This is a genomic window from Ruminococcus sp. AF17-1AC (assembly GCF_003461385.1).
GTDB lineage: Bacteria > Bacillota > Clostridia > Oscillospirales > Ruminococcaceae > Hominimerdicola > Hominimerdicola aceti.
Window position 1 is genome coordinate 310,532 of the sequence record NZ_QTWZ01000001.1, and the last position, 57,671, is coordinate 368,202.

Consider the following 57,671-nt stretch of genomic DNA (forward strand, 5'->3'; position numbering starts at 1 on the left):
CGCAAGAGAGGGTTCAAAGGGCTTTGGCGTGGTAGCAGACGAGGTAAGACGTCTTGCATCAAGATCAGCCGAAGCCGCAAAGCAGACCGCTTCACTTATCGAAAACCAGTCTGCCGCCGTTTCAAAGGGCTCTAAGATAGCCGAAGAAACCGCTGATTCACTGAACAATATCGTAAGTAATTCAAATACTATGAGGGATCTCGTAAAGAACATTTCAGACGCTTCTGAGGCACAGGCAGAAGCGATCGTTCAGGTAAATACGGGAGTGGACCAAATATCAGCCGTTGTATCAGCCAATACCTCGACTGCAGTCGGTTCAGCTTCCGCAAGTGAAGAGCTTTCAAGCCAGTCGCTTATACTAAAGAATATGATAGCACGTTTCAAACTTAGCGAGAACAGTGAAAAGGATAAGAAAGAACATCAGACTTCAAGGTTCACATATATTGACGATGAGCCGGAAAGCGAGGCCACCCCTGAGGAAACTCAGCAGGATATCACTCCTTCCGACGAAGCCGATATAGAAGATTTCAGCACAAGCGATAAGTATTGATATTGTTGATAATGATAGAATTTCATTGAAAGGACTTGGTAAAATGAAGAAAAGAATAGGCATACTCACAAGCGGAGGAGATTGTCCGGGACTTAACGCAACTATCAGAGGCGTTGCAAAGGCTTGCTATGAAAAGTTTGGCGAAGACGTCCAGATAATCGGCATAGAGGACGGCTATTACGGGCTTATCAATAATATGTGCAAGGAAATGAAGCAGTCTGATTTTTCTGGTATCCTTACCACAGGCGGAACTATTTTCGGCACAAAGAGAACGCCTTTCAAGAAAATGCAGGTCATCGAAGAAGATAACGTGGATAAAGTAAAGGCTATGAAAGAAACCTATAAAAAGCAGAAGCTCGATTGCCTGCTCACCTTGGGCGGCAACGGCACTCATAAGACCGCTAACCTCCTTTCAACTGAGGGACTTAACGTTATCGGACTGCCAAAAACTATCGACAACGATATCTGGGGCACAAGCGTAACATTCGGCTTCCATACCGCAGTGGATACCGCTACAGACGTTATCGACAGACTTCATTCCACAGCCAATTCCCACGGAAGAATACTCGTTGCAGAAATAATGGGCAATAAAGCCGGCTGGCTCACCCTCTATTCAGGTATCGCAGGCGGTGCAGATATAATAGTGATCCCTGAGATACCATACGATATAGAAAAGCTTGCCGAGGCTTGCGAAAAGAGAGAGTCAAAGGGCTTCTCTATAATGGCAGTGGCTGAGGGTGCTTTTGATAAAGAAGAGGCAAAGCTTAAAAAGAAGGAAAGAGCAAGACTCCGTGCAGAGCAGGGTCTTACAACTGCTACCCCTAGAATTGCAAAGCAGATAGAAGAGCTTACAGGCAGAGAAACAAGAGTTTGCGTTCCTGGTCATATGCTCAGAGGCGGCAGTCCGTCAGCCTATGACAGAGTTCTTGCCACAAAGTTCGGCGTCCATGCCGCAGAGCTTATCGCAGCCGATAAATACGGCTATGCAGTGGCAATGATAAATGAAGTTGTGTCAGAAAACCCACTTTCAGAAGTCGCAGGCAAAACAAAATTCGTCCCTGCCGACCACCAGCTCGTCAAGACCGCAAAGGCTCTGGGCGTCGCTTTCGGTGACTGATAAATGCAGAACAAAAGCGGTGCAGCCTAAACTGTACCGTTTTTTATGTTTGTTTCCGTAGCGGCGATCTGAGGTCGCCCGCCTGATTCCCAACGTATCATACGCCTGACCCAAACCATATCATATAAGAAAAGCTCCGCATTTTTCCTGCGGAGCTTTTCTTGTATCTATCTTAGCCGATAAGCCAGTCATACATTTCCTGATATTTGTTAGCAGAAGCCTGCCATGAGAAATCCTGTGCCATTGCAGATTTGATAAGTCCGTTCCATTCGTCACGTCTGTCATCGAATATGTACTTTGCGAACATAACAGTGTTGTACATCTCGTGTGCATTGTAGTTTGCAAAGCTGAAACCAGTGCCGGTCCTCTCAAACTGATTGAACGGCTGAACAGTATCTCTCAAACCGCCGGTTTCACGAACGATAGGCAGCGTGCCGTAACGCAGTGACATAAGCTGTGAAAGTCCGCATGGCTCGAAAAGGGACGGCATAAGGAATGCGTCAGCAGATGCGTAAATGCGGTGGCTCATTTCCTCACTGTAGTAAATGTTAGCGGAAACTCTGTCAGGATACTTTCCTGCAAACCAGCGGAACATATCCTCATATTTCTGCTCGCCCGTGCCAAGCACAACGAACTGTATGCCCTGTTCGCACATTCTTTCCATCATGTATGCAATAAGGTCAAAGCCCTTCTGATCTGTCAAACGGCTAACAATGCCTATCATGAAACGATTGTCGTCCTGCGCAAGACCAAGCTCAGCCTGAATTGCTCTCTTGTTGTGTATCTTCTTCTCGAGCACGTTGTCATAATTGTATCTTACAACAATGTTCTTGTCCGTGTCAGGGTTGTAATCAACGTAGTCGATACCATTTACGATGCCTCGAAGATCGTTAGCCCTTGCCCTCATAAGTCCGTCAAGACCCTCGCCGTAGAACTGAGTCTTTATCTCCTCTGCGTATGTGTTGCTGACAGTTGTGATAGCGTCAGCATAAACAAGACCGCCCTTGAGCATATTTCCGTCAACGCCCGTTCTCAGCTTGTCGATAGTGAAGTAGTAGTCAGACAGACCGGATATCCTCTTGAACTGCTCAACGCCGTCATTTCCCTGGAATTTCAGATTGTGTATAGTCATAACAGTCTTTATGCCGCGGAAGAAATCTCCCCCTGCAAAGCTGTCATGAAGATATACAGGTATAAGACCCGTCTGCCAGTCGTGACAGTGTATAACGTCAGGACGGAAATCAAGAAGCGGCAGAGCAGAAAGCACAGCTCTGTCAAAGTACATGAACTTTTCTATATCCCAGTGATGCTCAGTGTAAGGCTTGTCACCGGTGAAATAATGTTCGTTGTCGATAAAATAGAACGTAACGCCATCATAAACGCATTCAAGCACGCCCACATATTGGCTCTGACCTGCAAAGTCCATGTAGAAATGCGTTTTGTACTGCATCATGTCTTTCCACTGCTGTTTCATGCAGGAATATTTAGGAAGAATTACTCTGACATCATAATACCTCTTGTCAAAGCACTTAGGCAGAGAGCCAACAACGTCAGCAAGACCGCCTGTCTTGATAAACGGAACACACTCCGAAGAAGCGAACAAAACTTTTTTCATATTCAAGTTATCCTTTCCAACTTAATTTCTTGAATTTTCAGGGCAATAATTATCGCTATTGCCAATGTGTACGTAACAATTATAACACTTTTTGTTGAAAACGTCAAGAGCAAAACCTCGTTTGCACCATAAAAGCGCAGTGATGAAAAATTAATAATTAAAAGTAGACATAAGCCTCTTTGTGTGGTATAATAAAGTGTCAAAGTATAATTATCAGATATAGGAGAGTTAAAATGATAACAGTATCAAACGTAAGCCTTTCATTCGGTGGTCAGCTTCTTTTCAAGGACGTTGACCTTAAATTTACAAACGGCAACTGCTATGGCATAATCGGTGCAAACGGTGCAGGAAAGTCAACATTTCTGAAGATCCTCTGCGGTGAGATAGAGCCTACCACAGGCGAGGTAGTGATCTCAAAAGAGGACAGACTTTCAGTGCTTCGTCAGGATCACTTTGCATTTGACGAGTATACAGTTCTCGAAACTGTAATAATGGGCAATAAGCGACTTTATGAGATAATGAAAGAAAAGGACGAGCTTTACGCCAAGGAGGACTTCACCGAGGAGGACGGCGACAGAGCAGGACAGCTTGAAAGCGAGTTCGCAGAATTAAATGGCTGGGAAGCTGAGTCTGACGCATCAAAGCTCATTCAGGGTCTTGGTCTTTCCGAGGATATCCTCTATTCACAGATGTCCACCCTCTCAGGTAACGAAAAAGTCAAGGTGCTTCTTGCACAGGCACTTTTCGGCAATCCTGATATCATCATGCTGGACGAGCCTACCAACCACCTTGATATCGACGCTATAAGCTGGCTTGAGGACTTCCTTGCAGACTATTTCGGAACTGTCCTCGTCGTATCCCATGACAGACACTTCCTTAATAATGTTTGTACCCATATCGTGGATATCGACTATACAAAGATAAAAATGTATGTTGGTAACTACGAGTTCTGGTATGAGTCCTCACAGCTCATGCAGAGAATGATAAAGAACCAGAACAAGAAAGCAGAGGAGAAGATCAAGGAACTTCAGGAGTTTATCAACCGCTTCTCAGCAAACAAATCAAAGTCCAGGCAGGCTACCGCAAGAAGAAAGCTTCTTGATAAGCTCACAGTCGAGGAAATGCCTGCCTCATCAAGAAAATATCCTTTCATAGGCTTTAATATGGATAGAGAGCTTGGAAAAGACGTCCTCAAAGTCAACGGCATATCCAAAACAGTTGACGGCGTAAAGCTCCTCAATAATGTTTCCTTTACCCTCAGCCGTACCGATAAGGTCGCTTTCATCGGCGAGTCCGAGCAGGCTATCACAATGCTTTTCAAGATACTTGCAGAGGAAGAAGAGCCAGACGAGGGCAGCATTAAGTGGGGCGTTTCCACATCACGTTCATATTTCCCTATTGACAACTCAGCCTACTTCAACGATAATGACGAAAGCATAGTTGACTGGATAAGAAAATATTCCACTTCCGAGGTAACAGACACCTACCTCAGAGGTTTCCTTGGCAAAATGCTTTTCTCAGGGGACGAGATATATAAGCCTGTAAAAGTTCTCTCAGGCGGTGAAAAGGTAAGATGTATGTTCAGCCGTATGATGCTCTTCGGCTCAAACGTTATAATGCTTGACAGACCTACCAACCACCTCGACCTTGAGTCTATCACAGCCGTAAATAACGGACTTAGAGATTTCAAAGGCGTTGTGATCTTCGCATCTCATGACCACGAAATAGTTCAGACAGTTGCAAACAGAATAATCGAGATAACCCCCGACGGCTGTATCGACAGACAGGGAACATATGAGGAGTTCCTTGATTGGCGACGTGAGCGTGGCATGAAGTCATTTATAGAGTAATTTTATTATGGAGAAGTATCCAAAATGGCAAAAATGAAAAACGTGACCGTAAGAGGTTACAACATTGATGACGTTCCTGCAATGGCAGAGATATGGAACGAAGTTGTAAAAGAGGGCAATGCTTTCCCACAGAAAGAGATCCTCGACTATGATGGGGCAAAAAAATTCTTTGCTTCACAAACATTCTGTGGTGTTGCAGAGTATGAGGGCGAGACCGTTGGAATGTATATCCTCCACCCTAATAACGTTGGCAGATGCGGACATATCGCAAACGCAAGCTATGCCGTAAAAAGCACCTGCCGTGGAAAAGGAACAGGAAAGGTCATAGTCGAACATTGCCTTTTCATAGCAAAGCAAAAAGGCTTTAAGGTGCTCCAGTTCAACGCCGTTGTTGCATCAAACATCAAGGCGGTAAAGCTTTACGAAAACCTCGGCTTTGTTAAGCTCGGCACTGTACCGAAGGGCTTTGAAAACAAAGAGGGCGTCTTTGAGGATATCATTCTTTTCTACCACACACTGTAAGTGAGGAGTTAGGAGTGAGGAGTGAGGAATTAAGGTATCGCCTGAGGCGATGATATTTTTTGAATATTGAATTTTTATGGGTATTGAAAGGTGAAGGAAGTATGTTAAAAGTAGCAAATATTTTTTCAAACGATATGGTGCTCCAGCGTGACAAGAACATAACAGTCTGGGGACTTGGGGACGAGGAAAGAACTGTCACAGTTACTCTTAACGGCGTGTCAGTCCAGACGCAGGTCTGCGACGGCAGGTGGACAGCCGTCCTCCCTCCAATGAGTGCAGGCGGAGAGTATGAAATGATAGTTTCAGACGGCTGTACAGAGAAAAAATTCTGCCGTATCATGATAGGCGAAGTGTGGTTCTGCGGCGGCCAGTCAAATATGGAGCTTGAACTTCAAAACGCAAAGGGCGGCAAAGAAGTTCTCGAAAACCTCACCCCTGATTGCAACGTAAGATTTTATTACACTCAAAAGCGTGGCACTCTTGACGAAATGTTCTATGAGGACGAAAACAATACCGCATGGTCACAGGCTTCAAAGGATAATTCAAGGGCATGGAGTGCAGTCGGCTTTTTCTTTGGAAGAAAGCTTGCCGCAGACCTTGGCGTAACAGTAGGACTTATCGGCTGTAACTGGGGCGGCACATCAGCCTCCGCATGGGTAGACAGACCGACCCTTGAAAACAACGCTGAAATAAGAAGCTACATAGACGAGTATGAAAAACGTATTGAGGGCAAAACTGTCGAGGAGCAGATAAAAGAATACAGAGATTATCAGAAATTTGAGCGTGTGTGGGATAAAAAATACGGCGAGCTTCTGCAAAAAGTCCCAACAATGAGCTGGGAGAAAGCCAACGAGATCCTTGGCGATAAGAATTGGCCGGGTCCAATAAACTGCGTAAACCCATTCCGCCCAACAGGACTTTTTGAGACCATGGTGTCAAGAGTTTGTCCTTATACAATAAAAGGCTTCCTCTATTATCAGGGCGAGTCAGACGACCATAAGCCTGACAGCTATTACACCCTCCTCACATCTCTTATCAGGCTTTGGAGAGAGAAGTGGGGCGACGACGAGCTTTCATTCATAATCGTCCAGCTCCCAATGTTCAAATACGCCGCAGACCCTGATTATAAGCATTGGTGTAAAATAAGAGAAGCACAGATGAGAGCATATAAGACAGTGAAAAATACAGGAATAGCTGTTATCTCCGATTGCGGCGAATTCAATGAGATTCACCCAAAGGATAAAGTACCCGTTGGCGAAAGACTTTGTTTGCAGGCAGAAAAGCTTTTCTACGGCATGGACGTAAAAGCATTCGGACCTATCTATAAGTCGCTGGAGTATAAAAACGGTGGTATAGAGCTTAGCTTTGACCATGCCGAAAACGGCTTTGTAGTAAAGGGCGAAGCACAGGGCTTTGAGATAGCAGGCAAGGACGAAGAGTTCGTAAAAGCCGATATCACTATAAACGGCAGTAAAATTTTCATCAAGTCAGACGCCGTTGAAAAACCTCTCTATGCAAGATACAACTGGTTCAACTATTGCGAGGTAACTATCTTCAACGAAACAGGCATACCACTTGCGCCATTCAGAACAGAAAAATAATACAAGAACGTCCCCTAAATGGGGGCGTTTTTTGTAGGGGAGCGGCGAAATTTCTGCTCGCAAGCTCACAGAAATTGACGTCCCGCTCATCAAACTTTTTTTGTTTTGCAGAAATCTGACACCCCGCTTTTTTTGCACTTCAACGTTTTCGATTTTGTGCGAATTTTTTTGTAATTCGTAAAAATATGGGTAGGGGCGAACAATGTTCGCCCGTTTCGTTCACCGCAAACCACCTGCCTTGACCGTAGCCCCATAAAACGCATTTCCAACGTTAATAAAATATTTATAATTAAAACTCTTGGCAAAATCTCCGCTGTGTGGTATAATAGAAGATATATAAATGAATTTGGAAAGGCTGGTCTTATTAATGAGAGCTGTTGTTACGGTTATAGGTAAGGACGCTGTAGGTATCCTTGCAAAGGTAAGCACAAAGTGTGCAGAATATAATGCGAATGTTATCGAGGTCACTCAGTCAGTTTTGCAGGACCTCTTTGCTATGATAATGCTTGTTGACATCACAAAGCTCAACTCCGATTTTGCTACCATGGCAGACGGACTGACAGAGCTTGGTCAGACAATGGGCGTAAAGATCCATACAATGCACGAGGATATTTTTAACTGTATGCACCATATCTAAAGAGGAGATTTCTGTAAAATGATTAATACATATGACGTGTTGGAAACGATACGAATGATACAGGACGATTGTCTTGATATTCGTACTATCACAATGGGCATTTCTCTGCTTGATTGTATCGACAGCGATATAAACGTTGCCTGCGAGAATGTCTATAAGAAGATAACCGCAAAAGCTGCAAGGCTTGTTGAGGTGGGCGAGCAGATAGAAAAGGAGCTTGGAATCCCGATCATAAATAAGAGAATTTCCGTTACCCCTATCGCTATCGTGTCTGCTGCCTGCAAGTGTTCACCTGTTCCATTTGCACACGCTATGGACAGAGCCGCAAAGGACGTTGGCGTAAACCTTATCGGTGGATATACAGCCCTCGTTCCAAAGGGCTTCTCCGCAGGCGATATCGAGCTTATCAAGTCTATCCCAGAGGCACTTGCTACTACTGAGAGAGTATGTTCCTCTGTAAATATCGGTTCAACAAAAACAGGTATCAATCTGGACGCCTGCAAAATGATGGGCGGCGTTGTAAGAGAGTGTGCAGAAAGAACAGTTGACTCTGCCTGCTTTGGCGCAGCAAAACTCGTTGTTTTCTGTAACGCAGTTGAGGATAACCCGTTCATGGCAGGTGCTTTCCACGGTGTTGGCGAGCCTGATTGCATGATAAACGTGGGCGTATCAGGTCCTGGCGTTGTAAGAGCCGCTTTGAGAAAATATCCTGACGCTGATATCACAAAGATATCCGACGTTATCAAGGAGATTTCATATAAGATAACAAGAGTAGGTCAGCTCGTTGGAACTATCGCTTCCAAGCGTCTTGGCGTTCCATTCGGTATCGTTGACCTTTCACTTGCACCAACTCCGGCAGTAGGCGACTCTGTTGCCCATATCCTCGAGGAAATAGGTCTTGAAAAGTGCGGTACACATGGCACAACAGCAGCCCTCGCCCTGCTCAATGACGCAGTTAAAAAGGGCGGCGTAATGGCTTGCTCAAGAATAGGCGGACTTTCAGGCGCATTTATCCCTGTTTCTGAGGATGCAGGCATGATAGATGCCGCAAAGAGCGGTGCGCTCTGCATTGAAAAGCTCGAAGCTATGACCGCTGTATGCTCAGTTGGTCTTGATATGATATGTATTCCGGGCGATACGCCAGCCGATACTATTTCCGCTATCATCGCAGATGAAGCTGCTATCGGTATGGTAAACAACAAGACCACCGCCGTAAGAGTTATCCCTGCTATTGGCAAGGGCGTTGGCGAAGAACTTGATTGGGGCGGACTTTTTGGCTGCGGACCTGTTATGCCGCTCAAAAAAGAGTCACCTTCCAAGTTCATCAATCGTGGCGGACAGATCCCTGCACCACTCCATTCTCTCAAAAACTAAATTTTCACGGCGGCAGAGCAATTCTGCCGCTGTTTTTGGTAAGGAGGAAAACAGATTGAAACGCTGTATGTTTGCAGACTTCACCTTTAAAATACCCTTTGAGGAGCGTATAAGACTTATAAAAGAGAACGGCTTTGACGGTGTAATGCTTGGCTTTTCTGACGGACTAAAATACACACAGTATGATATTATACGAAATTTTGGACTGGAAATAGAAAACGTCCATTCACAGTTTGACCGCATGAACGCCCTTTGGACAATATGCCAAGAGAGCGAATATATCCTCCAACGAACACTTGAATGTGTAAGAGTGTGCGGTGAAAACGGCGTAAAAACCATGATATGCCACCCCACTGACGGGCTTGTTCCACCCGAGGTATCTCGTTTCGGTATAGAGAATTTCGCCAAGATAATACAGTGCGGAGAAGAAAACGGCGTCGATATCGCCTTTGAGAATATCCAGCTCCCGCAGTTTCTTGACGTGCTTTTCGACCGGTTCGGCAGCCTCGATAACGTGAAATTTTGCTATGATACAGGTCATGAGAATTGCTTCTCAAAGAATACTGATTGCCTGACGAAGTTTGGAAGCAAGCTTGCCTGCCTGCATATCCACGATAACGACGGCAACACCGACGGACACATGATACCATTTGACGGCAACCTGAACTTTGAGAAATTTCTCAGAAAGCTCAAAAACCTCGGCCACCAGCTACCATTGTCATTAGAGCTTTATATGTCAAAGTCCACCATGTACCAAAATGCTGCACCTGACAGCTTTGTAAGACGTGCGGCAGAAGCGGAAGAACAGCTTGAAAAGCTTTACGATTCTATATAAGTACAAATTTCTGTACAGATAGGAGGACCTATGAAAACTCTTATAGATATGCACACCCACACAGGTTTTTCCCCAGATGGTGAGGGAACTGTCCAGCAGTCCATTCAAAGGGCGAAAGAACTTGGCTTGGCGGCATTTGCCATAACTGACCATTGCGATTGCAATTTTCGCTATAAAGCCGACCATTATGGTGACCCTGAAGCCCTGAAAGACGGCATGATGTACGGCTCGGGGGAGTATGCCCCCGCAAGCATAGTCGCCCAGTATGAAGCTTCACAGCATCTGGAGGGTTTAAATTTTCTCTGCGGAATAGAGCTTGGTCAGCCTTTGCAGGATATAGAATTTGCCGAGGAGATAGCCTCCGACAAGCGCCTTGATTTTATCATCGGCTCACATCATCAGAATAAAGGCAAGGACGATTTCTATTGGATAGAGTACAAAAATATGGACTTGCCGCAAATTTATGCTCTCCTTGACGACTATTTCAAAGAAATGCTTGAAATGTGCAAATGGGGCAGGTTCGATGTTTTAGGACACCTCACCTATCCTCTGCGATATATCCAGGGAGATTGCGGTATACAAATAGATCTTTCTCCATATGAGGATATTATCAGGGAAATTTTTTGTACACTTATCCAAAGAGGCAAGGGCATAGAGATAAATGTGTCGGGATTAAGGCAAAAATACGGCAAGCCCCTCCCTGACCTTGGCTATGTGAAACTCTACAAAGCCCTAGGCGGCGAGATATTGACCATAGGCTCAGACGCCCACTGCACCGCAGATATCGGCAGAGATATTTCCGCAGGCGTAGAAATGGCGCAGGCGGCAGGCTTTAAGTATCTGACCTATTTCAAAAAGCACGAGCCGAAGTTTATCAAGATATAAATATGATATCATATCAAAGCGCCGCAATTCTTGCTTTGCAGGGATAGGGCGTTTTGTTTTGCCGGTAACATTTAGCCCACCGATACATATAATTATATATAACTCTATCAGGCATAGTCCCACAGGAGGTATCCATATGAAAAAAACAGTTTTCCTCTGCGTCGGCGGTGACGCAAGACAAACATATACAGCTCAGACTCTCACTAAAATCGGCAGGGTCTATACTTACGGCATGGACGATAAAGGCGAGGACACTATCCCCCTCGCTCATCTCGATCAGCTCACCGAAAAGGCGGACGTTCTCGTACTTCCTCTCATGAAAGCTGACGGGCTGGATATCTCTTCTAGCCGTAATGTAAAGGTATCATGCAGTGACGTTTCAACGCATTTAAAGAAAAATGCACTCGTGGCAGGCGGTCTGCTCCGCCGTGATCAAATAGAATATTTCTCCTCTCTCGGCTTCGATGTTAAGGATTACTATAAGCGAGAGGAGCTTGTTATAAGAAATTGTATCCCCACGGCGGAGGGCGCTTTGCAAATAGCTATGCAGGAGCTTGCTGTCACCGTGAACGGTTCCACCGTCCTAGTTATTGGCTATGGCAGAGTAGCGAAAGCCTGCGCTAAGCTTTTTCGGGCTGTCGGCGCAGATGTGACTATATCCGCAAGAAAGCTTTCTGCGCTTGCAGAAGCCGAGGGCGCAGGATATAAGGCAGAACTTATCACAGCTCTTGCGGACAATATTTCGGAGTATACTATAATAATAAACACCGTCCCTGCCATGATACTTGATGAAAAGCTTTTGGGCGTAATGGATAAAAACTCTCTTATCATAGACCTTGCCTCCCGACCTGGCGGAGTAGATCATGAAACTGCCGCAAAGCTGAACAGGCGTGTGGTATGGGCATTGGGACTTCCAGCCAAAGCCGCACCTATGACTGCAGGAGAGATAATCGCCCGAACAGTCACGGACATTTTGAATGAAAGGGGAACAAAGAATGTCACTTGACGGCATACGAATAGGCTTTTGCATGACCGGCTCCTTCTGCACCTTTGAAAAGGCATTTGCCGCCGCAGAACGGCTTGTGCAGCAGGGCGCAAAGCTTGTGCCAATTATGTCTTTCAACGCCGCATCTATATCTACACGTTTTGGCACAGCGGAAGAAAACATCAAACGCCTTGAAACCATAGCAGGCCGCAAGGTCATACGCACCATAGAAGAAGCCGAGCCGATCGGACCGAAAAAGATGTGTGATATCATGGTAGCAGCACCCTGCACCTCAAACACGGCAGCAAAGCTTGCTCTTGGTTTGACGGACACTCCAGCCACCATGGCGGTAAAAAGTCACCTGAGAAATGCTCGTCCCGTGGTCATCGCCATATCGACAAATGACGCACTGGCAGGGTGTGCTAAAAACATAGGTTATCTGCAAAATCTGAGAAACTACTATTTCGTACCATATGCGCAGGACAACTGCGAAAAGAAGCCAAACTCCATAGTGGCTGAGTTTGAACTCATACCCGAAACTATTCAATCGGCTCTTGAAGGGATACAGCTTCAGCCTATCATAAGGGTAAAATAACCAAAAGCTCTCCGAAACGCTCGGGGAGCTTTTTGCATTCACACATCTCTGATAACCGCACCCCTACAGATATTCGGGCAAGTCCTGCCGCCGCAAAATCGCTTCGCTCGGTGCTTGGGGACAGCTATGCTAATTCCTCACTCCTCACTCCTCACTCCTCACTTAACCTCCGCCCTTGTGCAATCTGCTTTATAACAAGTCTAAACTTTGTTCACATTCACGAAAGAAATTTTTCTTTCCACCCTTGCTATTTATGTGAAAATAGTATATAATTATCTTATGCGGTTGATATATTTTGTGTAAATGATACATATAATTATACTGCATATCACATTAAGCCGTCCAACGGCATAGATTGGAGCGATCAACTTGAAAAAATACGACAGCACAAAAATAAAAAATATTGCTATTGCAGGTCAGGCAGGTTCTGGAAAGACCTCTCTGACTGAGGCACTGCTATATAAAAGCGGAGCTACTGACAGGCTCGGCAAGATAACTGACGGAAACACTGTTTCTGATTATACTCCTGATGAGATAAAGAGAAAATGTTCTGTTTACACATCTCTTTCTTCTTTGGAAACTGGCGAGTTCAAGGTAAATCTTCTTGATACTCCCGGTATGTTCGATTATGAGGGCGAAGCTGTTGAGGGCATTGCCGCAAGCGGTTGCGTACTCATCACTGTATCAGGTAAATCAGGCGTTCGTGTAGGTACTCACAAGGCTTATGACCTTGCAAAGAAAATGGGCAAGCCTACAATGTTCGTTGTAACAAAGCTTGATGACGATAACGCAAACTTCAATAACGTTCTTACTCAGCTCAAAGCAGAGTTCGGACCTACAGTTTGCCCTGTTGTTGTGCCTGTTATCGCAGACAGAAAGATAGTTTCTTATGTAAATCTCATTGAGATGAAAGCATATAAGTATGAAGACGGCAAGGCAGTTGAAACTGATATGCCTACAGCTGATGTATCAGAGAAAATGGGTTATCGTATCGACGGACTTATCGAAGCCGTGTCCGAAGCCGTTGCAGAAACTGACGAGGCGCTTTTTGAAAAGTTCTTCTCAGGCGAAGCATTCACACAGAAAGAGCTTATCGACGGAATACATAGCGGCATGAACTCAGGCATTATAACTCCTGTTACCTGCGTTTCTTCCACAGACCTCTCAGGTGTTGATATGCTCCTTAAGGAGATAGACCTACTGCTCCCTCCTCCGTCAGAAAAGGACGCTATGATAGGCGAAACAGCAGACGGCGAAGCTGTTGAGGTCGCTTGCGTTGAAAGCGACCCTATGAGCGCATTTGTATTCAAGACAGTTGCTGACCCATTTGTTGGCAAGATGTCATACATAAAGGTATTTTCAGGAAAGCTTACACCTAACAAGGAGGTTGTGAACGCTACCACAGGAAGCACCGAAAAGGTCGGAAAGCTTGTTACGCTTCAGGGCAAAAAGCAGATAGACGTTGCCGAAGCAGGCTGTGGAGATATCGTTGTGGCAATGAAGATGAACGTGAACACCAACGATACTATCTGTGACTCCGCAAGAGTTGTTAAGTTTGCACAGCTCACATTCCCTAAACCATGCTACAAAATGGCAGTAAGAGCTAAAAAGCAGGGCGATGAAAGCAAGATATCCGCCGCAATGACAAGACTTATGGAAGAAGACCTTACTATAGATTACAAGCTCGACCCGTCAACAAACGAAATGATACTCAGCACCTTGGGCGGACTTCACCTTGATTCAGTTGTGGGCAGACTTGCAGGAACATTCGGCGTTGAAGTAGAAACTTCTGTGCCTAAGATCTCCTATCGTGAAACTATCAGAAAGAAAGTCAAGGTGCAGGGCAGACATAAGAAGCAGTCAGGCGGTCACGGTCAGTATGGTGACGTTTGGATAGAATTTGAGCCATGCGTATCTGACGACCTTGTATTTGAAGAAAAGGTGTTTGGCGGAGCAGTTCCAAAGAACTTCTTCCCAGCCGTAGAAAAGGGCTTGCAGGAAAGCGTAAAGAAAGGCGTTCTCGCAGGTTTCCCTGTAGTAGGTCTGAAAGCTATCCTTGTGGACGGCTCATATCACCCTGTTGACAGCTCAGAAATGGCATTCAAAATGGCAGCTTCTATCGCATACAAAGAGGGTATGCGTCAGGCAGAGCCTGTTCTCCTCGAACCGATCGGCTCTTTGAGCGTTTTCGTACCTGATGATAACACTGGCGACATGATGGGCGAGCTCAACAAGAGAAGAGGCAGAGTTCTGGGCATGAATCCTGCGGAAAAGAAGGGTATGACCGAGATAGTTGCCGAAGTTCCAATGGCTGAAATGGCAGACTTCACACTGCTTCTGAGACAAATGACACAGGGTCAGGGCGTGTTCACCTTTGAAAAAGCACGTTACGAGCCGCTCCCTGCAAATCTTGTTGCAGACGTTATCGCAAAGAACGCAGTGGCAGATTGATTTTTGGGGATATAAGATAGATTTTTTTAGGGATGATTATAGAATTGTGATAAGGACAGTACGGGAATGTTTCGGGCGTTCCCGTACTTTTTTGCACAAAAAAACAGACGGAATAAAAACCGTCTGCAATTATCATATGTATTTGAATACACCATAGTAGGGGCGAACAGTGTTCGCCCGTTTCCTGTCAGCTTTTATGTGACGCACATATCACCCATTCCAATATTTTCTGTCGAGGCTTCGATACTGAACAGCCATTGCGATATGCTTTTTGTCTATGACCTTTGCACCGTCCATATCCGCAACAGTTCGTGCGACTTTAAGTATGCGGTCATAGGCTCTTGCTGAAAGACCCAGCCTGTCAAAAACGTTCTCCAAAAGCTTTGAAGCCTCATCTGTCACAGGGCAGACCTCGTGAAGAATATCAGAGGTTATTCGTGCGTTGCAGGTTATGCTAGTGCCTTTGAAACGCCCGTTTTGTATGTCACGGGCTTTTTGAACACGCTCTCTTATGGACGCTGATGACTCCTCTTTGGCAGTGGAAGAAAGATCTGCAAACTCAACAGGTGCGACCTCCAAATGAATGTCAAAACGGTCGAGAAGTGGTCCGCTGACTTTGGAAAGATAGCTTGAAACTTGTTTCGGAGAGCATATGCACTTTCTTGTAGGATGACCAAAATATCCGCATGGACAAGGATTCATTGCAGCGATAAGCATGAACGAACATGGGTATGTTATCGACCCTGACACTCTGGATATGGTCACCTGCCTGTCCTCCAAAGGCTGACGTAAGATCTCAAGGGCAGGTCGAGAAAACTCTGCAAGCTCGTCAAGAAAAAGCAAGCCGTTATGTGCAAGGGATATCTCACCGGGCTTTGGCACAGAGCCTCCGCCTGAAAGTCCTGCCGGTGAAACTGTATGATGCGGTGAACGGAAAGGTCTGGTGGTGATAAGAGGACTGTTGCTGTCCAAAAGTCCTGCCACAGAATGGATATTTGTGGTTTCTATGGACTCCTCAAAGGTCATTGCAGGAAGTATCGACGGCATACGTTTTGCAAGCATTGATTTTCCTGAGCCGGGCGAACCTACCATAAGAACGTTGTGACCGCCTGCCGCTGCGACCTCCAATGCTTTTTTTGCCGCTGATTGTCCTTTTACGTCGGCAAAATCAAGACTTCCGAAATAGCTTTCAGCGGTTGGCTTATAGTGTGCCGCAGGAACTATTGTCGCCTTTTTCTCAAAGTGAAAAACAAGCTCCCTCAAAGACCTTACGCCATAGGCTTTTATACCCTCCACAACGGAAGCTTCACGAACATTGTCGGCAGGAACATATATCTCAGAAAGTCCCATTTTCTGCGCCATTATGGTCATAGGCAAAACGCCCTGAACAGGTCTTACTTCTCCGCTGAGAGAAAGTTCGCCGATAAAAGCGGAGGTGGAAAGCATACTGTCATCAACAAGGTCAGCCATTCGCAAGAGTGCAACTGCCACGGCTAAGTCATAGACCGAGCCTGTTTTTCTCACATCGGCAGGTGCAAGATTTATGATTATTTTTCTCAGAGGCAATGTTATCTCGCTTGAACGCAGTGCAGAACGCACACGTTCACGGCTTTCTTTTACAGATGCGTCCGCAAGCCCCACGATATCGAAAGAGGGCAGACCCTTTGAAGCTTCTATCTCCACCTTGACCGCAAAGGCGTTAAGCCCCAGCAGACCTACACTGTTTATTACAGCAAACACGTTGACTTCTCTCCCTTACGTCTTAATCTGAACACATCTCAGAGCTTATGATATCGAGCAGAAAATCTGCAATATCATTATACACTTCACGGCGGTTGGTTTCGTTCACAAGCTCGTGACGTGCATTTTCGTATATCTTCATCTCAACGTCACAGCCGTTGAGGGACAGCCTGTTGAACACGTTTAGTACGCCTTTTCCGTAGTTTCCCACAGGGTCGGCACTGCCTGCTATAAGATAGGTAGGCAAAGTTTTCGGATAGGTGGAGAACCACTTTTCATTTGAAACATACCACAAAAGCTTTGCAAGATTTTCAAAGCCGTTCAGGGTGAAAATAAAGTTGCATTTAGGGTCTTTTTCGTAGGTGGAAACTATTTCAGGGTCACGGGATATCCAATCATATTCGCTGACCTTATCGGTAATTTTTCTTGTATAAGCACCGAAAGCAAGCTTATTTACAGCGTTGCTCCTGTATTTGTCGCCATGGAGTATTTTCAGGCTGTCAACAAGGGTGAGTAAAGCAGGGATACCCTCCATGCCGCCGCTTGTTCCGCAGAAGATAGCCGCTGTGAGGTTTCTGCCATGCTTGGTTACAAAAGCTCTTGCAAGGAAGCTTCCCATGCTGTGGCCGAGAAGAAAATACGGCTTGTCAGGGTAGTTGTGTTTCATCATTTTTGTGAGAGTATACATATCCTCGACAGCGTTTTCCCAGCCATGTTCAGGGGAGAAGTAGCCAAGCTCGGAATTATCGTTCACACTGTCGCCATGACCGAGGTGGTCGTTTCCGCATACTGCGAAGCCTAAGCCTGTGAGGAACTCAGCGAGGTCGTCATAACGGCTGAAATATTCGCACATACCGTGGGATATCTGAACGACACCTCTTACTGTGCCGATAGGGAAACGAACGTAATATGCGATCTTATGAAGTCCGTCAGAGGACGGATAGTAGCTTTTGAAATGAGTACAATTCATAGAAATTTACCTCCTTGGGGTTATGATTTCGTGCAATTTTACTTATCAATAGTATAGCACTTTTTGGGGGAATAATCAAGGGGAAGTTTTTAATAGGAGCGGAGTTTAAGTGAGGAGTGAGGAATGAGGAATGAGAAATGAGGAATGGGCAAAGCAGACCAAAGTAAATTGCAAGCATAAAGTAAAATAAAGCACCGAGCGAAGCGAGCAAAAGGTCCAGGGACACGTCCCTGGTCAGGGTCAGGGGGTGAAACCCCTTGTGGGTACAGGGCAAAGCCCCTAGCGGAGTATGAGGCAGAGCCTCATTCGGCGCAAGCCGACAAGGTGCAGATTGTAGTATCAAAAGCATATAGAAGTCAAATATCAGATAAAAGTGATATCGGAGTATAAAATCTGCACCGCCTTTCTATCCCATAGCAAAACGTAGATACGCAAAGAGCGGAGCGATTTTGCGGCAAGATAAACTATCCCGAATATATGTAGGGGTTGTCATGGTTTGTGGGATAAACAATAATGCAATGCGAAACGTTGAGGGATCGGGACGTCGAGGGCGCCGTCCCCTACATGGTTTGTGAAAACATAAATGTTATTGGGGATAACACACATTGTTGACGTATGTTGTACGGATAACGCAAGGTTTGTCGGGCGAACGCTGTTCGCCCCTACAGATTTGTTGCCGTAATTTTATGAGTGTGTCCGAATTTTTTTATTTGATTTTCAAGTTGCGTTCGGGGTGTGACATTGTGTATTAAGCCCTTGGTTGCGTATACACAAAATACCGCAATGCACACCCACGCTTTGACACAAGTTCTCTACAGCCTGTTCCAGAAACGCACCTCGGTTTCACTAAGTCGCAGGGCTTGCACGTGCCCGCAAGTATCAAAACGCTTTCTACTTATCCCCGAAAAGCACCCCTTTTGTTGCATGAAAAATGCAACAATTGCAGAAATGTTGCCAAATTAAAATATAAATCATTTGTTTGCACAATTTGTTAAGTGATTTTTTGTTGGATATGACAAGTAAATCGGATTTATTATGTAATGGCAGACAAGTTGATGCAGATAGTGATGAAATAAAGGGTAGGTTAGGGCGGAGGTAATGAGGCGGAGGGTGATAAAAGCAGGTGAGTAAATGAAAAATTTACGATTTGATAACACATTGGTAATAGTAGAAGTTTCTGCGTCGAATTGTGCGATTTTTGTTCAAATCGGAGAAAATAGGAAAATCAGCGAGATGTGTAAGCTAAAATGCTTGACAAGGGCTTGCTAATATTATATAATAGTATACTGTATCATAATGGAGTTTTCCACCTATTTCATGTGTTTTTGAGTGCATAAAATCATGGAAAACACCGCCAAAACCACTGGCGAATACGATTGTTATATAGTATTATATAAATGTATTTTCCAAATAAATTAAGGAGTGATTGAGCCTATGGTGAATGTCAAGGACGTAAAACTTGGTAAGAACACGAGAAAGAGCTTTGCCAAGATCAATGAGGTTCTGGAGATGCCTAACCTTATTGAAGTGCAGAAGAACTCTTATCAGTGGTTCCTCGATGAAGGTCTGAAGGAGGTCTTCAGAGATGTTTCAGCTATTACTGATTATAATGGTACGCTGGAGCTGACTTTTGTTGGATACCATTTCGACGAAGAGGCTAAGTATTCTGTTGCAGAGTGCAAGGCGAGAGATGTAACTTATGCAGTGCCACTGAGAGTTACTGCAAGACTTAACAATACCGAGACCGGCGAGATCAAGGAGTCCGAGGTATTTATGGGTGACTTCCCTAAAATGACCGACAGCGGAACTTTTGTTATCAACGGTGCAGAGCGTGTTATCGTTTCTCAGTTGGTGCGTTCACCAGGTGTTTATTACGCTTTTGATAAGGACAAGACCGGTAAGGATCTTTTCAAGACAACTGTTATCCCTAACAGAGGTGCTTGGCTTGAATATGAAATGGATTCTAACGACGTGGTTTATGTCAGAATCGATAAAAACAGAAAGATCCCTCTTACTACTTTCCTGAGATCGCTCGGTATTGGTACTAACGAGGAGATCGAGGAAGTTTTCGGCCCTGATGAAAGACTTACTCAGACTATCATGCAGAAGGATCAGACTGCTAACAGAGAGGAAGCTCTTCTTGAAGTTTACAAGAAGCTCCGTCCGGGCGAGCCTCCTACAGTAGATTCTGCTGTTACTCACCTGAACAACCTGTTCTTTGACGCTAAGAGATATGATCTTTCAAGATTTGGCAGATATAAGTACAACAAGAAGCTTGGCGTTGGTTCAAGACTTTCAGGTCACAGACTTTCAAGACCTGTTGTAAATCCTATGACAGGCGAGGTAATGGCTGAGGCAGGCGATCTTATCAGCTTTGATAAGGCTATGGAGATCGAGACCGCAGGTGTTATGGAGGCTTACGTTGACGTTGAGGTAAAGGAGCATCTTACTTCCGCAACGGGCGAGGCTGTTACAAAGCTTGAAGAGTGCGAAGTTAAGATCATAGGCAACGGCATGGTAGACATCAACGCTTATGTTGATTTTGACTGCACTGAGCTTGGCATCAACGAAAAGGTATCTTTCAAGGCTCTCAAGGAAATTCTTGAGGATTCTGAGAATGAGGAAGAGCTTAAGGAGAACATCAAACTTAAGGCTGACGACCTCGTTCCAAAGCATATCACTATCGATGATATTATCGCTACGGTTTCTTACTTCCTCAACCTTTGCGAGGGCGTTGGTACTGTTGACGATATCGACCATCTTGGCAACAGAAGAATCCGTTCAGTAGGCGAGCTTCTTCAGAACCAGTTCAGGATCGGTTTCACAAGAATGGAAAGAGTTATCCGTGAGAGAATGAACATTCAGTCACAGGGCACCGAGGTCGTTACTCCTACAGCTCTTATCAATATAAGACCTATCACTGCGGCTATCAGAGAGTTCTTCGGTTCTTCTCCACTGTCACAGTTCATGGATCAGAACAACCCTCTGGCTGAGCTTACTCATAAGAGAAGACTTTCAGCCCTCGGCCCTGGCGGTCTTTCAAGAGACCGTGCCGGATTTGAGGTCCGTGACGTTCACTATACTCACTACGGCAGAATGTGTCCTATCGAGACGCCTGAAGGTCCTAACATCGGACTTATCTCTTACCTTGCTTCTTTCGCAAGGATAAACGAGTACGGCTTTATCGAAGCTCCTTACAGACGTGTTGACAAGGAAACAGGCGTTGTAACTGACGAAGTTGTTTATATGACGGCTGACGTTGAAGATAATTACATGGTCGCTCAGGCAAACGAGCCTCTTACTGAGGATAACAAGTTTGCCAGACCTAAGGTAAACGGCAGATACAGAGATCAGATCCTCGAGATAGAGAGAGAGAAGATCGACTTCATGGACGTTTCACCTAAAATGGTAGTTTCTGTCGCTACTGCTTGTATCCCGTTCCTTGAGAACGATGACGCTAACCGTGCACTCATGGGTTCAAACATGCAGAGACAGGCTGTGCCGCTGCTCAAGACTGAGTCTCCTATCGTTGGTACAGGTATGGAGTACAAGGCTTGTCTTGATTCAGGCGTTGCTGTTGTTTCTAAGAACGCAGGTGTTGTTGAGAGCGTTGACGCTGACAAGATCGTTATCCGTGAGGACAGCGGTATGCTCAGAACTTATGAGCTGACTAAGTTCAAGCGTTCAAACGCAGGTACTTGCACGAACCAGAGACCTATCGTCAATAAGGGCGAGAGAATTGAAGCTAATCAGATAATCGGTGACGGCCCTGCTACTTCAAACGGCGAGCTTTCACTTGGTAAGAACGCTCTTATCGGCTTCATGACTTGGGAAGGTTACAACTACGAGGACGCCGTTCTTCTTAACGAAAACCTTGTAAAGCAGGATAAGTATACTTCTATTCATATTGAAGAATATGAGACAGAAGCCAGAGATACAAAGCTCGGACCTGAGGAGATCACAAGAGATATCCCTAACGTTGGTGAGGACGCTCTCAAGGATCTGGACGAGAACGGTATCATCAGAATAGGCGCAGAGGTTCGCTCAGGAGATATACTTGTTGGTAAGGTAACACCTAAGGGTGAAACTGAGCTGACAGCAGAAGAAAGACTTCTGAGAGCTATCTTCGGCGAAAAGGCTAGAGAAGTTAGAGATAATTCTCTTAAGGTACCTCACGGCGAGGCCGGTACTATCATTGACGTTAAGATATTCACAAGAGAGAACTGCGACGAGCTTTCTCCTGGAGTAAATATGCTCGTCAGATGCTACATCGCACAGAAGAGAAAGATCTCTGTGGGCGATAAGATGGCGGGTCGTCACGGTAACAAGGGTGTCGTTTCAAGAATACTCCCACAGGAGGATATGCCATTCCTTGAGGACGGTACTCCGCTTGATATCTGTCTTAACCCATTGGGCGTACCTTCTCGTATGAACATCGGTCAGGTGCTTGAGGTTCATCTTGGTATGGCGGCAAAGGCTCTTGGCTGGAAGATAATGACCCCTGTATTCGACGGTGCTCACGAGGCAGACATCAGAGAATGCTTCAAAATGGCTCAGCAGAATTATCTGGAGCATAAGGACGATGAGTTCACTCTCCACACAATGGACGAGGTCATCAACCCTAACGCTCTGAGCATGAGCGAGGACGGCAAGTTCACTGTTTATGACGGAAGAACAGGCGAGAAGTTCGATAACAGAGTTACAGTCGGTTATATGTACTACCTGAAGCTCCACCACCTCGTAGACGATAAGATACACGCACGTTCAGTTGGTCCTTACTCACTGGTAACACAGCAGCCACTCGGCGGTAAGGCTCAGTTCGGTGGTCAGAGATTCGGAGAAATGGAAGTTTGGGCGCTCGAAGCTTACGGTGCTGCTTACACACTTCAGGAGATCCTTACGGTTAAGTCTGACGATACTGTGGGAAGAGTCAAGACATACGAGGCTATCGTTAAGGGACAGAATGTTCCTAAGCCTGGTGTTCCTGAGGCGTTCAAGGTACTTGTTAAGGAGCTTCAGTCACTTGGTCTGGATCTCAAGGTACTCAACATCAATAACGAGGAAATAGATCTTAAGCAGTCGTTTGACGAGGACGAGGAGCTTGTTCCACAGCCTGCTATCGAAGATCATATCGATTTCGGCGTTGACGAGGGCGATCTCGACGAGGGCTTCATGGCTGAAGACGAGAACGGCACTTCCGAACTGGAGGGCAGCGCAGCTTCCGACGAGTCTGATCTGTTCCTTAATGACGGTGAATAATTTTGCACAGTAACTAAATAAGCTGAGGTCAAAGGGCGGAAGGCTCCGCCCCTGCGACCGTTTCATATAGAAGTCGGCTGTTGCCGTGCTTCAAACTAAACAGGAAGAGGGTACTGCTGTTGGAATTCAATGAGTTTGCATCAATCAAGATCGGTCTTGCTTCGCCTCAGAAGATCCGTGAGTGGTCTTACGGCGTTGTTACCAGACCTGAAACAATAAACTATCGTACTCAGAAGCCGGAAAAGGACGGATTGTTCTGCGAAAAGATATTCGGACCTTCAAAGGACTGGGAGTGTCACTGCGGTAAATATAAGAAAATTCGCTTTAAAGGCAAAGTCTGCGAGCGCTGCGGCGTTGAGGTAACAAGAGCCAAGGTTCGTAGAGAGAGAATGGGTCACATCGAGCTTGCTGCACCTGTTTCTCACATTTGGTATTTCAAGGGAACTCCGTCAAGAATAGGACAGATGCTTGAAATATCACAGAAAAGACTTGAAGAAGTTCTTTACTTCACAAAATACATCGTTATAGATCCAGGTAACACTGAGCTTATCAAGGGTCAGCTCCTTACTGAAAAGGATTATAGCGAAATGCAGGAAAAGTATGACGAGGACGAGTTCAGAGCCGGCATGGGCGCTGAGGCTATCAAGGAGCTTCTTGAAGAGATCGACCTCGATAAGCTTTCAGAAGAGCTTAAAACTGAGCTGAAGGATCTTCCTGCAGGTCAGAAGCGTATCAAGCTTCTGAAAAGACTGGAGATCGTTGAGGCTTTCAGAACATCAGGCAACAGACCTGAGTGGATGATACTGGAGGCTATACCTGTTATACCACCTGATATCAGACCTATGGTACTGCTGGACGGCGGAAGGTACGCAACCAGCGACCTTAATGACCTTTACAGACGTGTTATCAACAGAAATAACCGTCTTAAGAAAATGCTGGAGCTTGAAGCACCTGACATCATCGTTAGAAACGAAAAGAGAATGCTTCAGGAAGCTGTTGACGCACTTATCGACAACGGCAGACACGGCAGACCTGTTACAGGTCCTAACAACAGAGCATACAAGTCACTTTCAGATATGCTCAAAGGTAAGCAGGGACGTTTCAGACAGAACCTTCTTGGTAAGCGTGTTGACTATTCAGGACGTTCTGTTATCGTCGTAGGCCCTGAGCTTAAGATGTATCAGTGCGGTCTGCCAAAGGAAATGGCTCTTGAGCTGTTCAAGCCTTTCGTTATGAAAAGACTTGTTGACACCAATCCTACTATCAACATCAAATCTGCAAGGAAAAAGGTAGACAGAGCTGAGCCTGAGGTTTGGGACGCACTTGAAAACGTTATTCAGGGTCACCCTGTAATGCTCAACCGTGCTCCTACACTTCACAGACTTGGTATTCAGGCATTCGAGCCTATCCTTGTAGAGGGCAGAGCTATCAAGCTTCACCCACTGGTTTGTACAGCGTTCAACGCTGACTTCGACGGCGACCAGATGGCTGTTCATCTGCCGATCTCAGCAGAGGCTCAGGCTGAGGCAAGATTCCTTATGCTGGCTGCCAACAACCTGTTGAAGCCTTCAGACGGACGCCCTGTTGCAGTTCCTACACAGGATATGATACTTGGTTCTTACTACCTGACACTGAAGAAGGACGGCGAGCCTGGCGAGGGCAAGGTGTTCAGAGATGTGAACGAGGCTCTTATGGCTTACGATCAGCACATCGTTTCACTTCATGCTGCTATCAAGGTAAGGATAACCAAACAGATAGGCGACAAGCAGGTATCAAAGGTGATAGACGCTACAGTCGGAAGACTTATCTTCAACTCTATCATTCCTCAGAACCTTGGCTTTGTTGACAGAACAAATTCAGAAAAGCAGTTCGATCTTGAGATAAGCTTCCTTGTAAAGAAGAAGCAGCTTTCTGATATCATTGATAAATGTATCCAGAAGCACGGTACTACTACTACTTCCGAAGTTCTCGACAACATCAAGAGCCTTGGTTATAAGTATTCTACAAAGTCTGCTATCACAGTTGCGGTATGCGACGCTTCTATCCCTGAGGCTAAGAAGGATATCCTTGCAAAGGCTGACGGACTTGTTGACAAGATAGACAAGCAGTATAAGAGAGGTTATATTTCAAGAGAAGAGAAGTCAAAGAAGTTCATCGAGATCTGGAACAACGCTACAGACGAAGTTACAGAGGCTCTGAAAGCTAACCTTGACCCATATAACCCAATCAACATGATGGCTGACTCAGGTGCCCGTGGTTCTATCAACCAGATAAGACAGCTGGCAGGTATGCGTGGACTTATCGCCAACACATCAGGTTCAACTATCGAGATGCCTATCAGAGCTAACTACCGTGAGGGTCTTAACATTCTGGAATACTTCATTTCTTCCAGAGGTGCGAGAAAGGGACTTGCCGATACAGCTCTGCGTACTGCTGACTCAGGTTACCTTACAAGACGTCTTGTTGACGTTTCTCAGGACGTTATCATTCGTCAGGAGGATTGCGGTACTCACGTTGGTATCGAGATATTCGACATAAAGAACGGAAACGAAATGATCGAGCCTCTCAGCGAGAGACTTGTGGGCAGATATCTTGTTGAGGATCTTAAGGATCCTAAGACAGGCGAGATGATATGCTCAAGAAACAAGCTTATCAACGTTCATGACGCTGAAAGAATAGTTGCTGCACTCGAAGCTGAGGGCAAGGATTCTATCTCTATCAGATCAGTTCTTCAGTGTCAGGCTAAGCATGGCGTTTGTGCTAAGTGCTACGGTGCCAACCTTGCAAACGGAAATATCGTTCAGGTCGGTGAGGCTGTCGGCGTAATCTCCGCTCAGTCTATCGGTGAGCCTGGTACACAGCTTACAATGAGAACCTTCCACACAGGTGGTATCGCTTCTGCGGAAGATATCACACAGGGTCTTCCTAGAGTCGAGGAACTGTTTGAGAGCAGACGTCCAAAGGGTGCTGCTATCATCACAAGGATCGACGGCGTAGTTAGGATCGAGGAGGTCAAGAAGACCAAGCAGATCACTGTTACAAGCGAGGACACTGAAAATCCTGAGCAGGAGTCTTATGCTATTCCATACGGCTACAAGATAAGAGTTCGTGAGGGACAGGCTGTTACAGCCGGTGAGCCACTCACAGAGGGTTCTATCAATCCTGCTGATATCCTTGCAGTTAATGGTCCTAAGGCTGTTCAGAACTACATCATCACCGAAGTTCAGAAGGTTTACCGTCTGCAGGGTGTTGATATCAACGATAAGCACATCGAAGTTATCGTTCGTCAGATGATGAGAAAGGTCAAGATCGACGACTCCGGTTCAAGCTATCTGCTCCCTGGTTCACTTATCGACAGAGGAGAGGTCGCAAGACTCAACGAGGAGATACAGGCTCAGATCGACGCTGGCGACGAGAACGCAAGACTTATCACAACTGTTCCTGTTCTTCAGGGTATCACAAAGGCTTCAAGCTACTCGGATTCATTCCTGTCGGCTGCTTCATTCCAGGAGACAACTAAGGCTCTTACAGACGCAGCTATCAGAGGCAAGACCGATAAGCTCATGGGTCTTAAGGAAAATGTTATTATCGGTAAGCTCATTCCTGCCGGCACCGGTATGGACGTTTACAACAACGTTCAGGTGGTCAAGAATGAGAGTGCGGCTAACCATAACACCGCAGAAACACCGTTGTACTAATGACTTTTATATCAGCCTGCATGGTTCATTCATGCGGGCTGATTTTTTTATTTTGTATGAAACCTTTTTGCCTGCCACGGCGTTTTAGTATATGAAGGGAAGTGAGAGCATGAAGAATATGACCGAAAGCGAATACCGCCAACTTGTAGAGGAGTATTCGGATATGGTAACAAGGCTTTGCGTGGTGCACACGGGAAATTTTTCCGACGCTGAGGACTGCTATCAGAACGTGTTCTTCAAGCTTTTCAAGCAGATGAAAAAAGGCAGTCTGCCAAACCCGAAAGCGTGGCTCATCAGAGTGGCTCTCAACGAATGCCGGAGTGTTTTGCGGTATCGTTTGAGGAAAAACACAGTCGATCTGAACAGTATAACGTCTTTCTCAAAGGACGGCAGCGACATAGAGATACTTGACCTTATTTTCAGACTTCCCCCGAAATATCGGGATAGTATTTATCTTTATTACTTTGAGGAGCTGTCAGTGCAGGAGATAGCTGAGCTGACAAAAATCAAGGAAAACACGATAAAAACACATCTCAAACGTGGAAGAGAACAACTGAAGGATATGATAATGTTGTGAACTATATGAATGTCAATAAAGACATAAAGTATCGGGACTTCGAGGACGCCGTCCCCTACAAAAGATGTAAAAACTATTATGTAGGGGCTGGACTTTCAGCATAACATTGACTAAAGGTATAGTTTGCAATGAGGATATCACAGAAAGGGGCAGCAAATGAAAAAGATAAATGCTTTTTACTGTATAAAAACTCCTTCGGATTGGAAGGAGAGTGTGCTTATGTATGACAAGCCTACAGAGAAAAATAAAACAAAACTTACAGGCTTTCAGCTTGCAGGTGCGGTGCTTGCGGCTTTGCTTCTGGTGGTGGGCGGTGCGCTGACGCTTTATCGCAGCGGTGATGAGCATAAGATCAATGTCGGTATGCAGCAGCCAAGTATAGACAGTTCGGAAAGCCTTGACAGCACTGAGCTTACGGCTGATTTAGAACAGGCACAAAATGCGCTTAAGCAGGTCGTTAAAGACAAAGAGATAACGGCGGTCGGAATGTATGCAGGCTGCGGCTCGGACGGAACGGGATATCTTTTTGTCGATAAGATATATGTTGAGAAATACACCTCTGAAAAGGGCGAATTGATCGACTATGTTACTGTGAATGAATATGAATACCTGAAATACCACTCTTACGCTGCGTTTAAACTTGATTTCAGAGCGAAAGATGTTACCACAGGGAAGTTTGCTTATATGGACGAACTGAAAGTGGGCGAAAAAATCGCAGTCGGCATAAACTGCGATGATCTGAGTAATTGGAACTCGGATGAGATCGCAACAGGTCTTGACGAAACGGTCGGTGGCGACAGCTTTGGAACAGACTTCTATTATTCACTGAGATCATCAATAGCCTATGCTTATGATATCGACAGTTCAAAGGACACAGGCAAGGAAAAGCTTGATAAGCTCATTCTTGATAGTGTACAGCATATGTACGAAGATATGATACTGCAAGCTGACGACTTCAGCATTGTGCTAAATCCTGTTGAAAAGGACTGGGGATTTAAAATTGATACGTTGGTAAATTCTGTTAAGCATATCAATTATGATGCTGACAATTACGAAAGGGATATTATCTATCCGCTGATAATAACACCAATTGAAAAGGGTAAAGGCATAAACGTTTCCACAGCAGGAAGGTCAAAGGAAGGCATAATTCTCAAGGTGGACGGAAGATATTTCAGTATAACTTCCAATTATAAGGATATTGTGGAGCAGGAAGATACTAATAATGAATTGTACGGTTTCCAAAGTGCGACGGTAAAGAAAAACAGAAATTACTTCTTTGATGAAAATGAATGGCTCGTTGCAATTAAATTCGCAACGGGTGCAAACACCTATTTTAGTGATGATCTGAAACTTTATATCAATGAAGTACAAAACGATATAACCTATTCGGACAAGACTGACGACAGCGATTGTGTTATAACTTATCATAGATTCAGCGAGACAGAGGTCGAAGTGGCGGATAAAGGAGAAATTTTAGATACAGACAGCAAGACGGAATGAGGGAATATATTTGCAGGGCAGGGCGTGAAAAGCCGCTGCCCTGTGCTTTTTATAGCTTTTGACAGAAAATTTAACTGAAATTTTCAAAAAGTTAAAAAAGTCAAGAAAAAGTGCTTGACAAGAGACGGAGAATAGTGTATAATATCAAGGTATGCTGATGTATTGTATATCAGCGTATAGTATCAAATCTATGAAAGGAGAGAAAATATGCCAACCTTTAACCAGTTAGTAAGAAAAGGAAGAAATGTCCTTGCAGACAAGTCTACAGCTCCTGCTCTTCAGAAGGGTTTCAACTCAAAGAAGAAGGTAGTTATCGATCAGAGCTGCCCACAGAAGCGTGGCGTTTGCACAGTAGTAAGAACTGCTACACCTAAAAAGCCAAACTCAGCTATGAGAAAGGTTGCCAGAGTTAAGCTCACAAACGGAAACGAAGTTACAGCTTATATCCCTGGTATCGGACACAATCTTCAGGAGCACTCCGTTGTTCTTATCAGAGGCGGACGTGTTAAGGACCTCCCTGGTGTAAGATATCACATCATCAGAGGCACTCTCGACGCTCAGGGCGTTGCTAAGAGAATGCAGGCGAGATCCAAGTACGGTGCTAAGAGACCAAAGGCAGGAGCAGCCAAGTAATCAAAAACTGAAAAGCTCATTTTAGTAACAAGGTAATAACTCATTGTCGCATATTGCGAAGACCACAGTTTATGTGGAGTGATTAATATATATTAGTTGACTCTACAAGGAACTGACGGGGCTGTAAAACGGCTGTGTGCCGTGGTTACAGAGCGAGTACCTGTGAATTCATTATTTGTGAAGGAGGGAATTAAAGTGCCAAGAAGAGGTAGAGTTACAAAGAGAGACGTGCTTCAGGATCCAGTATACAATTCTAAGCTTGTTACACGTCTTGTAAACAACATCATGCTCGACGGTAAGAAGGGTGTTGCCCAGAAGATCGTTTACGGAGCATTTGAAATTGTCGAAGAAAAGACAGGCAGACCTGCTCTTGAAGTATTCCAGGAGGCTATGGATAACATCATGCCTGAGCTGGAGGTCAAGGCTCGCCGTGTAGGCGGTGCGACTTACCAGGTACCAATGGAGGTTCGTCCTGACAGAAGACAGACACTTGGTCTGAGATGGATAACAAAGTATTCTCGTGAGAGAAACGAGGACACAATGAGAGAGAGACTCGCAGCAGAGATCCTCGACGCTCTTAACGGTGTTGGCGGCTCATGCAAGAAGCGTGACGAAACTCATAAGATGGCTGAAGCTAACAAGGCTTTCGCTCATTACAGATGGTAAGAGGTATAAAGGAGGATATATATGGCAAGAGAATGTAAATTGCAGGATTACCGTAATATCGGTATCATGGCACACATCGACGCCGGCAAGACTACTACTACAGAGCGTATCCTGTTTTATACCGGTGTAAACTATAAGATCGGTGAAACACACGACGGTGCATCTACAATGGACTGGATGGCACAGGAGAAGGAGAGAGGTATCACAATTACTTCTGCTGCTACTACTTGCTACTGGAAGGGTCACAGACTCAACATTATAGATACTCCGGGCCACGTTGACTTTACAGTTGAGGTTGAGCGTTCACTTCGTGTACTCGACGGTTCTGTAACAGTTCTTTGTGCTAAGGGTGGTGTTGAGCCTCAGACTGAAACAGTTTGGAGACAGGCTGATAACTATCAGGTACCAAGAATGGTATATGTCAATAAGATGGATATCATGGGTGCAAACTTCTACAACGTTTTGAATATGCTCCATGAAAGACTTCATTGTAATGCCGTTCCTATCCAGCTCCCTATCGGTGCTGAGGACGACTTCAAGGGTATCGTCGATCTGCTCGAAATGAAGGCTTATGTATACTATGATGACCTTGGAAAGGATATCCGTCAGGAAGAGATCCCTGAGGACCTTAAGGAAAAGGCTGAACAGTATCACGCTGACCTTATCGAGCATCTTGCAGAAGTTGATGACGATCTCGCTGAGAAGTATTTCGCAGACGAGGAGATCACTATCGACGAGATGAAGAAGGTAATAAGAAAGAGTACTATCGCTAACACAATGGTACCTGTTACCTGCGGAACTTCATACAGAAACAAGGGCGTTCAGAAGCTTCTTGACGCTATTGTAGATTATATGCCTTCACCTATCGACGTACCACACATCAAGGGTACTGACGTAAATACAGGTGAGGAAGTTGAGAGAATTTCAGGCGACGATCAGCCATTCGCTGCTCTCGCATTCAAGATCGCTACAGACCCATTCGTTGGTAAGCTCTGCTACTTCAGAGTTTATTCAGGTGTTCTGACAGCCGGTTCTACAGTTTATAACTCCACTAAGGACAAGGACGAGAGAATCGGAAGAATCGTTCAGATGCACTCTAACGCTAGAAAGGATATTGATACTATCTACGCTGGTGATATCGGTGCCGCTATCGGTCTGAAGAATACAACAACAGGTGACACTCTTTGTGATGAAGAGCACCCTGTACTTCTTGAGTCAATGGAATTCCCTGAGCCTGTTATCCAGCTCGCTATCGAGCCTAAGACTAAGGCAGGTCAGGAAAAGATGGGTATCGCTCTTGCAAAGCTTGCTGAAGAGGACCCAACATTCAGAACTTATACTTCTGAGGAAACAGGTCAGACAATTATCGCCGGAATGGGCGAGCTGCACCTTGAGATCATCGTAGACAGACTTCTCCGTGAGTTCAAGGTAGAGGCAAATGTCGGTGCTCCTCAGGTTTCATATAAGGAAACAATCACTGCTCCTGCAAGCGTTGATTACAAGTACGCTAAGCAGTCAGGTGGTAAGGGTCAATACGGTCACGTTAAGATCAACGTTGAGCCAAACGAGTCCGGTAAGGGCTATGAGTTCATCAACAAGGTTGTCGGCGGTGCTATTCCTAAGGAATACATTCCTGCAGTTGACGCAGGTATCAAGGGCGCTATGGAGAATGGTGTTCTCGCAGGCTTCCAGGTAGTTGACGTTAAGGTTGAGCTGTACGATGGATCTTATCACGAAGTCGACTCTTCTGAAATGGCATTTAAGATCGCCGGTTCTATGGCGTTCAAGGAGGCTATGAGAAAGGCTTCACCAATCATTCTTGAGCCTATCATGAAGGTTTGCGTTATCGCTCCTGATGATTATCTCGGAACAGTTATAGGCGACCTCAACTCCCGTCGTGGACAGATCCTCGGTCAGGAGCAGAGAACCGGTGCTGTTCAGGTAGACGCTCTCGTTCCACTGTCTGAAATGTTTGGTTACTCAAATGACCTGCGTTCTAAGACACAGGGTCGTGGACAGTACACAATGGAGCCTGACAGCTACATTCAGGTACCAAAGTCTATCTCTGAGAAGATCATGGCTTCAAGAAACAAGGACTAATAAATTTGCGGAAAATTTTCTGCTTTTTCTATTGCAAATTTGCTTTTTATTTGATATAATTATACTACGGTATGTTAAATCGGAAACTATTAAATTTTAAGGAGGAAAATTCCTATGGCAAAGGCACATTTCGAAAGAACCAAACCACACGTTAACATTGGTACAATCGGTCACGTTGACCACGGTAAGACAACTCTTACTGCTGCTATCACAAAGACTCTTGCTCTTGAAGGTCTTGCTGAGAAGAAGGATTACAACAACATCGACTCAGCTCCAGAGGAGAGAGAGAGAGGAATTACAATCAACACAGCTCACGTTGAGTATGAGACAAAGAACCGTCACTATGCTCACGTTGACTGCCCAGGCCACGCTGACTATGTAAAGAACATGATCACTGGTGCTGCTCAGATGGACGGCGCTATCCTCGTAGTTGCTGCTTCTGATGGTCCTATGGCTCAGACAAGAGAGCACCTTCTCCTTGCTAGACAGGTAGGCGTTCCAGCTATCGTTGTTTTCATGAACAAGGCTGACCAGGTTGACGATGAAGAGCTTCTCGATCTCGTTGAGATGGATATCAGAGAGCTCCTCGACAAGTACGATTTTCCTGGCGATGAGACTCCAATCATCAAGGGTTCAGCTCTTGCAGCTCTTGAGGCTCCAGATGATCTTTCAGATCCAGCTTACAAGCCAATCCTTGACCTTATGGACGCTGTTGACTCATTCATTCCAACACCAGACAGAAAGTCTGATCTTCCATTCCTGATGCCTGTTGAGGACGTATTCACAATCACAGGCCGTGGTACAGTTGCTACTGGTAGAGTTGAAAGAGGTCAGCTCAAGACTGGTGACGAAGTTGAGATCCTCGGACTTTCAACTGAGAGACCAAAGACTGTTGTAACAGGTATCGAGATGTTCAGAAAGATCCTTGACTACGCTGAGGCAGGCGACAACATCGGTGCGCTTCTCCGTGGTATCCAGAGATCTGACATTCAGAGAGGCCAGGTTCTTTGTAAGCCAGGTTCCATTCACCCATACACAAAGTTCTCAGGTCAGGTTTACGTTCTGAAGAAGGAAGAGGGCGGCCGTCATACTCCATTCTTCAACAACTACAGACCACAGTTCTATTTCAGAACAACTGACGTTACTGGCGTTATCACACTTCCTGCTGACAAGGAAATGTGCATGCCTGGCGATAACGTAGAGATGGATGTTGAGCTTATCACTCCAATCGCTATCGAAGAGGGACTTCGTTTCGCTATCCGTGAGGGTGGTAGAACAGTAGGTTCTGGCGTCGTTACAGCTGTTAGAGACTAATTTTTAGTTCGCTATATAAAGATCGGGTACAATATGTATCCGATCTTTTTTGTCTTAAAATATTATGAATAATAAGTTAAATGATATTTGTATACTTTAAAAAAGTACGGTGATATGCTATAATTAGTATATCGGAGGTGAGAATTTGAACGATACAAATACTAAAGATTATATGATTGACGTTGCCCAGGATACAACTTATCAAAATCAGAGTGATGATTATAAGAAGTCGTTTGCAAAGTGGCGTTCAAATCCTCAGAATTCTTTTGGATTCCAGTTTATACATGATACAAGAGAACACTCATACATTGATGGCGAGGGATTTGTGCCTCATAAGGCAGAGGTAGCAGAGAGGATCTCTATGCTAAAATGCTGTAGTTTGTTGGGCATTTGTCTTGTGGTAATGCTTGCTATTGATTTTCTTAACTATTTTATAGTGAATAAATACGCGCCGGATACAACCGGTACATTTGTGTATTTTTCTCAAACAGATGGCGGATATGGCAGATATGGTGTTGGAATGACTTTTATTTTAGGTCTGTTGTTTGCCGCAAAGTTTGTTGTGCCTGGTCTTATTTTTAAGATCGTTACTAAGATCCCTAATAAAGTCGTTTTTGCAAATTCAAAGGGCTACGAAAAAATGCGTGGAACTGCTGTGGTAATTATGATGGTCATAATTGTTGTGGGCAGAGTTGGACAATATATACTTAGTCTGCTGTTTTCAGCTGTGCATTTAGACGGGATATATTCTATTTTTGTATTCTCTGAAGATCCTGTTGTTGCTCTTGTTTCTTTTGCTTTCTTTGCGATCATTGTTCCTATAATGCAAGAGATAGTATTTCGAGGAGTTTTTTTGCAGACTTTTCGTCAATTTGGCGACACCTTCGCTATTATGATCACTGCTGTTGTGAACGGTTTATGCTACTATGATATTACATATCTGCCTTTTGTTGTATGCTGTACTGCGGTTCTTGGACTATTTACTATACGAACAGGCTCGGTTTTTACTGCAATTTCAATGAGTATTTGCGCCCACATCACGAATTTTGTATTAAGTTACATTGTTCTCTATGATCTTCCTTATGCCAAAATAGCTGAAGTTATAATCTGTACAGTGATCGTTGGTGTATCACTTGTAATGTACTCGAAGCTTACAAGCTTTGGTGACTGGACATTCAACATTGAAAATGATAATTCTTTTATGACGATGTCAAAGCGAGTTAAGTCTTTCATTGCAACTAACTCGATCGCAGTGTGGATAGCCGCAATTCTTGTGACCATGTTTGTGTGTGCGAGGATAATATGACGAGAGATGAGCTTTACATGAAAAAAGCGTTGGAGCTTGCGGAAATTGCCGCAGACCAGGGGGAAGTACCTGTTGGTGCGATAGTTGTGAAGCGTTCCAGCGGAGAAATAATAGGCAGGGGATTCAATTGTCGTGAGTATGGGCGTTCCCCTTTGACTCATGCCGAACTTGTGGCTATTGAGGAAGCGAGTCGAAATCTTGGGGGTTGGCGGCTTATGGGTTGTGAGCTTTTTGTTACTCTCGAGCCTTGTCCTATGTGTACGGGTGCGATAATAAATTCCCGTATCGAGCGTGTGGTTTTCGGTGCGTATGACAAAAAGGCTGGTTCTTGCGGATCGGTGGTAAATCTTTTTGAGCTGCCTTATAATCACAGACCTCTTTGCACAGGCGGTATACTGCAAGAGCAGTGTGCAGATACACTGACGGAATTTTTCAAAAATCTTAGACGTAAAAAAAACCTCTCCGAATAGTTCGGGGAGGTTTTTTCTTATATTTCGTTTCGATTTTCCAAAGCCTTATAAAGCGTCACTTCATCAGCATATTCAAGCACTCCGCCAACGGGTAGACCGAACGCCAAACGTGTGACCTTTACACCAAGGGGTTTCAGCAGCCTTGAAATGTAAATTGCAGTAGCTTCGCCATTAACTGTAGGATTAGTAGCCATAATGACTTCTTTAACATTCTCAGGCTCTATCCTCGCAAGCAGTTCTTTTATTTTAAGCTTGTCAGGGGAAATGTCGTCCATAGGGGAGAGAAGCCCATGCAAAACATGGTAAACGCCTTTGTACTCCTTAGTACGCTCGAAAGCTGCTATATCCTTTGGGTCTTCTACTACGCAGACCGTTGAGTGGTCACGTCTTGGGTCGGCACAGATAGGACACTTTGGCTTGTCAGTAAAGTTCTGGCAAACGCTGCAAAGATGAACGCTTTTGTGGGCATTAGTGATAGCCGCTGCAAAAGCCGATGCGTCCTCGTCTGTCATGGACATAACATAGTAGGCAAGGCGCTGTGCGGACTTCATGCCTATACCAGGGAGCTTTGCAAATTGCTCTGCCAGAAGTACCAAAGGCAGTGCGTTTGACTCAGCCATTAAAACAGACCTGGGAATGATACTCCGCCTGTGAGTTTCTGCATTTCAGTGTCGCTTACTTCATCGAGGTTAGCAACAGCCTGATTGAAAGCTGCCATAACGAGGTCCTGAAGTGTTTCAACGTCCTCCGGATCAACTACCTCAGGCTTGATATCAAGCTTAAGGACGTTTCTCTTGCCGTTGATAGTAACCTCAACAACTCCGCCGCCTGCTGTACCTGTGAACTCTCTCTGCTCAAGGTCTGCCTGAAGAGCTGTGATCTCGTCCTGCATTTTCTGAGCCTGCTTGAGCATCTGATTCATGTTATTGGAAGGACCTTTGCCCATTCCCTGTGGAAGTCTTGCTTTCATTTTAAAAACTCCTTATATTCAAAATTATTTTTTTATATCAACTTCAATATCAAGTTTTTTCGCTTTGTCAAGCAACTGATTTATAGGATTTTCCGTATCCTCAGGTGCGACATTTTTGGCTGATTTGACTTTGATAGTGAAGTTTTGTCCGAAATTATTTTTCAGTATCTCATTAAGCACCGTAGCATCGCCGCTTGCTTTGAACTTTTTGAGATAAAAGTCATTGTGTACTATCATAAGCAACACATTCTGACACATATAAGCCTTTGAGTTGACTAAGAAACAGCCTATGGCAGGATTTGTCTGCTTGACCTGCTCCACAATGTTGTCCCAAGTCTGCACAAGCTTGAAGTCGCTTGCTTTCATTTTCTTGAAATCCGGGTCAAAAGGCTTTGGCGGTGGAGCTTGTTCCTGCTGAACTGGAGTGGCGATCTGCGGTTGAGTCTGCAAAACGGCACCATTTTTTAGTGCATTCTCAAGCTGAGTTATTCTATTAAGAAGCACTGTGATCTCAGCATTGCCTGATACAGCCTGCGCAGTGGCACCTGCTTTTTGAGCAGCTCCGCACAGCTTTATGATACACATTTCAAGCTCGATACGCTTTGATGTGCTTTTTGCAAAACGCTCGCTGCACTCCTGCAAAGTATTTATATCCCCGAGTATCTCGTCCAGCTTCATGCGTTCTGCAAGGGCTTTAAGTCTTTCATACTCGTCAGGCAGACAAGTTATAAGATCCTTGTTGTTGTCGATAGTTTTGATTATCATGACATTTCTCATCTGAGCGAGCAGTTCACCTGCCAAGACTTTCAGATCTTTTGACATATCATACAGCTTGTCAACGACCCTAAGTGCGCCTGCGGCGTCCTTTTCGGCTATCTTTTCGAGAATATCAAAAAGATAATCACGTCCTGCAATGCCGGAAGCTGAGGACACAACGTCAAGGGTGATGTCATTTTCATAGGCAACGCACTGGTCTAAAAGAGAAAGTGCGTCACGCATACCACCGTCAGAAAGCCTTGCTATCATGCCTGCGGCATCTTCGTGGAGGGTAAAGCCCTCCTGAGAAGCAATATACATAAGCCTTGAAACGATGTCCTCGTTTCTTATCCTGTGAAAGTCGAAATGCTGGCATCTCGACACGATAGTTGCAGGAACTTTATGTATCTCCGTAGTGGCAAGAATGAACTTGACGTGCGGAGGAGGTTCTTCCATAGTTTTCAGCAGGGCGTTGAATGCGCCCGCAGAAAGCATATGCACCTCGTCTATGATATATACCTTATATTTACATCTTTCAGGAGTATAGACAACGCCTTCACGCAGCTCTCTGATATCGTCTACTTTAGAATTTGAAGCAGCGTCAATCTCGATAATATCGGAAAGAGTGCCGTTGTCAGCGTCTTTGCATATCTCACATTCAAGGCATGGCTCACCGTCATGTGGGTCAAGGCAATTGATAGCCTTTGCAAAAATTCTTGCACAGGTGGTCTTTCCCGTACCTCTTGAGCCTGTGAAAAGATAGGCATGAGCGGTCTTGCCACTTTTTATCTGATTTTTGAGAGTAGTTGTAATATGCGGTTGTGAAACAACATCGTCAAATGACATTGGACGCCATTTTCTGTACAATGCCTGATACAAAACTCTCACTCCAATCAAGAAAATAAAAAAATCAATCCGACATATGGGCGTGCGGGCGGAACTGTGACACACGAAACAAACCGCTTAATGCTGCTCGGTTCCCCGCCTGACATGGTTCACAGCGTTTCATTGCACAGGACCCGCACACCTATATCTCGGATTGATGAGGAACAATAACTGAATCATATCAATCTAACTTTTGTTACCTTACTATTATAACATACTTCCAATGAAATTTCAAGTGTTTTTGAAAAAAAGTTATAAAAAAGGCAAAGAACATCAACGCCGCTGAACAAAGCTGGACAGCGGCGGATATTATGTGCTTGTAAAATTATATCAGGTGGCAATGATGAAATTCAGCTTGCCGAACGGATAGTTCACAGGGATACAGAATGCAGTGCCTGACAGGGCAAGCTCACCATTTTCCAAAAATTCCTGCGGTGTGAGTGTAAGCTCAACGCCATGCTCGTTTGACTCATTTACAACGAACAGACCGTCGTTTACGTTCAGAAATTCGCCTGCTGTAGCGTTTACAAAGTCATCGACCTCCGTGAAGCTCTCTTTTGCAAACCTCTCAGCGAAAGCCATATATGTCTTTGAATCTGTGGCAATGCAAGCCTCAGCGTTATATTTTCCATTTATTTTTTGGATAACGATATGTTCTGCTGCAAAATTCTTTATAACTGACGCTTCCATAGGAGTGAAATCGTCACCGATAAATCTGATAAGATTTTTGAAAAGCAAAGTAACATAATCAGTACAGATACGAGCGTTTTCATCATTGTCAAAATGATAGAACTCATTGATAAGGTTATGCAGTGTTTCTGTTTGATTGTCTGAAATATCGTCGGTTATCTGATTTTCAGTCTTATAATCTTTAAGCGCCTTTTCAAACTCAGCATTGGTAAGAGCACCGTTATTAACAAGGGTCTGACCCAGGAGCAGGTAATCTGTAGGCTGCTGAGCAAGAAGCTTTTCAACGTCGTCAGCGGTAACATAGCCAAGCTCCACGGCAAGGTCGCCAAAACGTTTATCGACACTCTGCTGAGTAATATTAACGTGCTCCACCTGCTCGGCTGTCATAAGACCAGCATTTATAGCGAGAACGCCAAGGCGAAGTCTTGTATGCTTTTTAGCCTCGAAAGCCTGAGTAAGATCCTCAGCGGTACAAAGCTTATGGTTAAAGAGATAGCCTCCAAAAAACTGCGCAAACATTTACAGTACCCCCTTTGCAACGTTCTCAAGAACTTTAAGAGCGTCGTTATCAGCTATAGGTTTCTGCAAAAAGTCCACAGCTCCCGACTTAAGAGCGTCTTTCAAATGGCTCTGAGTACCAACAGAAGAAGCCATTATCACCTTAGCGTCAGGGTCTTCTGCTATTATCTGTTTGAGGGCTTCAAGACCTGTTACCTTTGGCATGATGATATCCATGAAAACCACGTCAGGCTTGAACTCCTTATATTTGCTAACAGCCTCTTCACCGTCGGCTGCTTCATAAACGGCTTTTACTCCAAATCCAGAAATAGACATACTGAGCTTTTTGCGAGCGAACATAGAATCGTCGCATATAAGCACTGTCATTTCATTTATATTCACGATAGATCCCTCCCGATTATTTTGCGGCAGCAGTTCCGTAATTGCCGATGACGGAGAAAATAAATTCTTTACTGCCTTGTTTTTTAATTATATCATAAAATTCTCCAAAAGTCAAGAGTCGTCAAATATGTTTTATGTTGAAAATATACAAAGGAGTAAATGCAGAATTTACTTGCAGTTTGCTTGACAAAATGAAAAAAGTATGCTATAATCATAGTGTTATGTGCCGGTGTGATGGAATTGGCAGACGTGTCGGACTCAAAATCCGATGGTAGCGATACCGTACCGGTTCGACCCCGGTCACCGGCACCAGGAGAACAGGTTCTTGTATCAAGAGCCTGTTTTTTTATTAGAGTCCTCATTCTCTTCTGTCTCTGCTTTATCACCAAGAGCATTGGCGATGACCTCGGCTTGAAAGCCACTTCAGACGAACTGAAACGCCCCTCAGAGTCGTCCGAGCCTGCGGAGCGGAAAACTAACCGCCTGAAAAGAAAAGACCTGAGAAGTACTTGTGTGAGCAAATCTCAGTTCTTTGTGAGTTATTCAGCTTCAAAAAGGGTATGTTGTCATTGTGGCGCGTGCCATAATGATGATATGGACTTGTGCGGAACGGTTTGCAGGTGCTCCAATAGACTTACGGGCAAGCGGCACACATCAATATTGTGCCTTAACGGAATCTTAACACAGTAACCGTAATCTTAACAGCACTTTAACCGCTCATGTGATATAATAAAGCTATAATTTGAACGAGAGGTGTACGATGTTACATAAAAATAGAGTAAAAAACAGAACTCATATGACTTCATTTCGGGTCATCATTATCAGTTTCTTTTGCCTAATTCTGGTAGGTTCGTTGCTTCTGATGCTGCCTATCTCATCAAGGCAGCGGTGTGTGACTTCATTCCCTGATGCAATGTTCACAGCCGTTTCAGCTACCTGTGTGACTGGACTTGTTGTAAAGGATACTGCTACATACTGGTCTCTGTTCGGGCAGGCGGTCATTCTGATGCTAATTCAGATCGGAGGTATGGGCGTTATCACCGTCGGGCTTACGATCATTAGAGCATCAGGGCGGAAAATCGGTCTGTGGCAGCGCAGTACGATGCAGGAATCCATCTCCGCACCGCAGGTAGGCGGTATTGTGAAGCTGACAGGCTTTATCCTTAAAACATCACTTATCATAGAGATGATCGGTGCGGCTTTGCTTGCACCCGTTTTCTGCAATGATCTTGGTATCGCTAAGGGACTGTGGTATTCCTTGTTTCACAGCATATCGGCTTTTTGCAATGCAGGCTTTGATCTGTTCGGCATAAAAGAACCGTTCTCATCGCTGACCTTTTACCACAGCAACATCTATCTCAATATCATCATTATGCTGCTAATTATTACGGGAGGCATCGGCTTTCTCGTCTGGGGCGATATCGGAACACACAAGCACAGGATCAGGCGCTACTCTCTGCAAAGCAAGGTCGTACTGATGACATCTGCTGTCTTGATCGTTCTGCCTGCGCTGTATTTCTTCTTTTTTGAATATGACCATGGGACTATCCATGACCGGACGATCCATTCACTGTTTCAGTCTGTCACAACACGAACCGCAGGCTTTAACACAACTGATCTCGCTGCTATGGATGAATCAGGTACAGCCATTATGGTCATTCTTATGCTAATAGGCGGTTCTCCCGGTTCCACCGCAGGCGGTATGAAAACAGCGACTTTTGCTGTTCTGTTCCTTTCTGCGATCACAGTGTTTAGCCGCAGAAATGATGTGCAGTGCTTCAAAAGAAGAATATCAGACGAAACTGTCCGCAGTGCAGGCGCTGTTTTGTTTATGTATCTTGTATTGTTCTTTACAAGCGGTGTCATTATCAGCAGAGTGGAAGATCTACCGCTGCTGACCTGTCTGTTTGAAACAAGCTCAGCTATCGGTACAGTAGGGCTGTCACTTGGCATTACAAGTGGTCTGTCTGCTGTATCCCGTGTGATACTGATGATACTTATGTTTTTCGGGAGAGTTGGCGGACTGACACTCATTTATGCAGCTCTGCCGTCGGCGGACAGTCAGAATTCACGCTTACCGCTTGAAAAAATATCCGTAGGATAAGGAGTTTTATATATGAAAACAGTTTTAATTATCGGAGTAGGTCAATTCGGCAGTCATATTGCCAGACGCATGGAGGAGCTTCGGTGTGAGGTCATGGCAGTAGATGAAAATGAGAAGCATATCAACGATATCCTGCCTTATGTGACCAACGCAAGGATCGGTGACAGCACCAATGAGGAATTTCTCCGTTCGCTTGGTGTAGGAAACTATGATGTTTGTATCGTTGCCCTCGGCAGCCGGTTTCAGTCCTCTTTGGAAACAACGTCTTTGCTCAAGGAGCTGGGGGCAAAGAAAGTCATATCCCGTGCGACAAATGATGTACAAATGAAATTCCTGCTTAAAAACGGAGCCGATGAGGTTGTCTATCCTGAGAAGCAGATGGCACTTCGCATCGCTACAAAATATGCATCAGACAGCATACTCGACTTTATTCATCTGGATAACAATTACTCGATCTACGAACTGAAAGTACCGAAGGACTGGTTCGGAAAGTCGCTTTCACAGATCGATATACGAAAGAAATTCAAGATCAATATTCTGACGATCAAACGTGGAGAAGAGGTATTTATCCCTGCACCGGACACTGTGATTGAAACTGATGACATCGCATTTGTCATAGGTGAGGTTCGGGATATCCAGAAATGTTTCAGAATCTAGGAGATGATCGTGTGAGAGATGTTCTGCTTGCACTGTCTGTAGGAGCAATGTTTCTCTACGGCTTTTATATTATGAAAAAAGTAGATGAATTCATCGAGGAGATACAAAAGAGCAGACGTGGACACGACCTGTCAGAAGATGATGTTGACGAACACAAAAGTGATATGTTATAATAACAAGGGTGATCCTTATGACTGCTAATTCTATAAAAAGCTCTAAAGCATTTTCTGTGTTCAAAGACTCCGCTATATGTATTGTGGTGCTGACAGCCGCAACACTTGCCGGATACGCATTCAAAGCCTTTCAACTTGCCGATGCGGACATTATCATGCTGTATATTATTGCTGTGCTTGTGATATCCATTTTTACATCAAAGATGTATTTCTGCCTGATATCATCATTAGTAGGAGTAATGCTTTTCAACTGCTTCTTCACCTATCCTGAGTTTTCTCTTTCAGTTCACGATGCAGGCTATCTTGTCACATTTGTGACGATGTTTATTACAGCGTTCATTGCAGGAACGCTTGCCAATAAGCTGAAACGCAATATCCTGATCGCCGAGCAGAATGCCCGTGAAAAGGAGGAAGCGGCACTTCTGGCGCAGAATGAACAGCTTAGAGCTGATATGCTCCGTTCCATATCCCATGATCTCAGAACACCGCTGACCTCCATATCAGGCAATGCCAGTACGCTCATTTCCGGCGGCGATACGCTTGATGAATCAGCACGTCAGCAGATATACACGGATATTTATTCCGAATCAATGTGGCTTATCGAAATGGTGGAAAATCTTTTATACGCTACACGAATTGAGGACGGCAGAATGCAGCTCAATATCTCGGTAGAGATACTTGATGACATTGTTCAGGAGGCTGTCAGACACACCAAACGCACTCACCCAAAGCGAAATATCATCGTTGATATGTATGACGAGATAATCCCCGTTATGGCAGATGCGAACCTTATCGTACAGGTCATAGTCAATCTTATGGATAATGCTGTCAAGTACAGTGATGAGGATTCTGATGTTACCGTCAGTGTGCGCCGAGAAAATGCGCATACTGTTGTGATATCCGTGTCCGATCACGGCACTGGTATCTCCGATGAAGAAAAAGAAAAGGTATTTGATATGTTCTATACAGGCGGCAGCCGTTCCTCAGACAGCAGAAGAAGTCTGGGGCTGGGGCTTGCACTGTGCAGGTCAATTATTACTTCACACGGCGGTACTATATCTGTCAGCGACAACATACCAAACGGTACAGTTGTCAGCTTTACTCTGCCAATAGGAGAGGTCGATCTAAATGAATGAATATCTTGTTCTGGTGGTGGAGGACGACAAGCCTATCAGAAATCTTATTACAACTACTCTTAAAATGAACGACTATCGCTTTATTACTGCTGTCAGGGGCAATGAAGCGATCATGCTCAGCGCTTCGCATAAGCCTGATATTATCATACTTGACCTTGGACTGCCTGATATTGACGGCGTTGAGGTGATAGAGCATATACGCACTTGGAGCGATGTTCCTATCATCATAGTCAGTGCAAGGAGCGAGGAAAGGGACAAGATAACAGCCCTTGACAAAGGTGCAGATGATTACCTGACAAAGCCTTTCTCTGTTGATGAACTTCTCGCAAGGCTCAGGGTGGATACAAAGGCGGCTTATGAAGTCCGAAAACATCTCGGTCACGGAGTTTGTCAATGGCAGACTACGGATAGACTATGTTTCGGGCTGTGTTCACCTTGATGATGAAGAAATTCACCTGACACCGATAGAATACAAGCTGCTTTGCCTGCTTGCCAAGAATGTCGGCAAGGTGCTGACGCATAAGTACATTATCCAAAGTGTATGGGGAACTCCTGCGGATAACAGCGAAGCCTCCCTGCGTGTATTTATGGCTACCCTGCGAAAAAAGCTGAGTGACAGCAGTCAGGCGCTGATACAAACACATATCGGTATTGGGTATCGTATGATGAAATTATAGTTTTAGGGAGCAGTACAAAGCAGACACTTTATTTGATGGTCTGTATCGCCTTCAATGGCTGCAAAAACAATTGAACTGATTTTTTCTAAAGGAAAAAAGGGCAATGCCTTCCACTCACGGAGGACATTGCCCTTTTTCTTATGCTGTGATTATATCAGTCCTTAATCTCCTACATCATAGTTGCAATCCTGTATAATAAAACTTGACACATAAAAAACAATCAAAGTATAATAAAAACAAGGGAATGTGTCATAAATGGGAACAGGAAAACAATATGATGAATAGTTTAAAAAGCAGGCAATAAAGCTCGCAAAGGAGATTGGCACCTAGCTTTATGCCGCTGGGTGTATTTTTATATGTATCGTGTATTATTTTACAGTTCACCTGCCCTAATTTGACAAAAGTACGTCAATGGAGTATAATGTAACCAGCGTTACGCAAATTAATTATAGGCAATACTACACAAGACAAGCCTATACCTATTATTATAGAAACGAGGTCATGAAAATGAGCGAGGAAAGAATACCTAAGAGAAGTGAAGTGCCTGAACAGTTCAAGTGGGCACTGGAGGATATTTATGCCACTGACGAAAAGTGGGCGGAGGACTTGCAGAAGCTGAAGGCTATGCCTGAGAGAATAGCGTCGTTCAAGGGCAGGCTTAGCGAGAGTGCTGACACGCTTTATGATTTTATGCAGCTTTCAGACGAGATATCTGTTCTTTGCGACAGCCTTGGCAACTATGCTCAAAGACGTTCTGACGAGGATACTGCAAATGCAAAGTATCAGGGCTTTATCGGTCAGCTTATGAACGCTTATGTTGCAGTAAACTCAGCAGGAAGCTTTGAAACACCTGAGATCATTTCTATCGAGGAGGATAAGCTTCAGAAATTCTATGAGGATAAGCCTGAGTTGAAGCTTTATAAGCGTGCGCTGGATAAGCTGCGTCGTAAAAAGGCTCATATCCTCTCTGAGGCTGAGGAGAAGATACTTGCCCTGACCGGTGAAATGGGTCAGTCCCCTGAGAATATCTACTCTATGTTTTCTGACGCAGACCTGCGTTTCCCTGACGCTGTGGATAAGGACGGCAAGGCTCATCAGGTCACACACGGAAGCTATATCCCACTGGTGCAGAGCGAGGACAGAGTACTGAGAAAGTCGGCTTTCGAGTCTATGTACGGCACATTCGATAAGTTCAAGAACACCTGTGCGGCAACACTGTCGGCACAGATAAAAGCGGTGAACTTCTATGCAAAGGCAAGAAGATATGATTCAAGCCTTGAAGCCGCTTTGGACGGAACAGAAGTACCTGTTTCAGTGTACAAAAACCTTATTGAAGCTGTTCATGACAATATGCACTATATGTACGATTATGTTGCTCTGAGAAAGAAACTTTTGGGCGTTGATGAGCTGCATTTCTATGACCTTTATACTCCTGTTGTTCCTGACGCAGATATGAAGATAACCTTTGAGGAGGCTAAGGAAACTGTCCTGAAAGCCCTTGCACCTATGGGCGAGGATTACCTTGCGATACTCAAAGAGGGCTTTGAAAACCGCTGGATAGACGTTTACGAGAACGAGGGCAAAACAAGCGGAGCATATTCCGCAGGTGCAAGAGTTCACCCTTATGTGTTACTCAATCATAAGGATACACTTAACTGTATGTTTACGCTGGCGCACGAAATGGGCCATGCTATACACTCGTATCTGTCAAATAAAAATCAGCCTGTGGTATATTCAGATTACGTTATCTTTGTGGCAGAGGTAGCCTCAACTTGCAATGAAGCGCTTCTTATGCAGTATCTGCTGAAAAATACCGAGGATAAAAAGCAGAGAGCGTATCTTATAAATTACTTTCTTGAACAGTTCCGTACCACACTTTACCGTCAGACAATGTTCGCAGAGTTTGAGCTGAAAATAAATGAAATGGTAGCGGCAGGGGAGAGTCTGACAGCCGAGGGGCTGAACGAGCTTTACGGCGAGCTAAACAAGCTTTATTTCGGTGACGGAATAGTGCTTGATGATGAGATAAAATTGGAGTGGGCTAGGATACCGCACTTCTATTATGACTATTATGTTTATCAGTACGCAACAGGCTATTCTGCGGCTATTGCACTTTCACAGAGAATATTGAAGTATGGCGAGCCTGCGGTAAAGGACTATATAGGCTTCCTGAAAGGCGGCTGCTCAACTGACCCTATCTCATTGCTTAAGGGTGCAGGTGTAGATATGGCAACAACTCAGCCTATCAATGAGGCACTTGCAATGTTCGGAGAGCTTGTAAAGGAAATGGAAGAAGCAATGGCGGAGTAAGTGAGGAATGAGGAATGAGGAGTGAGGAATGAGGAATGAGCATAGCTGACCAAAGTTGTGCCCCCAACACCGAGCGTAGCGAGAGATAAAACGCAGGCTCAAGCCCGGCGTTAGAGGGCTTGCAGGGTCAAGGGACAGAGTCCCTTGTGGGTACAGGGCAAAGCCCTGTCGGAGTTTGAGGCAGAGCCTCAATAGGCGTAAGCCTACCAAGCGGTGCAGATAAAGAAATAAAAGCATACAAAAGTAAAAGAAACAATAAAGCGGTGTCGGAGAACAAATCTCTGCACCGCTTTTTCCTATCCCATTAAACAAAGTAAAACCCGCAAAGAGCGACAGCGATTTTGCGGCGGTAGAACGTAGCTCACAATTGTAGGGGACGGCGCCCTCGACGTCCCACACCTGCTTGACTGCTCAACCATGCGGTATATGCACAATGAACTGCATAATATCTCCCAACATGGCACGTCTACACAAATTTGATGCCTTTACCACTTCTTGTTTATATCTGCACAACGCATACCTATCTTCAACGCCCTCAGCTCAACATAACAGCCGCATAAAACGCACATTCCGTCCACAAGCTTTTCGCAATTCTTGCAAAAATCCAACCGCCGACGATATTCGTCCTCAGATACCCTCTTGTCCGCAGGATATGCCTCAATGTGCGAACGCATATCACGGAGAAAATCATTCTCGTCCATGTCCTCAAGCAGGCACTTGCGGCACTTTATCTTCACAGCATTGTCCATACTTCCTCCATAAAAAAGCGGACAGCCTTTCCGCCGTCCGCATTGATGTCTTTATTCAACCGAAATGATGTAGTAGTAAACAGGCTGACCGCCGTTTATAAGGTTTACATCAAGATTTGAGAACTTCGCAGCTACCTGCTTTTGCAGTGCCTCAGCCGCCTCGTCTGTAACGTCTGAGCCGTAAAGGATTGTGATGAATGAGCTGTCGCCCTTAACAAGCTTCTTTGTGAGCTTGTAAGCTGCCTTTGAAACGTCCTTTTCTACAAAGCTCAGCTTGCCGTTTTCAATGCAGAGTATCTCGCCCTGCTTGATAGCGTGACCCTCATAGTCAGAATCCCTTGCCGCAAATGTTACCTGACCTGTGGCAACTCTTTCAAGTGCATTGGTCATCTCAATGCGGTTCGTATTGAAATCAGCGTCAGGGTCAAATGCCAGCATTGCTGACATTCCCTGCGGTATAGTCCTTGTCTGAAGCACGCATACCTTTCTGTCTGCAAGCTTAACAGCCTGCTCAGCCGCCATGATGATGTTCTTGTTGTTTGGCAGAACGAAAACCGTTTCAGCGGGGCATGACATTATTGCCGCAAGTATATCCTCAGTGGACGGGTTCATGGTCTGTCCGCCCTTAACGATGCAGTCAACACCGATATCTCTGAACATTGACTCAATGCCGTTTCCTGCCGCAACTGCAACAAAGCCGTACTGCTTTTCAGGCTTTGCAGGAACGAACTCCTGCTTTGCTTCTTTTTGTCTGGCCTTGTGCTGGAGCTTCATGTTTTCTATCTTTGGCAGATTGATGTAGCCAAATTCAAGACCCTTCTGTATTGCCTTACCAGGGTCGTTGGTATGAACGTGTACCTTTATTATCTCATCGTCCTCGACAACTACAACGCAGTCACCTATGGTTTCAAGATAAGCTCTCAGCTTTGATGAATCGTCAGCGTCAGCTTTCTTTGTGATTATCATTTCAGTGCAGTATGTGAAGTGTATCTCACAGTCATACTGACCAACAGTAGCCGCAAATGTGTCGACTGTTACCTGCTGTTTCTGTGCAGGAGCATCAGCCTTTACTATTTCGCCGCCCTTGAATACATCTCTCATTGCTTCAAAGATAATGAGAAGTCCCTTGCCGCCTGCGTCAACAACGCCTGCCTTGGCAAGTGCAGGGAGTAGCTTTGGTGTTTCGTTCAGTGAAAGTTCAGCCTGTTTGCAAACTTCCTCCATTATAATAATAGGATCGTTTGTGGAGTGGAGCATTTCTCTTGCTTTCTCCGCAGACTCTCTTGCAACTGTCAGGATAGTTCCCTCTGTAGGCTTCATTACGCTCTTGTATGCTCCTGAAACGCCCTGTTCCAGTGATTCAACAAGTTCGTTCGCACCCATTTCCTTTTTGCCTGCAAGTCCTTTTGCAAAGCCTCTGAAAATAAGCGAAAGTATAACGCCTGAGTTTCCCCTTGCACCTCTAAGAAGTGCAGAAGCTGTTGTGCTTGCCACAACTGAGCAGTCTGTATCGTCGCTGAGATTTTCAAGCTCTGCTACGGAATTTGTTATAGTCATTGACATATTAGTTCCTGTATCTCCGTCAGGTACTGGGAACACGTTAAGCTCGTCAACTGATTTTTTCTTGTTAGATATGCTGTGTGCGGCACTTATGACAGCGTCACGCAGCAAGCCTCCGTTTATCACTATAGTTTTCCTCCTATACTGTTATAGATATCCTAGGACGTTCAGCCTTTCATTTCGTCAACGTAAACGTTCACAGATTTAACGTTGACCCCTGCCTGCTCTGTCAGAACATAATTTACCTTGTGAATGATGCTGTCAACGATAGCTCCGACATTTATGCCGTAGTTCACAGTGATGTGCAGGTCAACGATAAGCTCGTCCCCGTCCTGACGGATTATAACGCCCTTTGTGGTGTTCTCTTTCTTTAGCATTGCAGAAACGCCCTGTTTTGCACCATAGGCGTTAAGTCCTGCCACGCCGAAACAGCTTTCGGCAGTATCCGAGATAAGCTGTCTGAGATATCCAGTGGATATACCTATAGTTCCAATGTGGTTGCGAAACTTTATCACAGAAAACAACTCCTCTTGATCGTGGCAGGATCACAAGCTTATTTCTTATGCCGCCACATAATAATTTATTTTATTATATCATAAACATTTGACTTTTGCAATAGGTTTTCGCTCTTTTGTACACCTGTCAAATTTATCCCAGAAGCCATTTTGCGGCTTCCATAGGCGTTTCGGCTATATACACCGCACCTGCCTGAGAAAGCTCCTCTCTTGTGCCGTAGCCGTAAAGCATACCGATACAATCTATACCAAGAGCTTTTGCACCAAGCACGTCATGATGCCTGTCGCCTGCCATTATCACCTGTGAGCGGTCATTAACTCCGCAGTTTTTCAAAGTGTGCACGATAACGTCCGCCTTTACGCTCCTAGAGCCGTCAAGCTCCGCACCGCCTATGTAGTCAAAATACTGCGCAAGGTGAAAATGCTCCAGTATCTTTACAGCAAAGACCTGCGGTTTAGAAGTCGCCACCGCAAGGTGAAGCCCAGCCTCTGACAGCTTTTTAAGACATTCTTCAACGCCGTCATAAACACGGTTCTCGAAAATGCCCTTGGTGGTGTAATATTCACGGTAGTATTTAACAGCCTGCTCGCATTTTTCATCATCAAAGCCGTAAAAATCCCTGAAAGAGTCTTTCAGCGGCGGGCCGAGAAACTTTGTCATCGTGCTCATCTCGGGCTCTATGCCGAACTTTTTCAGTGCGTATACAGCCGAATTTATTATGCCCTCGCCCGACTCAGTAAGCGTGCCGTCAAGGTCAAAAAGAACATATCTGTAATTTTTCATATCATTACCTCACATAATACAATATATCAATTGCTATTATAACGCAAAACAGCTTATTTGTCAAAGAAAATGGGCAATTACGCACAAAAATTCCTGCTGAAATACGGCATTTAGCTCATTGACAAAAATATTGTTATAAGTTAAAATTAAAAAGGCGGTTTGTGTCGGAAAAGCCGCCGAAAAGAAGTATTTTTCCTTTTATATGGGAAAAGAATAAATATGAATGAGGTGTTATTTTGAAACTTATTTTTGATGTTTCAGACAAGCCAAAGGCTGGTCAACTGGTAGTGTTCGCACTTCAGCAGATGTTGGCTATCCTTGCGGCGACCATCGCTGTGCCGCTTATTATCGGCAACGGTCTTACACCTGCGGCTGCAATGTTTGGTGCAGGTGTGGGAACTATAGTTTATATCTTTTTTACAAAAAGAAAAAGCCCTGTGTTCCTTGGCTCGTCCTTTGCTTTTTTAGGCTCAATGGCGGCGGCCTTTGCAGGCGGCGTTTCAATGCAGCTTGGTATGCTTGGACTTATCGTTGGCGCACTGCTTGCAGGACTTGTATATGTCGTTATCGCAATAGTAGTAAAATTTGTTGGAGTAGGCTGGCTCAATAAGCTCATGCCTGCGGTGGTAATAGGACCGACCGTTGCTATAATCGGACTTTCCCTTGCAGGAAATGCTGTTGGCGACCTGCTCAAAGGCGATGTTACAAAGCAGGTAACAGAGTATGCAGTTTCCACAGACAGCGGCACACCTGAGATTATAGAAACTGTATCCAATGTGCCTGTTGGCTCATCATATGTGGCTCTTATCTGCGGACTTATCACCCTTGCAGTGGTAATGCTTTGCTCAACATATGGCAAGAAAACACTCAGACTTATACCTTTTATAATCGGTATCCTCGCAGGCTATGCAGCTGCAGCGATCTTCACTGTTATCGGCAATATATGTGATATTGACGCTCTTAAAATAGTAGATTTCAGCGTTTTCAGCAGCTATATGCTCACAGACGGCAGCGTTTCACTGAAAACATTTGTTAGCCTGCCTGACTTTGCGTTCGTTTCAGGTCTGAAAGGTCTTAAGGAGTTCGACTTCACATATTTTGCTACTATATTTGTAGCCTATGTGCCGGTTGCACTTGTTGTTTTTGCAGAACACGTTGCTGACCATAAAAACCTTTCTTCTATTATCGACCATGACCTCCTTGAAGAGCCTGGTCTTACAAGAACGCTTCTCGGCGACGGTGTAGGTTCTATCGCAGGCGCACTGTTCGGCGGCTGTCCGAACACAACATACGGCGAGTCCGTTGCCTGCGTTGCTATCACGGGAAATGCTTCTGTTGTAACTATCTTTGCCGCAGCAATAGGCTGTATGCTCTTCTCATTCATCACTCCGCTTGTTGCGTTCGTTGATTCTATCCCTGCCTGCGTAATGGGTGGCGTTTGTATCGCTCTTTACGGCTTTATCGCAGTTTCAGGTCTTAAAATGATACAGGACGCAAACCTTGACGATAACAGAAATCTCTTTGTTGTGTCCGTTATCCTAATTGCAGGTATCGGCGGTCTGACACTCACATTTGGTGATATAACACTCACAGAAGTAGCGGCAGCACTTATCCTTGGCATTCTTACAAACGTTATGCTCTCAAAGAAAAAAAGCAATGCAGCCAAGAAATAATTATAACAAAATTGCAGAGGCGAACAGTGTTCGCACGTTACTGCACACAAAAAATGCGAATTTATAAATCATTACGAAAGGAAATGGGAAAATGGGAAACGTAAATATCATCAATCATCCGCTTGTAAAGCACAAAATAACGCTTATGCGTGACGAAAAGACCGGAACAAGAGAGTTCCGTATACTTGTGGAAGAGGTCGCAATGCTCATGGGCTATGAGGCTATGAGAGATCTTCCAACAGAGGACGTTGAGGTCAAAACACCTATCACCACAAGAAAGCTCCCTATGCTCTGCGGCAAAAAGCTTGCTATCGTGCCTATCCTGAGGGCAGGTCTTGGCATGGTAAGCGGACTTCTTGCACTTGTTCCGTCTGCAAAGGTAGGACATATCGGTCTTTATCGTGACGAGGTCACACACGAGCCACATGAGTATTACTGCAAGCTTCCTGATAGAATAAACGAGCGACTTGTTATTGTCTGCGACCCAATGCTTGCGACAGGCGGATCTGCGATACAGGCTGTTGACTTTTTGAAAGACAAGGGCTGCAAGAACATCAAGTTCATGTGCATAATCGCTGCTCCTGAGGGTCTTGACGCTCTGAGAACGGCTCACCCTGATATCGACATTTATGTAGGCAACCTTGATGAAAAGCTCAACGAGGACGCTTATATCGTTCCTGGTCTTGGCGACGCAGGTGACAGGATCTTCGGCACAAAGTAATGGTCTTATACTAATACTCGCTGCTCTGTATTTTGCAACAGAGCGGCGATTTTTTTGTTTTCTTCACTAAAAAAACTTAAAAAAATTCCTTCAATTTCAGTTGTTAAAATAATTGAAACTTATTTCCGTTGATGATATAATTCAAATGTAGAAATATAGGACAAAATAAAAAAGCAGGGCGAACTCATGTAAAAAATATATTATGAGGATACACCCTAATAAGGAGCTAAAAATGTTTGTGAAGAAAACCGGCCGATTTTTTGCGGTCACAAGCATGATCGTGTGCTGCTGTTGCACTGCAACTGTGTTTATCTCATACATAAAACGCAGTAACATACAAATGCTTTATCTTGGACCATTTTTCCTTGCGGCGGCGATAGTGTTGTATATTGCTCTGAAACGCTGTGAAAAGAAGCTTACCAAAAAGCGTGTCAGACTTATATTTGCTTTTTTCTGCTTGATTTTGCTTGCCTTGCAGATATTGTTTGTGCGTTATCTTTATTACAATTACGAAATGGTTGACCCAAAAATAACAGGGGAGTTCGCAAAACGCTTTGTCATGGGTGAAGACCTGGGGAGCATCAAAGAAAGCTACCGTATTTATGCTGCAAAATACCCTAACGCATGGGGTATGATATATTTGCAGATACCCTTTTTCGCCTTATGGAAGCTTTTCACCGGCGGCGTGAGCATCTATGCGGGGCAGACCTTTAACGTAATTCTTATTCAACTTAGCGTAATAATGACCTTTCTCACAGGGGAGAGGATATTCAAACTTAACAGCCAAAGGCTTTTTTGCGGCATTATTTCGGCACTTATGCCTGTTATGCTGCTTTATACTCCGTTTTTTCATTCTGACACAGCAGGCATGATATTTGTAAGCTGTACTCTTTATTTTCTGACCCTTGCGGTGAAAGAAAAAAACAAAACCAAAAGCGTTGTCTATGCTCTTATAGCAAGCCTTTTTATCGCACTTGGAAACACTGTCAAGGGAAGCATTGCAGTAATGCTGATTTCAGTGATGATATTTTTTGTGCTGAAAATGGGTGTAAAAAGGGGAGCTATACTGAGCCTTGCGGCTGTTATGCTGTTTATTGGTGTGTCAAAGGCGGCATACTATGGCGGTCTTGCCATGGGTATCTCTGATGAAAAAATGGTAGACAGATATCGTTTCCCTGTTACACACTGGATAATGATGAGCCTTAACAGCGAATACAAGACCCACGTTGACGAGGACGTTGACTTCACAATGTCATTTGATACATATGACGCCAAAAAGCAGGCGAATATCCGGGAAATAAAAGCCCGCCTTGAAAACATAAGCACCCCTTATGAAGTCTGCAAAATGGCTTATCACAAAGTCGCCAGAACGTGGGACAGCGGTGGTTTTTCCTATGGCAAATATCTATCACGCTCCGACCCCTCAGGTGGTTTGCGAGAGGTATTGAACAGTCGCTTGCTTGGTAGCTATGTAGACGGCTATCACAGTGCAATGCTCATAGCAATGGCGTTTGGTGCAGTTTATGCCGCTGGCAAGCGTCGCCACTCTGCTTTGTTTTTCAGCATAGTGACTCTCACGGGAGTTATACTCTTTTTCCTTATCTGGGAAAATCCACCTAGATATATCGTCACATTTATCCCCGTGATAATGCTTCTTTGCACTGCAGGAACAAGATATATCACAGCGATTATTTCACGTCTTTGTAAGCGTGTGAGTGCTTCAAAATAAGATAAAAAAGGCCTCTTATGGTTTTTCCATAAGAGGTCGATTTTTATTGTGTAACATCAAGGTAGAACGCAGGGTTCAATATATAACCCTGATAGCGTATCTCAATGTGCAGATGGTCGCCCGTTGAAAATCCGGTCGAACCCATTTTGCCGATAACGTCGCCTTTTTTCACCTCGTCGCCTATCTCTACATCTACCTCCGTGAGATGTCCGTAAAGAGTGATGAACTCGTTGCCGTGGTCGATAATAACATAGTTTCCATAACCGCCGCCGCAGCCGCAGGACTCCTCCTTGCCGTAGTCATGAGTGCAGGTGGTGTTTATCTTTATGACCTTGCCACTGCATGAAGCGTGAATAGGCGTGCCATGAGCCGCAGGAATGTCAAGACCCGTGTGATATGAGCCCCATCGTGCGCCCACGCCTGATGATACGGAGTAAGCCCCCGGAACAGGCCATGCGAAGTAGTAATCAGGCTCGGTATCTCCAAGCTTTTCGCCCTTGTCAAGGCGGTCATTTATCTCCTTGTGAAGCTCCTCAAGCTTAACATCTGCAAGTGCCATTGTGGCAGAAACTTCGTTATCTCTTGCTGTTCCGCCTGAGCCTGACGATTTCAGTATGCCGGAAAGGCTGCCCTCAAACTGCTCACGCTCCGCCTCATAGGCTTCGTTCTGCTCTCTGAGCTTTTTCTGCTTAGCTTTAAGCTCTTGCTGTGTTTTTGTACTGGAGCGGTAAAGCTGACTAAGCATATCCTTCTGCTGTGTATACTGCGTATACTGAGCGTCATACTCGGCTTTCTGCTTGTCTAGGGTCTTTTGCATATCCTCATATTCAGTTTTGAGTTTTATAAGGTTATCAATGATAGTGTCATCATGGTGTGCCACACGCTTTATAAGCTCTAATCTCATGAGTATGTCATAAAAGCTGTCTGATTCCAAAAGCATTGTGGTGTAGCTGTCCGACCCTGCGATATACATTGCCCTTAATCTTTGTTTAAAGTCCTCTATGCCCTTGTTTATCTCAGCCTGCTTCTTCTCGATATTTCGCTGATTAGTGTTTATTTGAAGCTCCAGTGCGGTCATGTAAGAGTTGAGAACGTCTATCTCTTCATTTATAGAATCTATCTTTTCTTTCAGAAGCTTCTGCTTTTTCTCGCTTTTCTCAATGTCCTCATCATATTTGTCGAGCTGTTCGTTTATTTCCGTCTGCTTTTTTGATAGCTCTCTTAGCTGTTCTGCATACTGTGTGATGTCAAAACCTGTTGACTCCTCCTGAGAATTATCGTCATTTTCTGTTTGTTCATCGCTTTGCTGACCTCCGTCAGCCACAGATTCAGTATAGCTATAGTCCTCCCCCTGCGAGCTTTCAGTGTCCGCTGAGGTTATCTTCAAAGAAGAATTGTAGCTGCTTCCTGCAATACCAGCAGTAACAGCGAATGCGATAATGAAAGTGAGAATACGTTTTAAGCTGTAAAGCCTGTTCATGAAATAAAAGACTCCTTTGGTTGTGGGGCAAGACCTTTCGTCATTGCCTGTTTATACATAATTTGACGGATTCTGAGCCACACCGTTCAATCGCACCTCAAAGTGCAGGTGGTCGCCAGTTGAATATCCTGTTGAGCCGACAATACCCAGAACGTCGCCCTTGTTGACGTGCTGACCCTGTGTTACGCTCATATACTGTGAGTGACCGTAAAGGGTCCAGTAGCCGTTGCCGTGGTCGATTATGCAGTAGTTTCCGTATCCACCGCCGCAGCCGCATGAGCCGTTCTTGCCATAATCGTGTGTGCAGGTGTTGCTGACGAGTATAACAGTACCCTCAGCGGCAGCGCATATCTTTGCGCCTCTTATTCCGGGAGACCAGATGTCGATACCCTTGTGATAAGCGCCCCAGCGCCAACCCACGCCGTAGGAAATATGATAATAACCCGGCACAGGCCATGTAAACTGGCTCTTGTCGGTATAATTGTAGTCACCGTTATTGGTAGAAGATTGACCGCTGTTAGAGGTGTTGCCGTTTGCATTAGAAGGTGAAGAATTGCCGTTATTATTCTGCTGTTGCTGCTGTTGTCTACGTTCTTCTTCCTCTCTTCTCTTACGTTCTTCCTCTTCTTTTTTCTTACGTTCCTCTTCTTCCTTCTTTTTGATCTGCTCCTGCTCCTTGTAAAGCTTCTGGAGCTGTGCCTCAAAGTCTTCCTGCTCCTTGTTTATCTGCTCCTTATTGGCTTCATAAGCCGCCTTATCTTCCTCAAGCTGGTCGATAACAGCCTGACTTTTTGCATAAAGGTCGTCAAGCTTTTTCTTCTGCTCAGTGTGATAGGCTTTTTGTTCCTCAAGGGTAGCTTTGTTAGTTTCAAGTTCAGTCTTGTTTGCTTCAAGCTCTGCTTCCTGAGATTCATACTCGCCTTTAAGCTCAACAAGTCCGTCGATCATGGTGTTGTCATGGTCAGCCACTCTCTTGACAAGCTCTATTTTCATAAGCATATCATAAAAGTCCGTCGAACCAATAAGAATATCGGTGTATGAACTATTTCCGGCAACATACATTGCTCTAAGACGTTGTTTGAAGTCAACAACGCCATTTTCTATCTCAGTTCTCTTGTTTTTTATTTTTATTTCGCTCTTTGCAATAGCCTCTTCAAGGTCGGCTATCTCAGTTTCAAGGTCAGTGATAGAATCCTCAAGGGTCAATATAGTTTCCTGAACAGTTTCTATCTGCTCTTGGATCGCTTTCTGATTTTCTTCCTCCTTGGAGATATCGTCCTTTGTGCTGTTTATCTGCTTGTCAAGATCAGCCTGCTTTTGTTCAAGCTCGCTTATTTTATCCTTGGCAGAGGATATTTTTTTCTTGTTGTTCTTTATTGCCTGACTTTCTGCAGAAGCGTTCTGTGCTGTCATGACCGGCTGTGTGCCGCCTGCAAGCATTGTCATGGAAGCGACTACGGCGATAGTGAAAGCCAATACTCGCTTCATTGTGAATATACCTGTTTTCATACTTGTCCTCCGTCTTAAAAAAGACCATTTTTACACGTTTTTATCCTTCTCTAACGCATTATCCCGCACGTTCTTTCTTTTTTATCTCATGTCAGGATATGCTTTAAACTGCAACAAAAGGCAGTCTAAAAACCCCGTTGGATCATAGCCTGCCTTATGTCTATATTTGGCAAATGTATTATACTTTAAGATGCTTGCCTGTGCTTATAGAAGTACCCACCGCACCGATAACAGCGCCTGCGATAAGATAAGATACTGCAACAGGGAGCAAAAGGGATTTGAACGAATACAAGTTCTGAACGCCGAGAATGCTCCAGAGCTTGAAGTCATCATTGAAGATGTTGTAAATTCCCTCGTAGGCAAATTTTGTGAGCAGCAGTGCGCCTGCAGCTGCAAGCAGACCGACTATCATACCCTCGATAAAGAAAGGTATCCTGATAAAG

45 protein-coding genes, 1 tRNA gene, 1 other RNA gene and 1 pseudogene (2 of these 48 running past the window's edge) are annotated in these 57,671 nt (G+C 44.7%); 32 read left to right on the top strand and 16 right to left on the bottom strand.

What is annotated here, in order from left to right; genetic code table 11:
* On the top strand, positions 1-550 hold the final stretch of the coding sequence (locus DWW81_RS01330) for a methyl-accepting chemotaxis protein (protein WP_117896444.1). 1,556 nt of this gene lie to the left of the window's left edge; only the last 550 of its 2,106 coding nucleotides appear in the window; its start codon lies off the left edge, out of view; its stop codon occupies positions 548-550.
* A gap of 43 nt (positions 551-593) precedes the next feature.
* Positions 594-1,667: an ATP-dependent 6-phosphofructokinase gene (locus DWW81_RS01335; protein ID WP_117858469.1), complete on the top strand. Its 1,074-nt coding sequence runs from the start codon at positions 594-596 to the stop codon at positions 1,665-1,667.
* Between the two features lie 172 nt (positions 1,668-1,839).
* Here the strand turns inward: DWW81_RS01335 and glgA are convergent, their stop codons facing one another.
* Positions 1,840-3,282, bottom strand: coding sequence for a glycogen synthase GlgA (gene glgA / locus DWW81_RS01340; RefSeq protein WP_022286605.1), 1,443 nt, complete (start codon positions 3,280-3,282; stop codon positions 1,840-1,842).
* Positions 3,283-3,515: 233 nt separating this feature from the next.
* Here glgA and DWW81_RS01345 point away from each other — a divergent pair, with 233 nt between their 5' ends.
* The 10 genes from DWW81_RS01345 (at position 3,516) to DWW81_RS01390 (ending at position 15,017) form a co-directional block, all read left to right on the top strand.
* Positions 3,516-5,132, top strand: coding sequence for an ATP-binding cassette domain-containing protein (locus DWW81_RS01345; RefSeq protein ID WP_117896445.1), 1,617 nt, complete (start codon positions 3,516-3,518; stop codon positions 5,130-5,132).
* Positions 5,133-5,165: 33 nt separating this feature from the next.
* Positions 5,166-5,654, top strand: coding sequence for a GNAT family N-acetyltransferase (locus tag DWW81_RS01350; RefSeq protein WP_117896502.1), 489 nt, complete (start codon positions 5,166-5,168; stop codon positions 5,652-5,654).
* Positions 5,655-5,755: 101 nt separating this feature from the next.
* Positions 5,756-7,255: a sialate O-acetylesterase gene (locus tag DWW81_RS01355; RefSeq protein ID WP_117896446.1), complete on the top strand. Its 1,500-nt coding sequence runs from the start codon at positions 5,756-5,758 to the stop codon at positions 7,253-7,255.
* 367 nt (positions 7,256-7,622) lie between these two features.
* Positions 7,623-7,892: an ACT domain-containing protein gene (locus tag DWW81_RS01360; protein WP_022286601.1), complete on the top strand. Its 270-nt coding sequence runs from the start codon at positions 7,623-7,625 to the stop codon at positions 7,890-7,892.
* A gap of 18 nt (positions 7,893-7,910) precedes the next feature.
* Positions 7,911-9,266 (top strand): PFL family protein, encoded by a 1,356-nt coding sequence (locus DWW81_RS01365; protein WP_022286600.1) that lies wholly within the window; start codon positions 7,911-7,913, stop codon positions 9,264-9,266.
* A gap of 55 nt (positions 9,267-9,321) precedes the next feature.
* Complete coding sequence (locus tag DWW81_RS01370) at positions 9,322-10,101, top strand: sugar phosphate isomerase/epimerase family protein (RefSeq protein WP_117896447.1); 780 nt, start codon at positions 9,322-9,324, stop codon at positions 10,099-10,101.
* Positions 10,102-10,131: 30 nt separating this feature from the next.
* A complete protein-coding gene (locus DWW81_RS01375; protein ID WP_242989538.1) occupies positions 10,132-10,986 on the top strand; it encodes a histidinol-phosphatase HisJ family protein in 855 nt (284 codons plus the stop codon).
* A 136-nt stretch (positions 10,987-11,122) separates the two neighbouring features.
* Entirely contained in the window at positions 11,123-11,992 is an 870-nt protein-coding gene (locus tag DWW81_RS01380; protein WP_117896449.1) for a dipicolinate synthase subunit DpsA, read from the top strand.
* Positions 11,964-12,566, top strand: coding sequence for a dipicolinate synthase subunit B (locus DWW81_RS01385; protein ID WP_117896450.1), 603 nt, complete (start codon positions 11,964-11,966; stop codon positions 12,564-12,566). The genes DWW81_RS01380 and DWW81_RS01385 overlap by 29 nt, the downstream gene beginning before the upstream one ends.
* Before the next feature lie 369 nt (positions 12,567-12,935).
* The gene (locus tag DWW81_RS01390; protein ID WP_117896451.1) at positions 12,936-15,017 is read left to right on the top strand and encodes an elongation factor G; all 2,082 of its coding nucleotides are present in this window, start codon (positions 12,936-12,938) and stop codon (positions 15,015-15,017) included.
* 210 nt (positions 15,018-15,227) lie between these two features.
* On the opposite strand, the gene DWW81_RS01395 is transcribed toward DWW81_RS01390, so the two are convergent.
* Entirely contained in the window at positions 15,228-16,757 is a 1,530-nt protein-coding gene (locus DWW81_RS01395; RefSeq protein WP_117896452.1) for a YifB family Mg chelatase-like AAA ATPase, read from the bottom strand.
* A 22-nt stretch (positions 16,758-16,779) separates the two neighbouring features.
* Complete coding sequence (locus DWW81_RS01400) at positions 16,780-17,727, bottom strand: alpha/beta hydrolase (protein ID WP_117896453.1); 948 nt, start codon at positions 17,725-17,727, stop codon at positions 16,780-16,782.
* A gap of 1,434 nt (positions 17,728-19,161) precedes the next feature.
* Between DWW81_RS01400 and rpoB the strand changes: the two genes are divergently transcribed.
* The 10 genes from rpoB to tadA all read left to right on the top strand — a co-directional run bounded on the left by rpoB (position 19,162) and on the right by tadA (position 35,250).
* Positions 19,162-22,986, top strand: a complete 3,825-nt coding sequence (gene rpoB / locus DWW81_RS01405; protein WP_117858490.1) for a DNA-directed RNA polymerase subunit beta — start codon at positions 19,162-19,164, stop codon at positions 22,984-22,986.
* 119 nt (positions 22,987-23,105) lie between these two features.
* The gene (gene rpoC / locus DWW81_RS01410) at positions 23,106-26,684 is read left to right on the top strand and encodes a DNA-directed RNA polymerase subunit beta' (RefSeq protein WP_117896454.1); all 3,579 of its coding nucleotides are present in this window, start codon (positions 23,106-23,108) and stop codon (positions 26,682-26,684) included.
* Between the two features lie 109 nt (positions 26,685-26,793).
* A complete protein-coding gene (locus DWW81_RS01415) occupies positions 26,794-27,261 on the top strand; it encodes an RNA polymerase sigma factor (protein WP_181982635.1) in 468 nt (155 codons plus the stop codon).
* Between the two features lie 156 nt (positions 27,262-27,417).
* Positions 27,418-28,761 carry a hypothetical protein gene (locus tag DWW81_RS01420; protein ID WP_117896455.1) on the top strand — a complete coding sequence of 448 codons (1,344 nt, stop codon included), beginning with the start codon at positions 27,418-27,420 and terminating at the stop codon, positions 28,759-28,761.
* A gap of 207 nt (positions 28,762-28,968) precedes the next feature.
* Positions 28,969-29,394, top strand: a complete 426-nt coding sequence (gene rpsL, locus DWW81_RS01425; protein ID WP_117863570.1) for a 30S ribosomal protein S12 — start codon at positions 28,969-28,971, stop codon at positions 29,392-29,394.
* A gap of 195 nt (positions 29,395-29,589) precedes the next feature.
* Entirely contained in the window at positions 29,590-30,060 is a 471-nt protein-coding gene (gene rpsG, locus DWW81_RS01430) for a 30S ribosomal protein S7 (RefSeq protein ID WP_022288663.1), read from the top strand.
* Positions 30,061-30,081: 21 nt separating this feature from the next.
* A complete protein-coding gene (gene fusA, locus DWW81_RS01435; protein ID WP_117896456.1) occupies positions 30,082-32,160 on the top strand; it encodes an elongation factor G in 2,079 nt (692 codons plus the stop codon).
* Positions 32,161-32,274: 114 nt separating this feature from the next.
* A complete protein-coding gene (tuf, locus tag DWW81_RS01440) occupies positions 32,275-33,474 on the top strand; it encodes an elongation factor Tu (protein WP_117877670.1) in 1,200 nt (399 codons plus the stop codon).
* A 145-nt stretch (positions 33,475-33,619) separates the two neighbouring features.
* A complete protein-coding gene (locus DWW81_RS01445; RefSeq protein WP_117858496.1) occupies positions 33,620-34,780 on the top strand; it encodes a CPBP family intramembrane glutamic endopeptidase in 1,161 nt (386 codons plus the stop codon).
* A complete protein-coding gene (gene tadA / locus DWW81_RS01450; protein ID WP_117896457.1) occupies positions 34,777-35,250 on the top strand; it encodes a tRNA adenosine(34) deaminase TadA in 474 nt (157 codons plus the stop codon). Before DWW81_RS01445 ends, tadA begins: the two co-directional genes overlap by 4 nt.
* Positions 35,251-35,267: 17 nt before the next feature.
* Here the strand turns inward: tadA and recR are convergent, their stop codons facing one another.
* The 6 genes from recR to DWW81_RS01480 form a co-directional block, all read right to left on the bottom strand.
* Positions 35,268-35,870, bottom strand: a complete 603-nt coding sequence (gene recR / locus DWW81_RS01455; RefSeq protein ID WP_117896458.1) for a recombination mediator RecR — start codon at positions 35,868-35,870, stop codon at positions 35,268-35,270.
* Positions 35,870-36,220, bottom strand: a complete 351-nt coding sequence (locus tag DWW81_RS01460; protein ID WP_022288657.1) for a YbaB/EbfC family nucleoid-associated protein — start codon at positions 36,218-36,220, stop codon at positions 35,870-35,872. Before DWW81_RS01460 ends, recR begins: the two co-directional genes overlap by 1 nt.
* A 24-nt stretch (positions 36,221-36,244) precedes the next feature.
* Positions 36,245-37,864 (bottom strand): DNA polymerase III subunit gamma/tau, encoded by a 1,620-nt coding sequence (gene dnaX / locus DWW81_RS01465; RefSeq protein WP_242989544.1) that lies wholly within the window; start codon positions 37,862-37,864, stop codon positions 36,245-36,247.
* A gap of 37 nt (positions 37,865-37,901) precedes the next feature.
* Positions 37,902-38,001: signal recognition particle sRNA small type (ffs, locus tag DWW81_RS01470), an RNA gene on the bottom strand.
* A 190-nt stretch (positions 38,002-38,191) separates the two neighbouring features.
* A complete protein-coding gene (locus DWW81_RS01475) occupies positions 38,192-39,070 on the bottom strand; it encodes a chemotaxis protein CheX (protein ID WP_117858504.1) in 879 nt (292 codons plus the stop codon).
* Entirely contained in the window at positions 39,071-39,451 is a 381-nt protein-coding gene (locus DWW81_RS01480; protein WP_117863575.1) for a response regulator, read from the bottom strand. It lies immediately after the preceding gene.
* A 225-nt stretch (positions 39,452-39,676) separates the two neighbouring features.
* Between DWW81_RS01480 and DWW81_RS01485 the strand changes: the two genes are divergently transcribed.
* The 7 genes and pseudogenes from DWW81_RS01485 to pepF all read left to right on the top strand — a co-directional run bounded on the left by DWW81_RS01485 (position 39,677) and on the right by pepF (position 46,508).
* Positions 39,677-39,763 (top strand) — tRNA-Leu (locus tag DWW81_RS01485).
* A 448-nt stretch (positions 39,764-40,211) separates the two neighbouring features.
* Positions 40,212-41,555, top strand: a complete 1,344-nt coding sequence (locus DWW81_RS01490; RefSeq protein ID WP_117896460.1) for a potassium transporter TrkG — start codon at positions 40,212-40,214, stop codon at positions 41,553-41,555.
* A 12-nt stretch (positions 41,556-41,567) separates the two neighbouring features.
* On the top strand, positions 41,568-42,212 hold the full coding sequence (locus DWW81_RS01495; RefSeq protein WP_117858509.1) for a TrkA family potassium uptake protein: 645 nt from the start codon (positions 41,568-41,570) through the stop codon (positions 42,210-42,212).
* A complete protein-coding gene (locus tag DWW81_RS13075) occupies positions 42,197-42,385 on the top strand; it encodes a hypothetical protein (protein ID WP_147337886.1) in 189 nt (62 codons plus the stop codon). Before DWW81_RS01495 ends, DWW81_RS13075 begins: the two co-directional genes overlap by 16 nt.
* Positions 42,386-42,402: 17 nt before the next feature.
* Entirely contained in the window at positions 42,403-43,521 is a 1,119-nt protein-coding gene (locus DWW81_RS01500; RefSeq protein WP_117858512.1) for an ATP-binding protein, read from the top strand.
* Positions 43,514-44,198: pseudogene (locus DWW81_RS01505) on the top strand (response regulator transcription factor). Before DWW81_RS01500 ends, DWW81_RS01505 begins: the two are co-directional and overlap by 8 nt.
* 411 nt (positions 44,199-44,609) lie before the next feature.
* The gene (pepF, locus tag DWW81_RS01510) at positions 44,610-46,508 is read left to right on the top strand and encodes an oligoendopeptidase F (protein WP_347562315.1); all 1,899 of its coding nucleotides are present in this window, start codon (positions 44,610-44,612) and stop codon (positions 46,506-46,508) included.
* A gap of 485 nt (positions 46,509-46,993) precedes the next feature.
* Here the strand turns inward: pepF and DWW81_RS01515 are convergent, their stop codons facing one another.
* The 4 genes from DWW81_RS01515 to DWW81_RS01530 form a co-directional block, all read right to left on the bottom strand.
* Positions 46,994-47,257 carry a DUF6171 family protein gene (locus DWW81_RS01515; protein ID WP_242989539.1) on the bottom strand — a complete coding sequence of 88 codons (264 nt, stop codon included), beginning with the start codon at positions 47,255-47,257 and terminating at the stop codon, positions 46,994-46,996.
* 51 nt (positions 47,258-47,308) lie between these two features.
* Complete coding sequence (locus DWW81_RS01520; RefSeq protein ID WP_022288647.1) at positions 47,309-48,943, bottom strand: DAK2 domain-containing protein; 1,635 nt, start codon at positions 48,941-48,943, stop codon at positions 47,309-47,311.
* 41 nt (positions 48,944-48,984) lie between these two features.
* Positions 48,985-49,332, bottom strand: a complete 348-nt coding sequence (locus DWW81_RS01525; protein ID WP_022288646.1) for an Asp23/Gls24 family envelope stress response protein — start codon at positions 49,330-49,332, stop codon at positions 48,985-48,987.
* 133 nt (positions 49,333-49,465) lie between these two features.
* A complete protein-coding gene (locus DWW81_RS01530; RefSeq protein WP_117896462.1) occupies positions 49,466-50,116 on the bottom strand; it encodes an HAD family hydrolase in 651 nt (216 codons plus the stop codon).
* Between the two features lie 236 nt (positions 50,117-50,352).
* Here DWW81_RS01530 and DWW81_RS01535 point away from each other — a divergent pair, with 236 nt between their 5' ends.
* The 3 genes from DWW81_RS01535 to DWW81_RS01545 all read left to right on the top strand — a co-directional run bounded on the left by DWW81_RS01535 (position 50,353) and on the right by DWW81_RS01545 (position 54,239).
* Positions 50,353-51,789 (top strand): solute carrier family 23 protein, encoded by a 1,437-nt coding sequence (locus DWW81_RS01535; RefSeq protein ID WP_117896463.1) that lies wholly within the window; start codon positions 50,353-50,355, stop codon positions 51,787-51,789.
* 91 nt (positions 51,790-51,880) lie between these two features.
* Positions 51,881-52,510 (top strand): uracil phosphoribosyltransferase, encoded by a 630-nt coding sequence (upp, locus tag DWW81_RS01540; protein ID WP_038671163.1) that lies wholly within the window; start codon positions 51,881-51,883, stop codon positions 52,508-52,510.
* A 232-nt stretch (positions 52,511-52,742) separates the two neighbouring features.
* Positions 52,743-54,239: a glycosyltransferase family 39 protein gene (locus DWW81_RS01545; protein WP_181982935.1), complete on the top strand. Its 1,497-nt coding sequence runs from the start codon at positions 52,743-52,745 to the stop codon at positions 54,237-54,239.
* 43 nt (positions 54,240-54,282) lie between these two features.
* Here the strand turns inward: DWW81_RS01545 and DWW81_RS13680 are convergent, their stop codons facing one another.
* From DWW81_RS13680 to ftsX, 3 genes are all read right to left on the bottom strand, one after another.
* The gene (locus DWW81_RS13680) at positions 54,283-55,719 is read right to left on the bottom strand and encodes a M23 family metallopeptidase (RefSeq protein ID WP_117896465.1); all 1,437 of its coding nucleotides are present in this window, start codon (positions 55,717-55,719) and stop codon (positions 54,283-54,285) included.
* 51 nt (positions 55,720-55,770) lie between these two features.
* On the bottom strand, positions 55,771-57,228 hold the full coding sequence (locus tag DWW81_RS01555) for a M23 family metallopeptidase (protein WP_242989540.1): 1,458 nt from the start codon (positions 57,226-57,228) through the stop codon (positions 55,771-55,773).
* A 178-nt stretch (positions 57,229-57,406) separates the two neighbouring features.
* A protein-coding gene (ftsX, locus tag DWW81_RS01560; RefSeq protein ID WP_117896466.1) for a permease-like cell division protein FtsX crosses the window boundary here: on the bottom strand, positions 57,407-57,671 show its final stretch. Its footprint extends 641 nt past the window's final position; only the last 265 of its 906 coding nucleotides appear in the window; its start codon lies beyond the right edge, outside the window; its stop codon occupies positions 57,407-57,409.

What these genes read in the sequence shown, in the direction of transcription:
- DWW81_RS01335 (WP_117858469.1), top strand. Translation starts at nt 594, where the DNA reads ATGAAGAAAAGAATAGGCATACTCACAAGCGGAGGAGATTGTCCGGGA.
- glgA (WP_022286605.1), bottom strand. Translation starts at nt 3,282, where the DNA reads ATGAAAAAAGTTTTGTTCGCTTCTTCGGAGTGTGTTCCGTTTATCAAG.
- DWW81_RS01345 (WP_117896445.1), top strand. Translation starts at nt 3,516, where the DNA reads ATGATAACAGTATCAAACGTAAGCCTTTCATTCGGTGGTCAGCTTCTT.
- DWW81_RS01350 (WP_117896502.1), top strand. Translation starts at nt 5,166, where the DNA reads ATGAAAAACGTGACCGTAAGAGGTTACAACATTGATGACGTTCCTGCA.
- DWW81_RS01355 (WP_117896446.1), top strand. Translation starts at nt 5,756, where the DNA reads ATGTTAAAAGTAGCAAATATTTTTTCAAACGATATGGTGCTCCAGCGT.
- DWW81_RS01360 (WP_022286601.1), top strand. Translation starts at nt 7,623, where the DNA reads ATGAGAGCTGTTGTTACGGTTATAGGTAAGGACGCTGTAGGTATCCTT.
- DWW81_RS01365 (WP_022286600.1), top strand. Translation starts at nt 7,911, where the DNA reads ATGATTAATACATATGACGTGTTGGAAACGATACGAATGATACAGGAC.
- DWW81_RS01375 (WP_242989538.1), top strand. Translation starts at nt 10,132, where the DNA reads ATGAAAACTCTTATAGATATGCACACCCACACAGGTTTTTCCCCAGAT.
- DWW81_RS01380 (WP_117896449.1), top strand. Translation starts at nt 11,123, where the DNA reads ATGAAAAAAACAGTTTTCCTCTGCGTCGGCGGTGACGCAAGACAAACA.
- DWW81_RS01385 (WP_117896450.1), top strand. Translation starts at nt 11,964, where the DNA reads ATGAAAGGGGAACAAAGAATGTCACTTGACGGCATACGAATAGGCTTT.
- DWW81_RS01400 (WP_117896453.1), bottom strand. Translation starts at nt 17,727, where the DNA reads ATGAATTGTACTCATTTCAAAAGCTACTATCCGTCCTCTGACGGACTT.
- rpoB (WP_117858490.1), top strand. Translation starts at nt 19,162, where the DNA reads ATGGTGAATGTCAAGGACGTAAAACTTGGTAAGAACACGAGAAAGAGC.
- DWW81_RS01415 (WP_181982635.1), top strand. Translation starts at nt 26,794, where the DNA reads ATGAAGAATATGACCGAAAGCGAATACCGCCAACTTGTAGAGGAGTAT.
- DWW81_RS01420 (WP_117896455.1), top strand. Translation starts at nt 27,418, where the DNA reads ATGAAAAAGATAAATGCTTTTTACTGTATAAAAACTCCTTCGGATTGG.
- rpsL (WP_117863570.1), top strand. Translation starts at nt 28,969, where the DNA reads ATGCCAACCTTTAACCAGTTAGTAAGAAAAGGAAGAAATGTCCTTGCA.
- fusA (WP_117896456.1), top strand. Translation starts at nt 30,082, where the DNA reads ATGGCAAGAGAATGTAAATTGCAGGATTACCGTAATATCGGTATCATG.
- tuf (WP_117877670.1), top strand. Translation starts at nt 32,275, where the DNA reads ATGGCAAAGGCACATTTCGAAAGAACCAAACCACACGTTAACATTGGT.
- tadA (WP_117896457.1), top strand. Translation starts at nt 34,777, where the DNA reads ATGACGAGAGATGAGCTTTACATGAAAAAAGCGTTGGAGCTTGCGGAA.
- recR (WP_117896458.1), bottom strand. Translation starts at nt 35,870, where the DNA reads ATGGCTGAGTCAAACGCACTGCCTTTGGTACTTCTGGCAGAGCAATTT.
- DWW81_RS01460 (WP_022288657.1), bottom strand. Translation starts at nt 36,220, where the DNA reads ATGAAAGCAAGACTTCCACAGGGAATGGGCAAAGGTCCTTCCAATAAC.
- DWW81_RS01475 (WP_117858504.1), bottom strand. Translation starts at nt 39,070, where the DNA reads ATGTTTGCGCAGTTTTTTGGAGGCTATCTCTTTAACCATAAGCTTTGT.
- DWW81_RS01490 (WP_117896460.1), top strand. Translation starts at nt 40,212, where the DNA reads ATGTTACATAAAAATAGAGTAAAAAACAGAACTCATATGACTTCATTT.
- DWW81_RS01495 (WP_117858509.1), top strand. Translation starts at nt 41,568, where the DNA reads ATGAAAACAGTTTTAATTATCGGAGTAGGTCAATTCGGCAGTCATATT.
- DWW81_RS13075 (WP_147337886.1), top strand. Translation starts at nt 42,197, where the DNA reads ATGTTTCAGAATCTAGGAGATGATCGTGTGAGAGATGTTCTGCTTGCA.
- DWW81_RS01500 (WP_117858512.1), top strand. Translation starts at nt 42,403, where the DNA reads ATGACTGCTAATTCTATAAAAAGCTCTAAAGCATTTTCTGTGTTCAAA.
- pepF (WP_347562315.1), top strand. Translation starts at nt 44,610, where the DNA reads ATGGAGTATAATGTAACCAGCGTTACGCAAATTAATTATAGGCAATAC.
- DWW81_RS01515 (WP_242989539.1), bottom strand. Translation starts at nt 47,257, where the DNA reads ATGGACAATGCTGTGAAGATAAAGTGCCGCAAGTGCCTGCTTGAGGAC.
- DWW81_RS01530 (WP_117896462.1), bottom strand. Translation starts at nt 50,116, where the DNA reads ATGAAAAATTACAGATATGTTCTTTTTGACCTTGACGGCACGCTTACT.
- upp (WP_038671163.1), top strand. Translation starts at nt 51,881, where the DNA reads ATGGGAAACGTAAATATCATCAATCATCCGCTTGTAAAGCACAAAATA.
- DWW81_RS01545 (WP_181982935.1), top strand. Translation starts at nt 52,743, where the DNA reads ATGTTTGTGAAGAAAACCGGCCGATTTTTTGCGGTCACAAGCATGATC.
- DWW81_RS13680 (WP_117896465.1), bottom strand. Translation starts at nt 55,719, where the DNA reads ATGAACAGGCTTTACAGCTTAAAACGTATTCTCACTTTCATTATCGCA.
- DWW81_RS01555 (WP_242989540.1), bottom strand. Translation starts at nt 57,228, where the DNA reads ATGAAAACAGGTATATTCACAATGAAGCGAGTATTGGCTTTCACTATC.